Genomic DNA, 57,671 nt, shown 5'->3' with positions numbered 1-57,671 from the left:
GACTGGAAAGCGCTGCCCGCAGGTCGTTGCCGCCGATTTGAGCCGTAACGTGGCCTGTTGTGGCGTTCATCTGCGATGCGATTGTTCCGCCCGTCGTGACGAGGCAAATTGTCTTGGTCATGGCTGTTCCTCGGTTGAAGTTTGACCTAACTTGGTCTGACCAAGATTGTCAAATACCCAGATTCGAACCAAAAATAGTTATTTTTGACGTTGACGGCCTGACCAAAATTCGATCTTCTCATGACAAGAACATGTTGGTCAGGCCATATAGGACAAGCGGACATGATTGAGGCAGCGACCATGAAGCGCGATACAGGGGATGTTGCTGGCGGAAGTGTCGTTGCATCGACGGTGCGAGCCCTGGTCGCGATGATCGGGGAGGGGCGCTGGCCGAAGGGCACCATGTTGCCGCCGCAACGTGAACTCGCAAAGCTGCTTGAGATCAGCCGCGCGACGTTGCGCGAAGCGATTTCCGTTCTTTTGACGACCGGCGAGATCAAGGCGCGCGACAATGGCCGTGGTTTTACGATTGCCGATGCCGCGGACCGGGCCGAGGGAGCCTTCTGGCCACATGCGGCCCGTTACTCACTGGGTGAAGTCTATCAGTTGCGCCATGTCGTCGAAAGTTATGCCGCACAACTCGCAGCCATGTCTCGGAACGACGCTAATCTCGCGGAATTGCGTCAGGCACTTGAGGCGTTTCGCGGCGCTGCGGTGTCCGGCGATCTGATGGCCTATGCAGAGGCTGATTTCGAGTTTCACCGTCATATTCTTGCGATCTCTGGAAACCGGCTTTTGATCGACATGCACCGCACGTTTGCGGGTGTGATGCTGGAAAGCCAACGGCTGCCAGCGCTACGGCCGGGCGATCTCTGGCCCGCGATCAAGGAACACGAACTGATCCTGGAGGCCATCGAGCGGGGCGATCCGGACGGTGCCAACTACTACATGCGCAAACACATCAGCATGGGGGGCAGCCGATCCGGCCTTGCTCCAACCGAACTGCCCTAACGTCAACCGGGCCGAACCGGCCGTCAGAAAAGGAAGAGATTATGTCGAAGGAAATACTGGTGTCCTACGGCATCGACGTCGATGCCGTTGCAGGCTGGCTCGGTTCCTACGGCGGGGAGGATAGCCCCTGCGATATCTCGCGCGGCGTCTTCGCCGGCAAGGTCGGATCCGTCCGCCTGCTGCGCATGTTCGAGAAGTGGGGCATCAAGACGACGTGGTTCGTGCCGGGGCACTCGATCGAGACCTTCTGGGACGAGATGAAGCAGGTTGCCGATGCCGGTCATGAAATCGGCATGCATGGCTACAGCCACGAAAACCCAATCGCCATGACACCCGAGCAGGAAGAAGCGATCTTCGACAAATGCGTCGACCTGATCACCAAGCTTTCCGGCAAACCGCCCCGCGGCTATGTTGCACCGTGGTGGGAGTTCGGCTCCAAGACCAACGAACTCCTGAAGCAGAAGGGTATTCTCTACGATCACTCCCTGATGCACAACGACCATCATCCCTATTACGTGACTGTCGGAGACGAATGGACGAAGATCGACTATTCGAAGCATCCTTCGCACTGGATGAAGCCTTATACGCAAGGTCCCGAAAGCGATCTGATCGAGATACCGGCATCCTGGTATCTCGACGATCTGCCGCCGATGATGTTCATCAAGGCGGCCCCCAACAGCCACGGTTTCGTCAACCCGCGCGACATAGAGCAGATGTGGATCGACCAGTTCGAATGGGTCTATGAGAACTACGACTATGCCGTTTATCCCCTGACGATCCATCCTGACGTGTCCGGCAAGCCGCATGTCCTCAAGATGCACGAGCGCATCTTCGAGCACATCCGCCAGTTCGAAGGCGTCAGGTTCGTCACCATGGAAGAGATCGCCGCAGACTTCGCAAAGCGCTATCCACGCAGCGGAACGGCACGGCCACAACCGTAAAGGAGGCGACACCATGTGCGGCCTGTGCGGTGCGCTCGGTGCAGCGGACCACTGGAGCGGTGGCGCCAATAGCGTCATGCCGATGACACCTACTGCCGAGCGGTATCGTCAGGCGGACGCCGTCAATGCTGTCGTCGGTCATTACGGCCTGCGACTGAAGGTTTGGAACGACCGCTATGTTCTTCATGGACGCACGGGCAAGAGTGCGGTCGTGGATCATCTCGGGCAGCTATGGCCGCTGGTCGAGGCTTTCGCCGGGATGGAGATCGATCCTCTCGATCCGGCGCTTGTATCCAGGATGGGGGCACCGTCATGACGACGGGTTCGGCACAACCTATTATCGTTAACGTGCTCACCGGGTTTCTCGGCGCGGGAAAGACGACCTTGCTCAATGGGCTGCTGTCGCAGCCCGATCTTTCCGACGTCGCTGTGATCATCAACGAGTTCGGCAGCATAGGCCTCGACCATCTGCTGGTGGAAACGATCGAGGAGGACACGGTGCTGCTGCAAAGTGGCTGCATCTGCTGCACCATCCGCGGCGATCTCAAGCAGGCGATCCTGTCGCTGTTCGAGAAGCGCAAGGTCGGCCGCATCGCACCGTTCACTCGTCTGATCATCGAGACAACGGGACTTGCCGACCCGGCACCGATCGTTGCGACGCTCACCGCTGATCTCATGCTGAAATATCATTTCTCGATTGGAAACATCATTACGGTGGTGGATGTGCCGAACGGGCGCACGAACATCGACACATACGTCGAAAGTGCGCGGCAAGTCGCGGTCGCTGATCGTCTCGTCATCACGAAGACAGACATCGCTGGTCCAGAAGCCACAAGCGGGCTGATCGCCACGCTGTCGGCCATGAACCCGATGGCGAGCATCGAGATTTCCGACCCGGCGAACGCGGCGGGAAGTCTTCTTATAACGGAAGATATCCACAATCTCGCCGCTCGCCCGCCTGATGTCCGCCGATGGATCGCCTCGGAACGGTATCATGACCACGCGCATAAGCCGGCTGACAATGTCAATGTGCACGGTGCGATCCAAGCCGTGTCGGTCACCACGCCCAATGCCGTTTCCTGGCCGCGCTTCTCAACATGGCTTTCCCTGCTGGTCAACCGCCATGGCAACCGGTTGCTGCGCGTGAAGGGGATCATAGCCATTGAGGGGCACGACACACCGGTCGTCATCCACGGTGTCCAGCACCTCATTCACCGGCCGGTGCATCTTGCCCACTGGCCGGGAGACGAACGTGGATGCGTTCTCGTCTTCATCATCGATGGCGATATTGGCGATATCCCACAATCGTTCACGGCTTTTGTCGATGCACGAAGCAATGCTCAGGCGGCACATTTGCACCAAGTGCGGCGATGACACGTCTTTGTCCGAACCTAGGCGTTGACTGCACCGCGAAACCACATGAAGGCGTTGCGAAGGTTCGGCTCCGGCTCGTCACGGCCCAGCTTGAGTTCTTCTGTGATATGCTTCAGGTGGTTGTAAGTCGGCAGGGGCCCCGATGCCGATACGAAAGATAACGCCTAGTTTGTTCTCACGTTAATGGGGTCATTTCAGTAGGCCTAATCACATCTCGCGAGAAATTCTTCCCCGCTCATCGAGGGTCCCCACGACAGAGGCGCTCGCCATCATCGTCCGCGACACTGAAATAGCCGTCGTGTTCGCGGTCGGATAAGTGGAATTTGGCGTCGTCAACCGGATTTGGCGGATGTCCATCTGATGGGTGAGAGAGTGGGGAGCAAACTTTGCTTCCCCACGATCTACGCTTGGCTCAGGTCTTCAAGCTTCTGGGGTCAAGTGCGTCTCTGATCGCGTCGCCCATGTAATTGACGCTGAGGACGGTGAGTGAAATGGCAAGCCCCGGCCACAAGACGCGTGATGGTGTCAGTTGAAGGAAGTTGGCGCCGTCAAACAGCAGCCGGCCCCATGTCGGAAAGTCTGAGGGAAAACCAAGGCCGAGAAAGCTGAGTGCGGACTCGGTGATGATGGCGGCAGCAATGCCCAACGTCGCCGAGACCATAATCGAGCTGAGGACATTGGGCAGGATATGCTTGATGATGATGCGGTACTCACGCATGCCGCTTGATTTTGCAGCCAGTATGAATTCCTGATTTTTGATCGAGAGCACGTCGCCGCGAACGATGCGGGCCGTGTGCATCCAGCTGGTGATGCCGATGACGGTCACGATCAGGATGAATATCCCTGTCTCAGGCCCGAAGGCTGCTCGCAACGTATCGCGGAACAGCAGCAAAATAACCAGCAGAAGCGGCAGGAGGGGCAGGGCGAGGAACAGATCCGTCAATCGCATCAGCGGCCCGTCGAGCCTGCGGAAGTAGCCTGACAGGACACCCACCAGCGTTCCGAGGAACAGGGCGAGCAGCATGGCTGTGATGCCGACGGCAAGCGAGATGCGTCCGCCTGCCAGAACCTGCGCCAGCATGTCCTTGCCCAGATTGTCTGTGCCGAAAGGGTGCGCCAGAGACGGCCACTGGTTGCGTGCTCTCACATTGATGGCGTTAGGAGCTACACGATGGATGTAGGGGCCGACATAAACAGCAAGAACAATAAATGTAAAAACAATCAGTCCAACCACACCGCCCTTGTGGGCGCTGAACTGTTTCCAGATATCGGCGAGTGCGGATTTCATCGGGCTGGAGGAGGCTGTCGGCGCAGCGGTTGTGACATCAGTCATAACGGATCCTCGGATCGAGAATGCCATAGAGAACATCGGCAATCAGGTTGAAGAGAACGATCAAGACGGCAAAGATGAAGGTGAGCGTTTGAACGAGCGGGATGTCGGCGCCCTGCACTGCCGTGATCAGCAACTGCCCAAGGCCATTCACCCGGAAAATTTGTTCGGTGATGATGGCGCCGGAAAAGATCGTCGGAACCCCAAGAGCGATGACGGTAACCACCGGGATGAGGCTGTTGCGCAGGACATGCACCAAAAGAACCGTCCGTTCCTTCACGCCCTTTGCGCGGGCAGTGCGAACATAATCCTGATGAAGATTATCTAGCATCGACGCGCGCACGAAGCGGCTGATCTGCGAGACATTGTAGAGTGTCAGAACCATCACCGGCAGAAACATCTGTTTGATCTGCAGCAAGAAACTGGACCAGCTGTTGACCTGCAAATTCGTATCGTAGACCGATGGGAACCATTGCAGCCAGGAACTGAATACCACCACCAGCAGAACCCCGGTGAAGAAGGTTGGAACCGAATAACCTAGCATCGAGATAAACGTGCCGATCTGGTCGAAGATGGAATATTGCTTATAGGCGGAAATGACGCCGATCGGGATCGCCAGAAGTGTGCCGAAGAGATAGGCGAGGCCCACGACCCAAAGCGTCTGCGGCATGCGCTGCACGACGAGATCGACAACCGGACTGCGCGTTGCCCAGGACAGGACGCGCATGCGCTGACCATCGCCGAACTGCCATCCTGTCATTTTTTCAATGATGTTGAGCGGTTCATTGATGAAGAATTGCTGGAGCCAGTAGAGATAGCGGATCAGGAAAGGCTGATCGAGGCCGAGCGAGGCGCGGATTTGTTCGCGAACTTCCGGCGGGATCGTCAACGGCAGGTCGCCGGTCGGATCATTGGGCGCGAGATCAAGCAGCGCGAAGATGACAAAGCTGATGACAAGCAGTGTCGGGACGGCGAAAAATAGCCGTCGCATCGTGAAAGCAAACATGAGAACGTCTCCGGACCTTCGAGAAATGCAAAGTCACCGGCTTCGTCGGTAAGACGAAGCCGGTGCGGCCTGCATTGTTATTTCTTGCGGGACCAGTCGGCGACGTTCCAAAGTTCGGAATCCCAGCCATTCATCTTGACGCCTTCCAATGTCACAGAGCGCGATGAGACCTGGCCGCGGTAGATGAGTGGAATATGTGCGCCTTCCTCGGTCAGCATGTCGTTGAGCTTTTTGGACAGCTCGATGCGCTTTTCCACTTCGGCGGTTTTGGAAAGCTCACCAACAAGCTTGTCATATTCCGGGTTGCAATAGCGCGGAATATTCTGTCCCTGCCAACCATTGGACGGCGCGGGGATCTTGTCGCACAGCCACTCGGCCAGGTATTTCTCAGGATCGGTGCCATCGAAGTTGTTGGTGTACATTTCAACGTCGGCATAGAACTTCTGGAAGGTGTCAGGGCTTGCCGGATCGCCGCCGAAAAACACTGAAGCGCTGGAATTGCGCAATTCCGCGTCAACGCCGATCTGCGACCACATGTCCTTGACCAATTCCTGTGTGGCCTGGCGAACAGAGTTGGTGGAGGTGGCGTAGAGAAACGACAGGCGGACACCATTCTTGGCACGAATGCCGTCTGGACCCTTGGCCCAGCCGGCATCATCAAGCAGCTTGTTTGCGCCATCGACGTCCGGTGTCAGGCACCAATCGTTGGCAGTTGAAGCATAGGCTTCAGGGCCGGGCACGATGTTGCAGGTGGGCCTGCCGGCTTCGCCGTAGGCTGCTTCATCAATGATATTGCGATCAATGGCCATGGAAAGCGCGCGGCGAACCGCAGGATCGGACAGGGATGGATGCGGGCCTGCCTCCTTGGTCGAGCGCTTATCGCCCAGCGCAGGGTCGGCATTGTAGTGGTTGAGGTTGATACGCTCGACCTGCGTGCCGAAAGCTGTGACAAGTTCGCCCTTGCCGGCAGCGACCATGGTGGAGAGGATTTCAGGCTCCACCTGCATGTTCCAGGCGTAATCGAACTCACCGGTTTCAAGCACCGCGCGGGCTGCGGAGGCGGCGTCACCACCACCCTTCAGCGTGGCTGTAGCGAAGGCGGGCTTTGCAGGGTCTCGGTAGTTGGGGTTGGCGATAAAGCTGATCACGTCGTTGGGCTTGAAGTCCTTGACGACGAAGGGGCCTGTGCCGATGGGGCCAAAATTGGCCGCTGTGCAGCCGGGCGCTTTTGCGCCGACGCAATTTTCGAACTGCTTTTTTTGAATGACGGGTGACTGGCCACCGACGAAGGCACTATAGGGATAAGGCTTCGGTTCAGTGAAGGTGATCTTGACGGTGTGCGCATCAGGAGCCTCGATCGTTTTAACGCCTTCATACTGCGCTGCCTGGGCGCAACCTCCGTCTGGTGCCGTGCAATATTTCCATGTAAAAATCACGTCATCAGCGGTAAAAGGCGTGCCGTCGGACCACTTAACGTCAGGCTTGAGCTTCCACGTCATGCTCAGCAAATCCTGCGATACGCCACCATTTGCCAGTGTCGGTATCTCGGTCACCAGCGTAGGGACCAGCTCGCCTTTTTCGTCGTAACGCGCCAGCGGCTCGATGATCATCGAAGCGCTATAGACTTCCTTAGTGCCGCCCGAGAGGTAGGGGTTCAGCGTCGATACCGCCTGCCAGAACAGTATCTTCAAATCGCCATCCGTGCCGCGTTGCGCGTGCGCGGCTTGTACGCCAAAGGCCAACGCCGCAACGCTGCCTGCTAACAAGATATTGGATTTTCTCATTTTATTCCCCGTTTTAGATTGTTTTGCGTTTGCTTGCCACTGGTGCTCCTCGACGCGTCCTTGCCAGATGTGATTTTTATAACCACTTGACTTAGCTAGGATTTATTCCGCTGCCTCCTGATGCTTGGGGTCAAACAACGGGTTTGCGTTTCAGACCGAAACCACATGTGACCAAATTTTGTGCCATCTAATCACGAGCCTATTTTTCGTTCAAGATACAAACTTCGCACTTGCAAAAAGAGATTTTACGGACGCAATATGTTGGTAGACCCAGCGGGGAACCATAAAAACAAGGGGTACAGGAATGCCGATTTTGAACCGTGTTGCCGAAATGCAGGAAGACGTTGCCGGTTGGAGACGACACCTGCACGAGACGCCGGAGCTGCTCTACGATGTCTTCGAAACCTCGAAATTCGTAGCGGAAAAGCTGCGATCGTTTGGCTGCGACATCGTCGAAACAGGCATCGGCAAGACGGGTGTCGTCGGCGTCATCAAGGGCAGCCACGGTGATGGTCCGACCATCGGTTTTCGGGCGGACATGGATGCGTTGCCAATTTTTGAGACGAGTGGAAAGCCATGGGCCTCCAAGGTGCCTGGCAAGGCGCATTCCTGCGGACATGATGGCCACACGGCCATGTTGCTGGGTGCCGCGCAATATTTGGCCGAGACCCGCAATTTCAAAGGCTCTGTCGCGGTCATCTTTCAGCCTGCCGAAGAGGGCGGTGCCGGCGCGCTTGCCATGCTCAATGATGGTTTCATGGACAAATTTGGCATTACGGAAGTTTATGGCATGCACAATGAGCCCGGCACGCCGGCGGGCAATTTCGCCATCCGCAAAGGTGCGACCATGGCGGCGGCGGACAGCTTCGAAATCAAGATCACCGGCCGTGGCAGCCATGCGGCGGCACCACATATGTCGATCGATCCGGTTTTGACATCGGCCCATATCATCATCGCACTGCAATCCATCGTTTCGCGGCAAATGGACCCGCTGAAATCGTTGGTTGTCACGGTTGCGACGACGCATGGCGGTACCGCGTCGAACGTCATTCCGGGCGACGTGACGCTGACGGGAACCGTCCGCACGCTGCTGCCGGAAACCCGCGATTTCGCGCAAAAACGTCTGACGGAAGTAGCACAGGCGACAGCGCAGGTGCATGGCGCCACCGCCGAGGTCATTTATCACCGCGGTTATCCCGTGACCTTCAACCACGAAAACGAGACCGATTTTGCGGTTGGGGTTGCGTCTGCGGTGGTGGGTGCGAATGCGGTCAATACCGATGCGCCCCCGCATATGGGTGCGGAGGATTTCTCCTACATGCTCGAGGCGCGCCCCGGTGCCTTCATCTTCATCGGCAATGGCGACACGGCTGGTCTTCACAACGCAGCCTATGATTTCAACGATGAAATTATCCCTTATGGCATTAGCTATTGGGTGGGACTGGCTGAAAAATCACTCGCTGCCTAATACGCCTATGCGGGCATAACGCCCGCGCCTTTATTCCCAGGAGATGTCCATGCTGCTTTCAGCCTCTTCACTGGAACAAACAGGCGGTTTGGTGAGCCCGGTGATTTCTGTCCAGAACCTGACCACCTCATTCCGTGTGGACGGTGGATTGAAATCCGTTGTGCGCGACATGAGCTTCGAGATCGCGCCAAAAGAGACGCTGGCCATCGTCGGCGAGAGCGGCTCAGGCAAGAGTGTCACCTCGCTGTCCATCATGCGCCTCTTGGACAAAAAGACCAGCCACATCGAAGGCAAGGTCATTCTGGGTGGGCGCGATCTTCTGACGCTACCGGAAGAAGAGATGCGCAAGGTCCGCGGCAAGGATATCTCCATGATATTCCAAGAACCGATGACCAGCCTCAACCCAATCTTCCCTATCGGCAAGCAAATATCGGAGGCGCTGACGGTTCACCAGAACATGTCGTCATCCGCTGCAAAGGCGGAAGTCATCCGACTTTTAGAAAAAGTGCGCATTCCCAACGCCAAGAACCGATACGATGATTATCCGCACCAGTTCTCCGGCGGCATGCGCCAGCGTGTAATGATTGCCATGGCGCTGTCTTCCAAGCCGAAGCTTTTGATCGCTGACGAGCCAACGACAGCCCTCGACGTGACAATTCAGGGCCAGATTCTCGATCTCATCAAGACCTTGCAGGAAGAAGAGGGCATGTCTGTTCTCTTCATCACCCATGACATGGGCGTGGTGGCCGAGGTTGCTGACCGGACCATCGTCATGTTTCGTGGCGACATGGCCGAAAGCGGCACGACCGACGATATTTTCCACCGTGGAAAACACCCTTACACCCGCGCTCTTCTTTCCGCAGTGCCGAGGCTTGGCTCTATGGCGCAGCGCGAGTTGCCGATGCGCTTTCCCATCATCGATATCAAGACTGGCGAAAGCCAGCCTTTGGTGGATGTGACGGATACCGTCAAGAAATCCATGACGCCCATTCTGTCGGTCAAGGATTTGACCACCCGGTTCGATATCCGGTCCGGCTTGTTAGCGCGCAAATCCGGTGCCGTGCACGCCGTGGAAAAGGTATCGTTTGATCTGCATGAGGGTGAAACGCTTTCGCTGGTTGGCGAATCCGGTTGCGGCAAGTCGACCACCGGTCGCTCGATCATGCGGTTGATCGAACCGACAGCGGGCAATGTCATGCTGGATGGGTACGATGTGATGCGGCTTGATCAGCCAACTCTGAGGGCCATGCGCCGCAGTGTTCAGATGATTTTCCAAGATCCCTTCGCCAGCCTCGATCCGCGGATGACTATCGGGGCTGCCATCATGGAACCCTTCCTTGAACACAAGCTCGGCACCAAGGCACAGGCTCGCGAGAAAGCCGCCGGCCTCATGCAAAAAGTCGGACTGACGTCCGAAATGATGCGGCGTTTTCCGCATGAATTCTCTGGCGGCCAACGTCAGCGTGTGGCGATTGCCCGCTCGCTCATGCTCGATCCGAAGATCATTGTCGCGGACGAGGCGGTCTCGGCTCTCGACGTGTCTATCAAGGCGCAGGTCTGTAATCTGCTGCTCGATTTGCAGCAGAGTCTCAACCTCGCCTTCCTGTTCATCAGCCATGACATGGCAGTGGTGGAGCGTGTTAGCCACCGTGTTGCGGTGATGTATCTTGGCGAGATCGTCGAAATCGGCCCGCGTTCTGCCGTGTTCGAGAATCCCCAGCATGATTATACGCGCAAGCTAATGTCGGCCGTGCCGGTGCCCGACCCGGCGAGACGCGCCATCAAGCGCAACATGACGACGGACGAAATCAAAAGCCCAATCAGGTCTGTGGATTACGTTCCACCGATGCGGCAGTACCGCGAAGTGTCTCCCGGACATCTGGTCCAGGACACGGTTTGAGCAGTGTCTCGTCAACGCACATCTGAGATGAGGCGAGGCGGTATCTAGTGCACTCCTAGATCGCTAAGCTTTCGATTGGTTTACAGCCTTTGAGACGGTCAAGTCTTGTCTTTAGTCACTATTGCGAGAGCAATGGGCTATTTGCTTTTGTGGAGAGGCACTTGGCGTTCAGCTGCCTTTCTTCCGCCAAAACCATTCCTCTCTATAAGCATTTATGAACACCTTCTCAGCCCACATCCCTGAAGGCAGCTATTCCACGTTGGTGATCGGCATCGCCGTCGTGATCGTGGTTTGTCTCATGATGTATGTCGTCCGCAAGCTGATTGGCATCGTTTTGGGAGCGGGCATTATTGTCGGCGCTTTTATGATCTGGCAGGATCCGGCTTTGTTGCGGACGGTGCAGCACACGGCCGGGGACTATTATTCCCAATGGCGCAGCGGAGCGTCGAGCCCGGAAGAACAGCAACGCTGCTAGCGTAATCTTGGTGATACAGTCTTGGAGGCCATTTCCAATATCTGTAAAACATACTCCGACTAAACGAGATCGTATTTCTTCAGAATATCCGTAATTTTGTCGTCCTGCTCGGCATTGGGCATAAGCGCCGGTTCGCGACTTGCGCCGACGGAGGCGTCCTGCAAATAAAGCGCGCGTTTGACCATGGCGGGAGGGAAGCCGTGGGCATAAAGGTCCGTGCGGAAAGCGGTGTAGATGGACTGCTGGCGTTCGGCTTCCGCAATATCTCCGGCATTAAAGCCGTTGACGATACCGGCGAGAACCTCGGGCATCGCGTTGCCAAGACCGGAGATGCAGCCCGCTGCGCCATTTTGAAGTGCCCAGAGCACGAGATGATCGGGGCCGGAATAGACCTCGAAGCCATCAAACTCCTTTGAGACCTGAAGATAGGCCTCCAGTGTTTCCTGCGCACCGCCTGAATCCTTGATCCCGGCAATATTGCCATGAGTTGCCAGCTTTCGTGCTGTTTCAGGTTCGATGTGGTTTTGGGTACGTGCCGGAATGTCGTAGAGATAGACCGGCGTCTTCACCGCATCTGCCACCGTCGAAAAGTGGCGGACCAGGCCGTCTTGCGTGCAGGCGATGAAGAACGGGGTGATGACGGCAATACCTTTGACACCGATGCGGTCGAATTCCTTGGCGAGTTGCAGCGTCTCGAAAGTCGCGGGCATGCCAGCGTTGACAATGACGTCTGCCTTGCCACCGACTTCATCGACCACTTCTTCCAGAAGCCTGATTTTTTCGGAATGGGTGAGCGCGGTGAAATCGCCGTTGGTTCCGGCGCACATGATGTTGTTGCCGGCCACCACCTGGCGGCGAACCTGCGCGCGGGTCGCTTCGTAATTGATGGTCTCGTCGCCGTTGAAGCAGGTCACGATCGCGACGAAGGCTTTCTTGGTCATCATGTATACTCCGGTCATTCAATCAGGAAACGCTGGCGAGACGAGCATTGCGGTTGGCCGCCTGAACGTCCGGGTCAGGGTCAAGGGTGGCGGAAATCAGGGCTTGTGTGTAGCGCTGCTGTGGGTTGTCGAAGACTTGCGCGACTGTGCCGAACTCGACCACCTCACCCTTTTGCATGACCATAACATAGTCTGCAAAATCGCGGACCAGCGGCAGATCGTGGGCGATGAAGATGAAGGCGATTCCCATCTCGCGACGCAGCTTGTCCAGCAGCCTCACCACCTGCGCCTGCACAGAAACGTCGAGCGCCGAAACAGCCTCGTCACACACGATCAGTTGTGGCTCGAGTGCGAGTGCGCGGGCAATGGCGATACGCTGGCGCTGGCCACCGGAAAACTGATGCGGGTAACGTCCCATGTGCTCAGGCGACAACCCGACCTGATCAAGCAATTCTGCGGCACGTTCGCGCCACTTGGCTTTGGGCAGGATTTCCGGGTGGATCACCCACGCCTCGGAGATCAACTGATAAACCGTCATGCGCGGGTTGAGCGATTGCGTGGGGTCCTGAAACACCATTTGCAGGTCGCGGCGCAGCTTGAAGAGTTCGCTGGGTGAAAGCGCAAAAAGGTCCTGGCCTTTCCAATGCGCCGTGCCGCTATCAGGATCATCCAGTCGTAGCAAAATGCGGGCAAGCGTCGATTTTCCAGAACCGCTTTCACCGACAACGGCAACCGTTTCGCCAGCCTTGAGATCGAAGGAAATGCCCTTCAATGCTTCAAAGCCGCCATAAGATTTGCGGGCATTCCTGACCTTCAAGATTGGCTCGCCATCGGTCGCGGGCTCATGGAGCTCACCCTTTCCGGGAGCAGCTGCGATCAGCTTCCTGGTGTAGGGGTGCTTTGGGTTGCGGTATACCTCACGAACGGTGCCGCTTTCGACCAGCACACCCTTTTCCATAACGACGACGCGATCGGCGACTTCCGAGACAACGCCGAGATCGTGGGTGATGATCAGCACACCCATGCCGGTTTCGCGCTGGAGTTCCTTGAGAAGCGCCAGAACATCCGCCTGAACCGTCACGTCGAGCGCCGTTGTGGGTTCATCTGCGATCAACAGATCGGGTTTCAGCGCCAGCGCCATGGCGATCATGACGCGTTGGCGCTGGCCACCGGAAAACTCGTGCGGATATTTGTCGAGCGCCTTTTCCGGCTCCGGCAAGGCGACGCGCTTGAACAGACGCAAGGCTTCGGCCTGAGCCTGCTTGTTGTCGATCCCATGCGTTTTCAGGGCTTCGCGCATCTGCCAACCAACCGTATAGACCGGGTTCAAGTGGCTGAGCGGGTCCTGAAAGATCATAGCGATGAGGCGGCCATTCACGGCCCGGCGGTCGTCCGCGCTCATTTTCAAAAGGTCTTTGCCGTTGAGCAGGATTTCACCAGATGAAATCTTGCCCGGCGGCATGTCGATCAGGTTCATGATCGCCGATGACGATACCGACTTGCCAGAACCGCTCTCGCCCAGAATGGCTAGCGTTTCGCCCCGGTCGAGATGATAGGAGATGTTGCGGACAGCGTGGACCGTGCCGGTTGCGGTATAGAAATCCACAGAGAGGTTGCGCACCTCCAGCAAATGATCAGCCATGTTTCGGTCCTTTCATTTCCAGGCGCCAACGTTGGACGGGATCGAGCGCGATACGCAGCCAGTTGGACAGAAGGTTGAGGGACAGCGTGGTCAGAATAATCGCCAGACCCGGCCAAAACGACAGCCACCAGGCGTTTGTGAGGTACTGTCGGCCTTGGCTGATCATCAGACCCCAGGTGATTTCAGGCGGCTGAATGCCGATGCCAAGGAAGGACAAGGCGCTTTCCGCCAGCATGACATAGGCAAAATCCAGCGTCGCCAGGGTCGTAAGCGTCGGCAAAACGACGGGCAGAATATGGCGGAACAGGATGCGTTTTGAAGACGCGCCCATCACGCGCGCCGCCTGCACGAACATGCGGCTGCGGATTTCCATCACCTCGGCGCGGGTGGTGCGCAGATAGACGGGAATACGGGTGATCGACAGGACCAGCATCAGGTTGAGGATCGAGGAGCCCAGAATATAGAGAACGATGACGGCCACCAGCAACGATGGGAAAGACATGATGACGTCTGCAAGCCGCATGATGATCTGGCTGGTACGCTGAGATGAAAAGCCTGCGACGAGGCCCAGCAAAGTTCCGACGACGGCAGAGATGAAAACCGCACCGGCAGCAACCATGATGGTGTTCTGTGTCGCAACGATAATGCGCGGCCACAGCGGCCGCCCCAGCGCATCGGCACCCAGCCACATGAACCATTCGCGGCTGAAATCGAACGGCGCGAGGTTGCGACCCCGCAGGTTCTGTTTGGTGGCGAGTTCGTTGAGAAGAGTCGGGCCAATGATCGCAAGGATGATGACGACGATGAGAAAGATCGCGGCGCAGAGCGCAAACTTGTCGGCCCACAGCATGCGCGCCATACGCACGATGGCGCTCGCTTCCTCTGTGACTGGTTCTTGTGCCGTGTTGGGTGATGGAGTGGCCATGGTCATATCCATATCCATCCTCAGTAGCGGATGCGCGGATCGAGCAGAGCATAGGCAAGGTCGATCACGAGGTTCATGAGGAAAATGGCGAAGGCGGTAACCAGGATTGCCGCCAGCACGACGTTGAAGTCACGCTGCAATATGCTGTCGATCATCAGCTTGCCGACGCCCGGAAAACCGAAAATCGTCTCAATGACAACCGCACCGTTGAGCAGGCTGGCTGCCTGATCTCCGATCACGGTGATCACGGGCAGCATCGCATTGCGCAGCGCGTGAATGAAGATGATCGGACCGGATTTGACGCCCTTGGCGCGGGCAGTCTTGACGTAAGCGGACGACAGAGCCGAAATCATCGATCCGCGCACGACCTGCACGATGATGCCGAAGGGGCGCACGAACAGGACGCAGATCGGCAAGATCCAGTGCGACAACGTGCCGGTGCCGGAGGTGGGCAGCCAGGAAAGCTGGATGGCGAAGACGACGATAGCGACAATGGCAAGCCAGAAGTCAGGCACCGATGCGCCTATCAGCGAGACCATCGAGGAGAAACGGTCGAAAAAACCGCCGGTGCGGAACGCAGCAAGCGAGCCGACGACGATGGCGCAGACGGTGACCAGCGTCATGGTAATCACGGCAAGCCACAGCGTCCAGGTGAAGGCTTCAAGGACGACGTCGAGGGCAGGGCGGGCCTTGCGCAGGCTTTCGCCGAGATCGCCGATCATGACGTTGCCGACATATTGAACGAATTGCACCAGAAGCGGCTGGTCCAGTCCGTGCAGGGCGCGAAACTCTGCCTTCATTTCAGCGGATGCTTCGACGGGAAGAAACAATGACGCAGGGTCACCGGTCAGACGGGACAGAAAAAACACCATGACCAGAAGCCCTATCAGCGAGATAAGGCTGGCGAGGGCGCGTTTGCGGATGAATCTGAGCATTGAGACCTCGATCTAGCTGGAATGGCCGGCAAAGGTTTCGCCATCCACTTCACGTCGACAGGACGATCAAACGCCCTCTGGTTGGATCGGCAGAGCGGCAAATGATGACGTGCCGCTCTGACCTCTGTTTAAGGAGGAATTTCCATCCTGCCCGCATGACCGTGACCCGATCAAGGCTGGCAGGATGGTGTCTTCAGGGCTTACTTTTTGAAGCCAATCTCCGAGAGCTGCAGCATCGAGTTGGTGGCGATGGTGGGCTTGAAGTCCAGACGTTCCGACACACGGGAGTAACCGACCATGTGGAACAGGAGGACATCGGCAACCAGATCGTCATGGACATAGGCGATCAGCTGCGACCAGAGTTTTGCGCGTTCGTCGCCGGTCGCGGCAGATGCGCGGGCTATCAGGTCATCGACATTCTTGTCGGCGAAACCAGACTGTGTGCCTTTGCTGTCGTACTTGAAGAACATCGTAAAGGATGGATCGCCCTTGGAATTGTCGTGCATGGCAGCAACGATCTGCGGACCACGGCCTTCCTTGAACGGCTTCGAGTAATAGACCTCATGCTCGGCCACTTCGACGAAGCGTAGTTCGACCTTGAAGCCAACGTCCTGTAACTGCGCCTGCACGGCCTCCATGATTTCCGTCACATTCGGGAAGTTGGCTGTGCGTGCGATGATGGTGATCGGGGTATCGACAGGAACGCCAGCGGCCTTGGCCTCTTCCAGCAGCTTCTTTGCCTGATCGGGATCGTAAGGGAAAACCTTGACGTCAGGGTTCCAGCCAAGCGTCGTTGGTGGCACCAGAGCGGTTGCGAGAACGGCATCCTGCGGGACGAGCGTGCCGATGAAAGCCTGACGATCAATGGCAAGGTTCAGAGCCTTGCGCACGCGAACATCATTCAAAGGCGCGATATTGCCGTCGAGGCGCAGATACACCGTTTCGCTGTCGAGATAGGAGAAATCCGTCTTGTCGTTGGTTGCATCAACCTGAGAAATCGAAGGAGCAAGATCGGCTTCTCCGGCTTGAACCATCGCTGCACGAACGGCTGGATCTGCACGGAAGAGATAGGTGGCCTTGGTGACGGCGGGCTTCTTGCCCCAATAGTCGTCACGGGCATCGAGAACGATCTGCTGGCCCGGTGTCCAGTTGGACAGTTTGTAGGGCCCGGTGCCGACAGGCTCGCGCACGAACTCCAGCGGCGTACCGTCAGGAACGATGGTGACGAGCGAGAGCAAAAGCGGCAGGATCGGCTGAACCGGATCGACCTTGAAGTCGATGGTGTTGTCGTCAACGACCTTCACGTCGAACTTCATGCCGCCGAAGTAACGGCGGGATTCGCAGATGTTCTTGTCGCTGAAAATACGATCGAAGCTGTATTTGACATCCTTGGCGCCGAAGGTCTTGCCGTCGGAAAACTTCACATTCTGACGCAGGTGAAAACGCCAGGCGCCATCGCCAGTCTGTTCCCACTTTTCCGCAAGGCGTGGCATGACGCCCTGTTTGCCGCGCACGTCGAGCTCGGTCAGCGTCTCGCTGACATTTTCCATGATGACGCGACCGATATTGGAGCGTGTCGCCATGCAGGGCTCAAGCAGGTCGGCCTCTTCAGGCAGAACGATTTTGATATCTGTCGAGGCAGCGTTGGCCGGCGCTACGCCGGAGCCGAATGCGAGAACGGAACCCAGAATGGCTCCGAAAAGACGCGAGGTTTTCATGTCATTCTCCTCCCTATAGGTGCAGATCGCACCGTTTATCGTTCACCTCGCGACGGCATCTCTGCGACGCGGTTTGAATGCATTCCTCCTGAAAGCTCTATGCACCACCAGAAACACTTCGTTCCCTAAGGTCACCATAAGCGAGCTGGCGCAGACCATCGGATTTCTCGGCAAGTTTGTCAAATTAAATATTGTCGTCCACATATTTGTACAAACTATAAACGCATAAAAACATTATTTTTCATATAGATAATTCCCTTAGTCGTGATCGAAATAGCAAGTTTATGAATTTTTCAAACTTGACAACTTTATAAATTTTGTGATTTTCGTTGGTGCAAGAGGAGACCCTGATGACGCCTGAACAGATTGCAACCGTCATGACCGGTAAGGTCGAAGCTGCTGGAAAGGGACGACATGAGGCCATGCTGGCTTCACCAATGATCCAGAACCATGCGTCCTTTTTGCATCTGGGCGATGATGGCGCGCTTATCTGCGCCTGGTTTGGCGGCACGCTGGAAGGGAAATCGGATATTTCCATTTTCGCTTCGGTCTTGACGGCGGGGTCCGATCAATGGGGCGGGCCGCAGCGGCTGAGTTTTGACCCCGATCATTCCGAGCAAAATCCGGTGCTGTTTACGCCACCAGATGGTACGCTATTGCTGTTCCACACATCGCAACCATCCGGCAATCAGGACGAGTGCCGTATCCGCATGGCGGAGGTTGTGCGTGACGCCTCGGATCCGACCAGGCTGACGACGGGAGAAGGGCGTTATCTCGATCTGCCGCGCGGCTGTTTCGTTCGTGCGCCGCTGACGGTGCGCGACGATGGCGCTTGGCTTTTGCCGATCTTTCGCTGCATCCAGCGTCCGGGCCAGAAATGGAACGGAAGCCATGATCGCGCCGCGGTCGGTATTTCAGAAGATAACGGCAAGACCTGGCGGCTGGAGGATCTCGATCAGTCAACAGGCTGCGTGCATATGAGCCCGGTTGCCATTGGTGACGAAAAGCTGGCAGCTGTGTTTCGTCGTCGCCAGGCCGATTTCGTCTATCGCACGGAAAGTGCCGATGGCGGACGCACATGGTCGGCACCGCAGCCAACGGATGTGCCCAACAACAATTCCTCCATTGCTGCGATCCGCTTGAGCGATGGTCGTATCGCGATGATCTGCAATCCGACCAATGCCGACATGTCGAGCGACCGTCGCGCCTCGCTTTACGATGAGCTGGGTGAAGATGATGATCGGCCAGATGCCGACCCCGATGGCGGCTGCGTCCCGATCTGGGGTGTGCCGCGTGCGCCGGTCAGCGTTTGGATTTCGGATGACGGCGCAAGACGTTTTCCGCAGCGGATCATCATCGAGGATGGTCCAGGCACGTGCCTTTCAAACAACTCCATCGACGGTCACAACAAGGAAATGTCCTATCCGTGGCTGGTCGAGGGCGCCGATGGCAGTCTTCACATCGCCTATACCTATTATCGGCGCGCTATCAAATATGTTCGTCTGGCTCCGGGCTGGGCAAGTGCGGCAGACGGGAGATAAATCATGAGCAATATCATTGGTATCACCATGGGTGACCCCTGCGGTGTCGGGCCGGAAATCACGGTGCGTGCGCTGGCGGAAATGGATGACGCGAACCGCGCTGCGACCCGGATCTACGGCAACCTCCCGACATTGGAAGCAGCCCGGAACGCGCTGAACGTCGATATCGATCTGGCGCCTTACGTCGTTGATCTGCCGATAGAAGGTGCGCCTTTGGCTTGGGGTCAACTGTCGCCGGTGGCCGGTGACGCGGCTTTCCGCTTTATCGAAAAAGCAGTACGCGATGCCGAGGCCGGAGCGATTGGCTGCATCGTGACGGCTCCCATCAACAAGGAAGCGCTCAATCTCGCGGGTCACCATTACGATGGCCATACAGGCATGCTGCGCAGCCTGACGAAATCGTCCGCAGCCTATATGCTGCTGGCGTCGGAAAAGCTGAAGGTCATTCACGTATCCACCCATGTCTCGTTGAAGGAAGCAATTCGCCGCGCAACGACCGAACGGGTTCTGGCGACCATCAAGGCGGGTAATGATCACCTGAAACGCACCGGTTACGAGCGCCCGCGCATCGCGGTTGCCGGTATCAATCCGCATTGCGGCGAAAACGGGCTGTTCGGCACGGAGGATGACGACCAGATTGCACCCGCCGTTGCCGCCGCCCGCGCCGAAGGCATCGATGCCTACGGTCCGATTTCCGCCGACACCGTGTTCCACCGCGCCTATTCCGGTGGCTTTTTTGATCTTGTGGTGGCGCAGTATCACGATCAGGGGCACATCCCGATCAAGCTCGTCGCCTTCGATACGGCGGTAAACGTCTCCGTCGATCTGACAATCGACCGTACCTCCGTCGACCATGGAACGGCCTTCGATATCGCCGGCAAGGGCATCGCCAATCACGGCAATATGCTGTCCGCCATCGCTTATGCCCGCAAGCTCGTGGCTAGTGGCGCTTCCAAGGGAGGACAGGCATGAGCATCGCTCCCATCATCACCCTGCAGCAGCCAAAACGACTGATTGTCGGTGCCGGAACAATAGGCGAAGTCGCAGACTGGGTCGGAGAGGTCTCCTCGACGTTGGTGATTGCCTCACCGATCACTGGAGGCTTCATCGACCGGCTAAGACTGCCCGGTAAAGTCGCTTTGTTCGACGCCATTCCCGGTGAGCCAGAAATCGCTACGCTTGATGCGGCGCTGGCAGCGGCGCGTGCTGCAAAGCCTGATCTCGTCATCGGCGTTGGCGGCGGGTCAGTGATGGATGTTGCTAAGCTGGTCGCCGCCCTTTGGCATGGTGAGCAGACGCTTGCCGATGTTGCAGGCCCCAACAAGGTAGCCGGTCGTCGGACGCTACTCGCGCAGATCGCCACCACGGCTGGCACCGGTTCGGAAGCCGGTATCCGCTCTCTGATCACCGATCCGGTCAGGGGCAACAAGATTGCGGTCGAAAGCCCCTATTTGATCGCGGATCTCGCGGTGCTCGATCCCGAATTGACCTATTCCGTACCTCCCGCAGTAACGGCTGCGACCGGCATTGACGCAATGGCCCATTGCGTCGAGGCCTTTACCAGCAAACGCTCGCATCCGATGATTGACGGCTTTGCCCGTATGGGGTTTCACCTCGTCGGTAAATATCTGGGACGTGCGGTGCGGGATGGATCGGATCGCGAGGCCCGTGAAGGTCTGATGCTGGCCTCCTATTACGGCGGCATCTGCCTGGGGCCTGTCAATACGGCGGCGGGCCATGCCATAGCCTATCCACTTGGAACGCTGCTGCACCTGCCTCATGGTCTGGCCAACGCAATCGTGTTCCCGCATGTGCTTGCTTTCAACCAGCCCTTTGTCGCCGCAAAAACGGCGGAAGTTGCTGAGGCGCTCGGGCTTGGTGCCGGTATATCGCAGGCGCAGTTGCAAGAGAGTGCGAGTGGTTTCTGTTCCGACCTCGGGATCGAGATGTCGCTCGCCAAACATGGTGCTACCGAAGGCGATTTGTCACGCTACGCTGCCGATGCGCATGCCATTCGTCGTTTGATGGACAATAACCCTGCGGATATGAGCGTCGATGACGTTTTGGCCATCTACAAAGCCAGCTTCTAAGCGATGTCACTCGCGCGAGAAAAGGCAGCACAATCGTGCTGCCTTTTGTATTGGCGGTCCACTACTGTGATGCCTGAAAAAGCCGTCCCCGCGATCCCTGAAGATGCTCGAACATCAACTTCCGTGCATCGTCTTCATGTCCGTCAGCAATGGCTTTAGCAATTGCCTCGTGTTCGGCAAACACACGCGTCAGGCCCGTGGCTTCTCGGCGGATCGACGCGCCGTGGAATTTCATGCCAACCGCAATATGGTCCTTCAACGCCTCCATAGCCGTGGAAAAATAGGTGTTTTGCGCCGCACGGGCGATGGCCAGATGGAACTGAAAGTCGGCGTCCTCGCGGTGCGATTGCCTGTTGGTGGCGTCGCGCAGAAGTTCCAGCGCCTGCCGGATGGCTTTCAGGCTGTCAGCATCGTGACGGGTAGCTGCTGCTGCTGCTGCCGCAGGCTCGAGCGTCAGTCGAAACTCGTAGCAATTCAGTAGATCAGCGACATTTTCCAACTGGCCGAAGCCGAGTGGCTGGCGCAGGCCGACGGAGCGCACGAAGCTACCTGCGCCACGCCGCGAATAAATCAACCCTTGATCACGCAGACGCTTGAGCGCTTCGCGAACGACTGGGCGCGACACTTCGAATTCAGCGGCAAGTTCGTGCTCGGTCGGTAAACGCTCATCAGACTTATACGCTCCCGACTTGATTGCGCGAAGCATGCGCTCGAACACGATATCGGCAAGGCCTTTGCGCGCGGTTCCAGCTTCCAGTCCCATGTTTCAGCATGCCTTCCGCAGAACCATGTCTGCAATGATTTTCAGGGTATCGGGATGCCCGAACCCGCCTGATTTGGCAATGATGGTGCGTCCATGTGTTGAGGCAACACCGAGGCCCGGCAGGCATTCACCATGCAGATGAAGCCGTGACACACCGAGGCTGCGCATGACAGCATCGGCAGTGGCCCCACCCGAGAGAAGCAGGGTGTGGTCGTTCGGAGATAAACTCTCTTTAAGGCTTTCGCCAAGAGCCTCGGCGACGGCCTGCGGGTTCACGTCCTGGATACCCTGTGTCGCCTGTACCAACGTCAGCGCAGCATCGACTTGGAGCGAACCGCTAGGCTGTCCATTAGGTGCAGCCACGTAATGTAGGTCGATGTCTGCGCGCAATGCGTCGATCTGGGTGAGTGTAATCGGATCGCGTGAGCCAATGATAAAGATGGCGCGGCCAGCGGGGATCGTCGCCACTTTCGAAGGTGTGCATCCCGCCATACGGCCTGCAAGCGCTTCGGCAAGGCCACGCGCGCCGATTAGGAGGTCGGTGCCATCGCGTTCAGCAGCCTCAAGGGCATTCTCCAGGTCGACATGCGTGCGCGCGTCTGGTGCGTTGATACGGGCAAAATGCGAACCGAAGCGGTCTGAAATCGAAATGGGCGTATCGATACCGTGACCAGTGACGTGGCCCGCCTCGACAATACGGTCAAATGCGGGAATGGCAGGTGCGGCGAGCGCCCGTGAATAGGGGATGGCATCGAGTTCAGCAGCAATATTGCCCTTGAGCCGGGAGTCGACCTTCTTGAACAGGCGCGTCCCCGACGGCAAGAAACCAATGGCTGCCGCTGTCATCACCCTCGCGTCGTCAGCACTGATTTCACGGGTGTTGAGGTTGATCGAAATCACATCCGGCGCATCTGCGACAATATCGGTAATGGTCCCCAAATTGAGCGCTATGTCAGCACGAAAGCCACGCGCGGCGAAGGGAGCTGCGGAGTCGAGCGCGCCGGTCAGATCGTCCGCAAGAATGGCGAGCATAAAATCATCCAGTCAAGTTGTTATCTTTATAATCTCGAAAAGTCCTTTATTGTCAATCATTCATCGTTATCTCTAAACAAATTCCGCATGAGGTTCACGGGTTGTAACAGAAGTGCCGCTGCTGCCGCTCGTCTCAAGGAAGTCAGATCTTGTAGGTCGAGTTCGTCGGTGGCATTGAAGCCCTCATCCAGTACAGTGAACAGCGGATCCGGCACAGGCACGCGCCGGGGGCAGCCGATTGAGCGAGCGGCGCGCGCTGCCGAGACGGTGCCCAAGGCGGGCTCGCGGCACACCGCTCAGGCACTCTTATAAATCCGGCTGGAATGACTAGGAGTTAAAATTTGCGCCAATACCGGCATCACCTTCTCCTTCCAAGGGTTGCAGCGCTTGCGTGTACCGATTACTAAAAATTCTCAGATAGCATGTAATAAGTTCCCGCACGCGACTCAGGAGCGTTTGAAGCCTATGCGACGCAGACCTTTCGTCTCGAACACCATTAACGTGTGGCGGAACTTTCAGGCACGTGAAGGGGATAGTGAAGACGTCAAGCAGGCAGTCGTCAGGGTCATCATCTCATTTGCGGCGGTTTTTTTCATTATCTCGTCGACGTTTGGCGGGCTGCGAATTGCCCCACAAATGGGCATACTAATCCTGTTCGCATTTTATCTGCCGTTTTCTTGCGTTGTTTTATGGTGGATGAAGAAACACCCTGGCGACCACCCCTGGAGGCGATCGATCGCAATCGTGTGTGACATGCCAGCTTTAACCTATACCATGGCAACTGGTGGCGCATCCATGTTGCCTATTTTTGCGCTTCTAATGTGGGTAACCGTTGGGAACGGACTTCGTTTTGGCCCAAGGTATTTGGTCGCCTCAACCGTGATGGCGCTGGCGTCGATTGCTGTCAGCACCATGTTTAACGCCTATATGCGTGAAAATCCCTATGTTGTGCTGACGCTGACCGCAACAGCCATATTAGTGCCTGCATATATTTACGTGCTGCTTGATAGAGTTCATCAGGCGTATGCAGCGGAGCAGGAAGCCAATCTGTCGAAGTCGCGGTTTCTGGCGCAAGCCAGTCACGATCTGCGGCAGCCCGTTCATGCCATCAGTCTGTTTACAGCATGTCTACGGGACGCAAATCTTCGCCCCGCCGAGTTGCAGATGGTCGACAACATTGATCGATCCCTACAAAGTGTTTCGCGCTTGTTCAAATCATTGCTCGATGTCTCGACGTTAGACAGCGGAAAAGTTGTGCCTCGATATGAAACTATCGCCATTCAGGACATTATCGATGACGTCCTTCAGCAGAACACCGAAGCAGCGCACGCCAACGACTGTAAACTCCGCGTGCAAGCATGTAAGGCATTGGTCGTCACCGATCGCGCGCTTTTGACGACGGTCCTTCAGAACGTGGTCAATAATGCCATCAAATATGCGCCTGGACGGGCTATCCTGATTGGCTGCCGGAAGCAAAACGGCGCGCTTGTTTTACAAGTTTTTGATCAGGGTCCAGGCATTTCACTTGAACACCAGGAGCGTGTTTTCGAAGAGTTTTATCAGGTGCGCGTGCGAGGAGATCGCGATGTCGACGGAGTCGGTCTTGGTCTACCGATCGTCAAGCGGCTAACACGTCTTATGAATTTGACGGTGCAACTGAGATCAGTTCCTGGGCGCGGAACATGCGTGTCCTTGTCCGGTCTAACAATAGCGCCTGAACAGCTGTCTCCCCAGCCAAGGAATGTTAGAACAAAACCGGAGACATTCAGTGTGAATGGGCTTCGCGTCCTTTTGATTGAGGATGATGAAGCAGTTCTTCGCGCGACGGCCAGCCTATTGCGCAAATGGGGCTGTGAGGTACAGGCTGAAACAAACATACCGGAGCGGCTTGCCCCCTGCGATCTTGTCATTACGGATTTTGATCTGGGAGAAGGCACGACAGGAAGCGATTGCATATCGTCTGTGAGAGCTATGGCAGGTTGGTCCTTGCCAGCCGTGGTGATGAGTGGGCACGACGCTGGTCGGGTGCGGGATGAACTGGCCGACGGCGAAATCCCGATCCTGTCAAAACCTGTACGTCCAGCAGAGCTTCGGTCGATCATCATGACGGCCGCGATTGAGGCGCATGGTCCGCTCGACCAAACGCGCGTTGGTTAGTTTAGCAGACTACGCCTTCAAACGCAGTTGCGCAGGAGTGGTCAAGAGACCTTCTCTCATCGCGTAAGTGACCGCGGCGACGCGTGACGCGACACCAAGTGCTCTGAACAAAGCGGTTACGTGAATGCGGACGGTGAATGGAGAGATGCCGAGCGCAATAGCGATCTCTTTGTTGGTCTTCCCTTGAGCGATCAACTGAAGGACGGCGAACTGTCGTTCACTCAATATCATCTGGTTCAACGTTGGCGCGCGCTTGTGTTCTGGTAGCGACACGACGAGTTCGCCAACACGCACTGCCTCGAGCCCCGTCAGCATAGTCTGAGGAGACACGGCTTTGTTAATGAAACCGTTAATGCCACAGGCCATCGCTGCATCGATTGTTGCAGCGTCGTCCGCCATTGTCACGATAACGATTGATGATCGGCTGAACTGTTTCCTGAGGGCTGGTAATGTGCCCAAGATATTGTGCTTTGAAAAAAAGAGATCAAGCACAAACATGGAAGGCGGCTCTTTACGCTCTCTGGCGACGTTAAGAGCCTCTTCCAGGGTCTCCGTACTTAAAACAACCGCTTCGGGAAATTTTCTGCGAATCAACGACGCCATTCCGTCCCTAAAGACTGGATGATCATCAACGACGACAATTGTTTCCTCGGCCAAACGTTGTGCCTCTCAAGGTCCTTGGCGCGATCTATAGCAGTGTGTGATTTCGATAACACTAGCACATCTGTGCTATTTTTTCGCACATGCAGCAAAAAAACCATAGAGAGAGAATTTCTAGGTCGCGCAACTAAAAGAAGAGTTTTTTTAGGGTTTGAAAATCCCATAGTCGAGGGCAATCCGATCGCGCCGTCGCTTATCTCTAAAGAGTAGCTTATAAATAAGAGTATATTATCGTTACATAATCAAGAAAATACTGAAAGCCTCGTTCCAAACAATGACGTGTTGGACTGAGCTTTCTTGATGCCGAGTTGAATCGAATTCTCTGATCAGAAACGTGAATCATACAAAAACCAAAACCAATTTTTTCGCTTACGGGTTTAGTTTGATCGAGTAGCACATCCGTACTAATAGCTTGGCTTTATCACCTGTGGTTAATCCTCGCTCCTAACCTACCGCATACGCATTGCGTTCGCTGGCATGATTATGGAGATAAACGATTGACCCCGAAAAGCAAAAACGGGAGCCTGTATCAGGCCCTATCAACCTCTACAGCGCTGACAGTGACCCGCCGTGCGGCGGTTTTTATTCCTGCCTCGCTTGCACTTTTCACGTCAACGGCGATGTCTCAGGACGCAAGAGACTTTATCCATGACAATGGCAGCACCACGATCAGTACGGATCAGGTATTCGAAGACGATTTCATTGTTGGCCTCAACAATAAAGGCGTGTCGTTGGATATCAACAACGGTGCCAAGGTTCTTGTCAATAACCGGGTTGTCATCGCTGGCGTGGACGGCTCGCAATCGACGGTAACAGTTTCAGGTCCTGGCTCTGAACTGAATGTGCGGCGGACGAACAGTGTTCTCGGCAACCTTTTGACGATTGGTGGCGGTTGCAATGGCTACTCGCTGATGTGCGTGACGGGCGGCGATGGTACTCTGATCATCGAGAATGGCGGAAAGGTCGACGCGCGGGAGGTGCACCTCGCCGAAGGGATGGAGTCACGCGGCACTCTTTTGGTGACGGGCGTCGGTTCTGTATTGACAACCGACACATTCACTTCAGCTCAAAGTGGAGACGAGGCGGATTCTATCACTGTCGAAAACGGCGGATCCATTTTAACAAACTACGCTGGCATCGGTCTACGTAACGCACCAGGTGGTACCTCTGCCATCAATGTGAGAGGTCAAGGATCAAACTGGACGAATACGGGCACATTTGACTTGAGCGGAAGTATGGCTGTTTCGGACGGCGGCACTTTCGCCACGTCAACTGCATCTCTCGATACCCATGCCGAGTTAATTGTCTCGGGTGCGGCGAGCACGATAAATGTCTCAGACAATATCGAAATTGAAGACGATGGCCACGTTGTCGTGGCACAAGGTGGTTCGCTGAACGTCGCCAATTCGATCGACATCGGAAACAGCGGTTACCTCGTTATTGGTGGGCAGATTGATACCGATTCGCTGGCTGGTGAACCCAAGATTATCAATACGCAGGCCGCAGGCAAAATTAATACAGAGGCTTTGGTCGATTTTGGAAAATCTGGCACCGGTCGGGTTGTTTTTAATCATAGCGATACAGCCTACGAATTTTCTAACAAAATAGTCGGTGACGGTTCGATTGTTAGTCTAGCGGGTGAGACTATTCTGACTGGAGACCTAACCGGCTTTGCATCGTTTGATTCCTACGCAGGCGGCGTTATTGTCGATGGTAACAGCAGACTGGTCATCAAGGGTGATCTTGGTACCGCAATCGCTGACGATGACACGGTGTCTCCGGATCGCACAAATTTTTCAGTGCGTAACGGCACACTGGTGATAGGCGGCCAAACCGGACAAATCGTCACGAATTTCCTTGGCAGCGAAATCTATACGAGTCGCGTGGACGTATGGGGCGATACGCTCAACTCCGCGAACGATGGAACCAGTGTCACTGGTAAATATGGCAGGCTCGCCGGCTTTGGAACTGTCGGCACGACACGCGTGGATAAGGGAGCATCCATCTCGCCTGGCGATATCGGTAATCCACTTGGTACAATCAAGGTTCGTGGCGACCTCGATTTCATAGACGGGTCCGTCTACGAAGTCGACGTTGCCGCAAATGGTGACAGCGATCGAATCGAGGTGGAAACGCTGAAGCAGTATGCCGGCTTCGACGCCAACAGCGATCCTATTACTGTGGACGGTCTTGGCAGGACAACGATCGGCAATGACACAGCCGTTCATGTCACGGCGCTTGATGCAGCGACCAGTTATCAGAGCGGTCAGACCTATACGATCCTGACATCCCAAGGAGGGATCACCGGAAGTTTTGCCGAGGCGATTTCTAAATCTGCATTTCTCGACGTTGCTCTCGATCAGAAGGAAAAGGAAATTGACCTGAGAATTTCCGTAAAGGACACGGGGGCTCCCCCTCCGACCAACCCGAACCCTGAGCCCCCTACCAATCCAGCTCCCGAACCCCCAACCAACCCAAATCCCGAGCCCCCCACCAATCCCAACCCTGAGCCGCCCACAAACCCAGCTCCGGAACCCCCGACGAATCCTGGTGCCGGTTTGTTCGACAGCGTGGCCGATACATCGAACCAAGTCGCGGTGGCTCGTTCACTCAACACATTGCAGCAGAGTGGAGAATCACTAGCTCTTTACAATCGCCTTCTCCTACTGAGCGCTGATGAAGCGCGAGGCGCCTTCGATCAGCTTTCTGGAGAAGCCCACGCAGCGGTGAAATCCGGTTTGGTGTCGAGCAACCATTTCATTCGAGATGCTGCCAACGACCGACTTCGCGCAGCATCTGGTGATGTCGCCGCAAAGCCTGTACCTGTCAGTAATTATTGGGATAATGGCCGCTGGATGAAGGAAGATCCAATGGCAGCTATTCTTCCTAAGCCGCTCGATCCCGCGTGGTCTGCATGGGGACAAGCCTTCGGTTCTTGGAGCAGTCTTGATGCTGACAGCGGACGGGCAAAGACAGACGTTGCGACTGGCGGCTTTGTGACGGGCATTGACACGCTTGTCGACCAAGAGGTTCGGCTCGGCGCATTCGCCAGCTACAGCCGCTCCAATTTCGAAGTGGATGATCGCACATCTTCTGGAGACAGCGATAACTATTCCTTCGGCATCTATGGCAGTAAGGAATGGGGTCCTCTAGCAGTAAGAACCGGCGCGGCCTACACCGTGCACCGGATATCGACTGACCGTTTCGTTAATTTTCCTGGGCTGTCACAACAGTTGAAGGCCGACTATGACGCCGCTTCGTTCCAAGTGTATGGGGAAGTAGGATATGAGGTCCAGACGACCGTCGCCGCTTTTGAGCCTTTTCTCAATGTAGCGCACGTTAATCTCCGGACGGATGCTTTTTCTGAAAATGGCGGTTCTGCTGCACTTAGTGTGCAGAAGGACACGACAAACACCACATTCACGACTCTTGGACTACGCACATCCTCTGACTTCAGCTTGGGCGGGGTTCTCACCAAGGCGAGCGGCACGGTTGGCTGGAGACATGCATTCGGAGATACGGATCCGTCGTCACGTATGTCCTTCGCTGGCAGTGACAGCTTTGTTGTAGATGGTGCGGCTGTCTCGCAAAACGCTCTTGTCGTGCAAGTCGGGCTAGATTTTGCTCTCTCTGCGGACGCTACTTTTGGCGTGTCTTATAACGGCGAATACGGCGGAGATGGTGTGAACAGTGGTGTTGACGCCAAGCTCAGCGTGCAGTTCTGATGAAATGCATCTCGCTAAAAATCTTGGCTCTGGCGGCGGTTTATTCCGCCGCCGTAGGTCAGTCTTTCGCTCAGTCTCCCAGCCCGGATGCCAGTCAGCCATCTTCTCTAGCGGAAAACTACGGTGATTGGAGCGTACGTTGCGTCACAAAAAATGAGACGCGTGAGTGCGCCTTTTCGCAGACGCAACTCAATACAAACTCTCAGCGTGTTCTTGTCGCAGAGTTGAGACCTCAAGAAGATGGCAGCCTGCGTGGAAGCTTGGTTCTGCCTTTCGGGCTAAGATTGGCGGACGGCGCAACATTTGCAGTTGACGATTTGCCACCAGGCAAACCTGCACCTTTCCGCACGTGTCTTCCTGTAGGTTGCTTGGTCTCACTGATCTTCACCGAAAAAGTAGCAACGTCTCTTCGCACCGGCACCACTCTGAAAGTCATAGCAAAGTCCAGCGATACAGGCGAGGACGTTGCATTCTCAGTATCGCTAAAGGGCTTCGACACTGCTTTGCAGCGAACGACCGCTCTGGGGAGACGATAATCACCGCGGTTTTCTTAAAAAGAGATGCCAAAGCTTTGACACTAGCTGGCAGTTAGGATTTCGTCGGTTAGGACTGAGGATATTGTGTGCGACACCATTCCCACAGCGCTCGCCTCACTGCAAGTCAGGCCATATAGACCCTTCGCGTTAGCGCTTTGTAAGATTCCTCACCACAGCCATGGTCCCACTCTCCGATGAGAGCAAGGGGAGCTAGCTGTACGCCGCTCGAATGGTAGCCTTTGTTAACCGCATCCGCTGATTAGCACATCTGTGCTAATGGGCCGACGCCGTCCTTCGTGCGAAGGAAATCCATTCTTTTTTCGGTTTTCACTTCGCCGGAAGGAGAGGAAAAAGCAAGTTTTTTGAGAGGGATAAGATGCTAAAAACATTTACAGTCGGGGTTTGTTCCCTCGTTATGGTGGTTGGATTGTCTGGGTGCCAGACCGCGCAGGAATCCGCCAGTAGCGCGCAGATGACATGCAAATCACAGGGCCTTAAGGCAGGCACGAAGCGGTATGACCGTTGTGTGAGCGCGACATACCAAAGCAATCGCCAGCAGGCTCAGCAAGCCGAAAACACCGCTGTCGCCGGAGCGGCCATCGGTCTCGTGGGTGGCGCTGTTCTGGGCGCCAGCTTGAACGATCATCATCATTACTATCGCCGTTGCGGGCCATGGAGCTGCTACTAAGGAGTTATTGAATAATAGCTTGTCTTCTGCTCAAGCCCTATCTGATCGACGTATCTGCCGGCAAATGCCGGCAGATACTCCGAAAGAGGCGACGTCGTCTGTCTGATCATTTTGTTTAAGCTAGAAGTCGAATTGTGCGTCGATCATGCCGCGACCATGACTTGTGTCCGAACGCTGCAACAATCATCGAACGTGAATGCCAGAGCGCATCACATAATCAAGGCTATGACGGCGGTAATTCGTATACCGTCGATTGCTCCGGTCGCAGCTAGCTCACCACCGTTGAGCTTCTATTTTTAGAAGCTTGATTATCTCGCGCTCACTCACGGCTGACCGCATGGCGGCGACTTTGGCTCGTGTTGCTGCAGCTACCTTTGCTCTCAAATCTGTGTCGTCTATCAAATTTAAGATCGTCTCTGTCCACACCGAGGCCTGGTAGGGCAGGAGTATTTCAGAAGTGTTCTCTGACCCTCCGTATGCCTTGGATATGGAAAATATCCCTGCGGCACCGAACCTGGCGACATCGATTCTTTTTGTCGGCGCCCGACAGTCGTTTACAAGCGACGGTGTCAGCGGAACGAGCATGATGTCGATCAGACGTTTGGAGGATTCCTCCAGATATTCGCTCCAACTCACTGGTGGTCGGACAGTAACACCCTCCATGTCCTTCCATATTTTTGCTGCATGTTTGCCCGCGAAGACCTCAAATCTCGTTTGGGGCCTCTGGATTAGAATTGATTCAATGATTGGGTGGAGGAAGAGATGCTCGGAATAATGAACGCCAGTGGCATGATATGCAATGCACACATCTCTTTTATCACCTCTCGGTTTATTGACCTGCCACAGCCGGGAAGGTGGGGCAGGTGGGACGACAACGGGCGCTAGATGGCGCATTGTGTCGCCGAGCGCCCGCGTTGACACCCAAACCGCGTCGAGAACGGTGTTGAGGCGTCTAAGTGGGTAAAGCGCCCGATAATAGAGAAAAATACGATAGGACAGCGTCGCATCTTCTCCCGCGACGACAGCAGGGATGTTGTCGTCCAAGAACAAGACAACGCCTGCAAGGCTGTCCTGATTAACCCTTATCCATTTCAGAACGCTGGCGGACGCGTAGCGGCATAGTATGACCAGCGCCCCGTTCGTTTCCAATGAGGATAGATCGCGATTTCTGATATCTACCAGCTCATAAGGATGTCTGGGATCATCGGCAAATCGTCCTTCGAAATAATAGTCTGCTGTTGGGTTCGGATGGCGGCCAAACAGATAAATTCGACGCACTGGTTTGCGCGCGGCATTTACCGCGCTGTTGCGAAGCCGAGGTTGTGGTAAAAGTTTCGTAAAATAATTACGCCATGATAAAGGTATCATCGGTCCTCATTCCACTTCGAAAGCCGTTTCGCCAACAACGGTATCCTTACGGCCAGATGCCCTATCCGGCTCTGGCATTGCGCCAAACCTTTGGTGTTCTGACATCAAGAGTTCGCGGCAAGGCGTCGAGGACATGATCACCGCCGGCAAGGGAGAGGTTTGGATTGTAGTGAGGATCATTTAAAAGCACCTCGCTCCACTCTTCATGCATGAATTGTTCTTCTGAGGCGAAGCGCCTTCGTTTTTCAGGCGTATCATCTGCTAGACGTGAAACCGATTCAAGGTGCGTCAAACGGGCGTGAGGTGTCCAGATTATTTTTTGTCCGGATACGCCGAGCTTAAGGCAGTAATCAACATCATTGAAGGCCACTGATAGCGTGCGCTCGTTCATGCCGCCGACGTTCATCCACAGTTTTTTTCTTGTCAGCATACAAGCAGCGGTCACCGCGCTTATTTCTCGCCTTTGAGAGATAAGCCCGTAGTCTTCGCCACCATCAGGATCACGGAAATGGAAGCTGTGGCGCGCAACCGATCCAGCGCCCAGTGTGACCCCCGCGTGCTGTACGAAACCGTCACGAAACAGGAGAAGAGGACCGCAGGCGCCTACGCGCTCGTCCTCAAGCTCCACGATCATCCGGTCCAGCCATTCGGGATGCAATGGGTCGACATCGTTGTTCAATAATAGAACGAGGTCATGTTCCGCAGCGCTCACACCGATGTTGCAGGCTTTTGCGAAATTGAACGGGCCGGGAAGTGGAATGCGACGGATGAGACCAGCATCCTCGTAGCGTGAAAAGAGCTGTAAGGTATCAGGCTCGCAGCTGTCATTGTCGATAACAATAACGTCCAAGCCATCATGCCTTGTTTTCTCATACAGGCCAGCGAGGCAAACTGAAAGAAGGTCGGCCCGGTCTCTGGTGGGAATAATGACGCTGACCTTGGATGGCGCGGCGGGAGACGAACCAGAGAGAATTGAGGCAGGCTGTCTAAAATCTCGCCTGTGAAGCAAGGGGGCAGGTAAGTGTCCGATCTTGCCATATTGCGACGCTGCCATCAGCAAAGCGGCCGCACCCATCTTTTGGGAATCAGGTATGTGAGCCAACGTCGTTACCCGGATCGCTGCACCATCTGGGGCGAGCCATCCTGATTGCGCCAATGGCGGATTCCATGCGGGTTTAAAAAATGGGTCGACACGTTCTCCTGCGGTATCAATTCTGTCTTCATCGCAATAAACAGCGACTAGGTTGGGATCATCGACAAGCGGCTTAACGAGCCGCTCGATGGCGTCGATACTCAGTTCCATTCCGGCTGTCAGACGGATCCAGACGCAATTTTGGTTGTGGGTAAAATCTTCGCCCCCGGTTTGGGCGGGCAATTCTTGAATGTGAGGATAGGTTTGAGCCGTAATCGAATCGCGCGTTTTCGATATCAGCCTCGGATCACCAACGATCGACACCAGGACATCGGGCGTATCTGGCCAATCCTGAAAATTCGATGGCTTGCGAAACGTCTCATTGACCTGGCGCCAATCCCGGTAGGATGGCTCATTCAAACTGTCGCAAAGACGGACAATCCGGAACTGAAAACCTCTTATATTTCGTCTTAGAAGGAGACGAAGAGCTTGCCACATCGTTTTCGGCGAGTGGCATGCAAGCCGGATTACCATTTCGAGATAAGTCATGGGGCGGGCAGTAAACTTTGCTCGCTGGTCAACGCCGTCGGGCAAAGCTAGGGAAATGGCTTGGAGATCGACAGGCATCCAGCCAAAGAATATCCCGTGCCCCCGCTCATCTAGCAGAAGAGATCTGGTAATCGTCTCAGGGATGCGATCTTTTCTGTGAAGTTTCACGATGCAAACGCGCTTTTTCCCGGTGCCCGAAGCATCAATCTTGATGGAAACCGGCATGTCGCCGAGCGCGTATGGTATTTTGGAGTTTTCTGCGGTCAACGAAATGTCCGTTCCTTTCATTTCGCGGCCACATGTCCTTTTGCCGAATTTTCTAAATGACCATCAACGTCATAAGAGCCGTGAACCTTTAGCGACAAGATTTGGCAACGACAAATGTCGTCGGTCCGGTTAATCGAAACGCTCCCATAATAAAATCCCGATTTTGTCAATTAGCATGTGCTTTCGATTATGCTAGACGATACCGATGGGCGACGACTTGAGAGACGTATTGTTGCAGTTGTACGACGCAGGGGCTGAGAATGTACCTGCGCATACGATCGCATGGCGCATTGACATGACTCCGGCGATCAATGTGGGGATGAACATGGGCTATATGCGCTACCGTGAACGCGATGGTGTGAGGTATTTCTATCTCACTGAAGCGGGATATAGCAAGATCGGGATACCACCGTTTTCACTTTGGAACTCTATGCTTTCATGGCTAAAAGGCTTGTTTCGGTAATCTGCCGAACGTTGAGTGAGGTCATGATACTTCGCGCTGTCAGTTGTTGAAGTTATTATAAACCCCAGCCCCGCCCGACACGATGCCAATAGGCTGCCCGATAATCGTAACGAACCGGGTGAAATCAACAGAAGGATGGCGTGATGCGTAGATAACGTCTCTCGCCTTTATATCAAAATTCTGACCAGTGAGCATGCTGCCCGCCTTTGTCATGTCGAAACGATACACGATCGGGTAGCGGCCCAATTTATCCGTGCGCATACCCTTGCTCACCAGTTGGTTGAAACGCTGTGGCCCTAGGAGGTCCATAACAATGTCGGGTTCTTCATATCGGAATACGAAGTAGCCCTTCATGTCGCTGGTTTCCGCCGATCCACCGCCTGCTAGGGCGACAGCTTCCAACAAATTCAGGTCATTCGCGCCGAACTCAAGCCGACTGTTGCTTTTAACGGAGCCGAGGACAGTGAAGGTACGTGGTTCGCGTGTTACAAAAATCTGGTCGCCGGGCTGGAGATAGACATTCTCACGTGGATTTTGGAGAAGAGTCTTTAGCAAGACTGTCCCTGTTTTACCCTGTCGGGTCAGTGTCACGTAGCTCTCGTATGGCTGGGCGCTTGGGCCTCCCGCCTTCGCGATAACTTCCATAATTGTCTCTGCAACCAGATTCAATGGAACGACCGCTGGACTGTTCACGGCGCCCGACACTGTCACATTGCGAGATGCCGTTGCCGCGCTGCTGATGATGACGTCGGGCTCAACGGCCTTGCTTTTCAAAGCACCAAGGATTGTTTGGCGAGCCTGCTCGAGCGTCTTGCCAGCGAAAGAAACAAGACCAACATAGGGTATGGCGGCCTTGCCGTCCGGTTGAACAACGATGTCAAGTGTCGTCTGCTTGGAATCGCCGGTTGAAAACAAACCGTCTGAGCCTGCTTCAAATATTGTGATTTTGAGCTGATCACCAACACCGATCACGGGCCGTTTAACGGAGCCACCAATCCCGAATCGGCTTTGCAGCAATTTCCCGTCAAACGCAGAAATAAGCGTGGCAGAGTTCACGTCGATGTCGACGATATCGAAGACAACGCTCTGTCTGGATCCAGTCTGATTGATCGATTGTCTGGATTGTTCCAGAACGTCTGATGCGAGGGGACCATCACCAGGCAAATTGTTGCACGAGGTTAGGCTCAGCCCAATCAATAAAAAACCAGCCTTCTTCACAGTCACTCCGTCACGCAAAATTCGCACGCAGCCACCCAATAGCAAGAAAGTGTTAAAGATGGCTAGCCTGCTTACCGACAGTCCATAAAAAACCTTTTCTGCAACCAGAAAATTTGACATGAGACGATCTTGGCCGCAGGAGTATTCGATGTTGCGAAGATTTGCTAACCTTTTCTCTTCATCGGACTACGGGTGCTTGCTGAACCGAACTCGTGGTGGCGTTTGAGAGACACATGTGACGGCTGAATCCTGCTACCAACGAAATGTGTGCGTGTTGATATTGGACATTGGTAAAGTATGACTGTTGAGATTTTGGGGCGTTCTTGCATAGCCCCTTCGGCAAAAAACGTTGATCAGCTTTTCCAGCTTTTGCGGCAGGAAATCTGTGCAGTCAGTACCATTCCAGACGAGCGTTGGGCGAAAGCACGTTTCTGGCACCCAGCGCGCGGCATGCCAGGGAAGGCTTATACATTCTCTGCTGGAGTGTTGGCGGACGTCTATGATTTCGACCCGGCCGTGTTTGGTATTTCCGCACGTGAAGCATCCTACATGGATCCGCAGCAGCGTATTCTGCTCCAAACGGTTTGGCGCGCGCTTGAAGACGCATCCGTTTCGCTGGCAGAACTGCAGCAGGAACGCGTCGGGGTCTATATCGGTGCGTCGTCATTGGACAACGGCAATCTCCAGATAGAAGATCCGGCATCCGGCGGCCCGCACTTTATGACGGGCAATACGCTGTCGATCGTGTCGAACCGAATTTCGCATATTCTGGGTCTGAACGGCCCGAGCATGACAATCGATACCGCCTGTTCGTCATCGCTGGTGGCGCTGCATCAGGCTGAACGCGCGTTGCGTGATGGTGAGATCGATACCGCTATCGTTGGCGGCGTCAATCTCCTGTTGCATCCCTTCTCATTCATCGGCTTTTCCCAGGCTCGTATGCTGTCGCCGGAAGGCCTTTGCCGGGCTTATAGCGAAAATGGAGAAGGCTATGTTCGCTCGGAAGGTGCTGGCGTTGTCGTTCTGCGCCGTACCGACCGCGTCCTGACGGATGGAAGCAGAAGCCGTGCGACGCTTGTCGCATCAGGCATGAATTCGGCTGGCCGCACGAATGGAATATCTTTGCCATCGCGTGAGGCGCAGGCGGAGCTGTTGCGTTCGATCTACAATGGCAACGGGATCGACCCGGACACTCTCGCCTTTATCGAAGGTCATGGCACCGGCACGAAGGTGGGCGACCCCGCAGAGCTCTGGGCCATCGGATCGGTGCTGGGCCAGTTGCGGTCGAAGCCGCTGCCCATCGGTTCGATTAAGTCCAACATCGGACATGCGGAACCCGCATCGGGCATTCTCGGCCTAATCAAAGCTGTTTTGTCACTGGAAAATGATTATCTGCCAGCGTCTCTTCACGCGGAGACCCTCAATGCAAACGTGGATTTCGATGTTCTGAACATTGAGGTCAACCGTGCAGGGCGCGCGCTATCTCGTGGACCGGAGCGACGTCTTGCTGGCGTCAACTCCTTCGGTTTCGGTGGCACCAACGTGCATGTGGTCATCTCCGATCCGGCATCTGTTGCTGAGACAACTGTCGTGGACGAGGGCGGTACTTTCACCCTGTCTGCCCACACGCAAACAGCTCTCCACACGCTTTTGGAAGACTATGACGCAAGATTTGCGGCAGCATCCAGTGAAGAAAAAGCCGAGATCGTCTCTGCCACCCGCAACCGGTCGATGTTGAGACACAGGTTCGTGGCAGCCGGCGACAGTTCAGAAGAAATCGCCAATGCCCTTTCGTCCTATCTCGGTGAAGGGCGCGAAACGGACTCCCAGATTGGCGAAGTCCCGGGCAAAGTGGTCAAAACGGCATTCGTATATGCTGGAAATGGATCGCAGTGGGCCGGTATGGGCGTCGATGCTTATCGTGAAAGCAACGAATTCCGCACGAGGTTCGATCAGTTCAGCGCGCTTTTCGCTGAGCGCGCGAGCATTGATATATCGTCGCTTCTGTTTGCCGATGACCTTGATCAACAGCTCCGCGATACCCGCATCGCGCAACCCTTGCTGTTTGCGGTTCAGGCCGCACTGACGGATTGTCTGGCCAGCTATGGCGTAAAACCTGACCTCGTCTTCGGTCACTCCGTCGGTGAAGTCGCGGCCGCTTACGCCGCCGGTATTCTGAGTGCCGAAGATGCAACGACCGTTGTATCGATTCGATCCAAACATCAGCATGCTTTGGCAGGCATCGGCACGATGGCCGCAGTGGTTATGTCGGAGCCAGCAGCGGTTGCCTTTGCGCAGCGTCATGGCCTCGATAACATCATGGTCGCAGCCACGAATGCACACAACTCGGTTACGATTTCCGGTCCGGTCGAGGAGATTAAGGGTTTCAAGGCCGCGGCGCAGGCGAGCCGCACCGTCGTACACATTCTCGATATAAACTACCCGTTCCACCATCCGGTGATCGATGGGGAAAGAGATGCTTTTCTTGCAGAAATTCCCTCTCTTGCACCTCAAAGCGGACACACGACCTTCATTTCCACGGTTACCGGCAAGGTAATCGACGGACAGCAACTAGATGCCAACTACTGGTGGCGAAACGTCCGTGAACCCATCGCATTCGAAGCGGCTGTGAATGGCGCGCTTGAGGCTGGATGCAATATCTTTATGGAAATTTCGCCCCGCCCCATTTTGTCGACCTATGTTGTTGAAACTGCCAAACAGGTTTCCGCTTCCGCAGTGGTTCTCCCCACCCTTGCTCGTCCAGGCTTGGGTGATGGTATCGATCCGGTCAAACGGTCAGCACTTCGTGGTATTTCACATGGGGCACGGGTTGTATCGGCCAGTGGACGCGCTCTTGCCATCAGTGGCATAGACTTGCCGCCATTGCCGTTCGAGAACGCGACCTATCGTCCGCAGATCACATCTGACGGGATCAATGTGTTTGGCCGTGATGGCGCGGATGGACCCTATACTCTTTTGGGATGGCGGACCGATCCGAATGCCTCGGTGTGGAAAAACCATATCGATGCGCTCTTGTTTCCTGATTTGGCCGGACACGTCGTGGATGGAAAATCCATCATGCCGGGCAGTGCCTTCATTGAAATCGCCGTGCAGGCGGCGAGGGCGTATTACGTCACCCCTGAGGTAGAAATCACCAATCTCGAAATTTTCCGGCCTTTGGAACTGCGTGACAACCGGATGGCTGAACTGCTGACGCGGATATCGCCGGAAACCGGCATGGTCGAGATCGCCTCTCGCGAATACATGAGCGATGATGGCTGGACGATCCATGCAACGGCACGCAGTCGCCGTTCCGTTGGACTGTCTCGCAAGACAGAACTGAACGTTGTGCCACTTGGCAAGGCGCACGCGATTTCCTCCGCTGAAGCTTATGAGACCGCGCGACGCTTCGGTTTGGACTATGCGCCTTGCTTCCAGCTTCTGGAACGTGCCGAGGTTTTTGGTGATCGGCACATTGTCGTCAATCTGCGACCGGCCGCGTCCCCGGCCCATCCATATCTCAGCTACGGCATGGATCCGGTGTCCACCGACGCCGCTTTCCACGGGCTTGTCGCACTTTTCGGTACGTTGACAGGCGAAATTGATGGCGCGCCTTATATTCCCGTGCGGTTCGGAGCTGTCCGAACTGCGTCTTCCGGCCAGCCAATCGTTAGTGCTGTTATTCAGATACAGCGGTTCAGCGCAAACAGCCTGAAGGCACGTATCGAGTTGTTGGCTGAAGATGGCACACTTGTTGCCGCACTGGATGATTGCCGTTTCCGGCGGACATGGCTGCGTCAGCACAGTACGCTTGATACGGTCGCCTTCCATTATGAGGCTGTTGCAAGACAGCAGGTTTCATCCGACACGTCGTCTCACGCGGTCGCCGCCTTGCCTGCGAGCCTCTTCCCCAAAGTTGCCCAGGCGCAGACGGATGAGGCGACGTTGCTTCTGGACGCGGCTGTTCAGCGCGCCTGTCACGATATCGCGCTGCTCATAGCAAGCAAAGACCAGACAGTGTCCTTGTCGTCGCTGCCAGGTAAAACGGAATTCCAATGTTTCCTTTCGAGCAGTCTGTACACTTTGGAAGATGCTGGCATCGCGCAATTCGCCGATACGGGTTGGACCATCCAGCCTGATAGCGGCCTGCCACCCCTCAGCGATTTGTTGAACGAAATCTACCGTCGCTTCCCGGAACGCGTTGCAGAGACGGTGTTGATCAACAACGCCTATCAGGAAACGCTCAAACTTCTGGCGAAAGGCTCGCATTCCGAGCCGGTCCAGTCGTCGTCTTTCCTCAGCGACGCGACCCTCGACCATGTTCGCCACCACACGGCGCTTGGGCGTCGTCGTGAACAACTGGTCATCGATGCGGTGAATGCAGCTCTGGCTGATGTTCTGCCGGGTGATGGTTTTACAATCGTTGAGGCCGGTGCCGTCTCCACAGCCTTCAGCAATCGCCTTGCAGATATTGTTGCCCTCAAGGGTGCGCGGCTCGTCATCGTTGAACCATCAGACCATCTGCGTCGCACGCTTGAAATCGGGTTCGAGCGCAATCCATCTGTTGATTGCCTCGCCCCCGATGACGTGTCGCAACTGGATCGCGCTGATGTTGTCGTAAGTGCCAGCGGGTCTCTCTATGGACATTTCCGCGAGCATAGCGGCTTGAAAGACGTTTTGCGAACGGCTGCATCCAGCGCCGGTCGCGTCGCAATCGCAGAAACTTCGTCGTCGGCTCTGTCCGATTTCGTTTTCGGCCTCACGGAAAACTGGTTTTCCGGCAGCACGACGGCAGAATTCCCGACCGGCCTGTTTGCATCCTCCACCCAGTGGGAAGACCTTCTCAAAGAGTGTGGTTTTGGCACACCTGACGTCGCACAGTGTGACTCTGCCGAGGGTGGATTGTTGCTGGTTCAGGCCGCGACATTGACCAAGGCTGCTGCAGGCAATGTCGGCGCGTCGTCTTTCGCATCGGTGTTCGAGGTAACACAAAGCGAAGCCGATAGCCCTGTGCTGTGTGGGGCTTTCTCAAAACCGCTGCTCTGCCCGCCTGATGAGGCGCGCGCAGTATTCGACCAGGTGTTTACAGAGCGCCTATCCTATCCGCTTGCAGTCATATTTGCTCTTCCCGCGAGAAGCCGTGATGCGGCTGGCGTTCAGGACGCCGTTTTGACACTGAGCGCTTTTGCAGAAGCAGCACGCGCCCATCTGCGTGGACAAGGCAGTGCGCGCGTCCGCCTACTCGTCGTCGCGGCCGGCGGATCGCCTGCGGCATCCGATCAGGCCGATCCCGACGCAAGCGGCTTGTGGACATTCGCAAGAGTTCTGCAAAACGAATATGAAGAACTCGATGTCTTCCTGTTGGATGCGGCACTTTCTCAGGTGCAGACATCAAACGCCGTCATGTCTCTGCTCGCGTACGATGGCCCTGAGCGGGAATGGGTATGCAGCGCAAGGACCGGCTTGTTGTCGGTGGTCCGCGCTGTTCCGAGTTATATTTCCGATGCTGCCAGAAAAACGACGACGTTTGAAGCTGCGACCATCCAGCAACAAACCAGCGGCCGCGTCGATAGCATCGTCTGGACGCAGGACAAGATTCCTGTTCCCGGCGCAGATGAAATCGTAGTCAAAGTCGCTGCAACCGGTCTCAATTTCCGCGATGTGATGTGGTCGATGGGTCTCCTGCCCGAAGAGGCGCTAGAGGATGGTTTTGCCGGAGCCACAATCGGAATGGAGATGGCTGGCACAGTCGCCGCCACTGGCTCTTCGGTGACCGATCTTTCCATTGGCGATGACGTCATGGGTATTGGTCCCAAGGCGTTCTCAACACATATGGTCGTTGCCCGCGATGGCGTCACCAAAGTGCCGCATGGCATTGATCTGGCCGCAGCGGCCACGGTTCCTGTTGCCTTTCTGACGGCCTATTACGCGATGGTTGAACTGGGTCGTATCCGCGAGGGCGAAACGATCCTGATCCATGGTGCAGCCGGGGGCGTTGGTCTTGCTGCGCTGCAGATTGCCAAGCTCAAAGGCGCGAAAGTCATCGCAACGGCCGGTACCGTCGAGAAGCGCCGGTTCCTGACGCTGCTAGGGGCGGACCATGTGTTCGATTCGCGCTCGCTTGCTTTTGTGGGCGACGTTTTGCGTGTGACGGACGGGGAGGGGGTCGAGCTTGTGCTGAATTCTCTCTTTGCCGAAGCGATGGAGCGCAGTTTCGAACTTGTGAAGCCATTCGGTCGTTTTCTGGAACTTGGCAAACGCGACTACTATTCGGACCGCAAGCTTGCGCTGCGCCCATTCCGGCGCAACATCTCCTATTTCGGTATCGATGCCGACCAGCTGCTCGTCAAGGCGCCCGACCTGACGCGGCGAATCTTCGCCGATATTGGGACATTGTTCTCGGAACGCAAACTTACCCCGTTGCCTTATCGTGCCTTCCATTACGATGAGACAGGTGCTGCTTTCCGGCTAATGCAGAATGCTGGTCACATCGGCAAGATCGTCGTGCGCCCGCCCATCCAGGGTCAGGATCATGTGCAGCTGTTTTCCAACGAGGCGCTTAAAGTTTCGTCCGGCGTTTATCTCGTCGTCGGCGGTATTGGCGGATTTGGTCTCGAAACGGCAAAATGGCTTGGCAGCCGTGGTGCAACCCATTTAGCACTTTGCACGCGCGGCGGGATCGCAGATCGTGAAACGCTGGATGCCGTTGCCGCATGGAAAGCATCTGGCATAAAGGCCGCCGTTCACGCCTGCGATGTCACCGTCGAAGCGTCGCTCCAGTCACTGCTGACGGAACTTCGCTCGTACGGTCCTCTCAAAGGCATCGTGCATGCCGCCATGGTTCTGAATGACGGCCTGATTTCCAACCTCGACCGCGAGAAAAACCGTGCCGTCATCGACGTCAAGGCAGTGGGCGCGAGCAATCTTGATCGTCTGACACGGGCCGATGATCTTGAACTCTTCCTTTTGTTCTCGTCAGCGACAACGATGATCGGCAATCCCGGTCAGGGCAACTACGTCGCCGCAAACGGCTATCTCGAAGGTCTGGCGCGCGCGCGTCGGCGTGCCGGGTTGCCTGCGCTCGCCATTGGATTTGGCGCGATCGGTGATGTCGGCTTTCTGGCGCGCAATACGAATGTCAGCGATATCTTATCTCGCCGTCTCGGCAAAACCGCCCTCAAGGCACGGGGCGCTCTCGGTTTCGTCGAGCGTGTCATCGTGAACGATACGGGTGCGGTCGATCAGGCTGTCGTCATGATCGCAGAACTCGACTGGGCAAGCGCGTCGGCTCTGCCGATCACATCGCAGCCACTCTTTTCCGCAATTCCGCGCAATGCGGCAGGGGGAACCTCTGGCGGCGACGGTGATCAGGTTGATCTCGCAACGCTGGTGTCCGGCAAGTCGGATGAAGAAGCCTACGCCATCCTGCACGGCTTCCTCGCGGGCGAAATCGCGGCCATCCTCAAGGTAGCGGAAGACAGCGTCAAAGCCGACAAGGTGTTGAAGGACATAGGTCTGGACAGCCTCATGGCGATGGAACTGGGAGTCGGTTTCCAACAGAAAACGGGCATTGATATTCCGCTGTCAGGCATGGGCGACGGTGCGACCGTGGGTGATATCGTACAAAAACTGTATGAAAAGGTCACCGCCGATGATAACTCTGGTGACGCGGACGACGATGTGAACAGCACGTCGTTGGTAGAACAACTCACCGACAAGCACACCGCGACAGTCTCAGAGAGAAAACTCGGTCACAATGGTTGACGAAGCAGATCACAACGACCTGAGCGAAGCACCGTCGGAGAGCACGCTCGTGAGCGTGCTTCGGCAGCGCCAGGGAGAGACCGGCCAGAACCGCATGGCGCGCATCAATCGGCGCGCGCCGGAACGCGTAAAGCTGCCGAAGCGCTTCGATGAATTGCCCGAGTACAAGAAAATCGTCGCGCAAAAGGCCATTAGCGATCTGGCGGGTGTGGACAATCCGTTTTACCGTTCGCATGAAGGTGCCGCCGGAGCGACGACGCGTATCGACGGTCGTGAACTCATCAATTTCGCATCCTACGACTATATCGGCACCAATACGCATCCTGCAGTGCTGAAGGCTGCGACGGATGCCATCGGAAATTATGGGATTTCTGCGTCCGCCAGTCGTCTTGTGGCCGGCGAGCGGCCTTTGCATGCGGTTCTCGAGCATAAAATCGCATCCGTCTACGGCACGGAGGCCGCCGTGTGTTTCGTCAGCGGTTATCTGACCAACGCCACGATCATCAGCTGTATTGTGGGCCCCAAGGATCTCGTCATCCACGACGAACTGATACACAACAGCGTTCTGTCCGGCGTTAAGCTTTCAGGCGCATCGCGCCGTTTCTTCCGACATAACAATCCCGCCGATCTCGAGAAAATTCTCTCCAGCATCGAGGGGGATTTCGACCGCATTCTCGTCATCGTTGAGGGTGTGTATTCGATGGATGGCGATATTGCCGATCTTCCGGAGTTTGTCCGGTTGCGATCAAAATACGGCTTTTGGCTGATGGTGGATGAAGCCCACGCACTGGGTGTTCTTGGTGAAACGGGGCGGGGCACGTTTGAGCATTTCGGCATCGACTCATCCAGCGTTGATATCTGGATGGGCACTTTGTCCAAGACGGCGTCCAGTTGTGGCGGTTATGTCGCGGGAAGTTTGCCGCTCATCGAGATATTGAAGGCGCAAGCCGGTGGCTTCGTCTATAGCGTCGGCCTTGCTCCGTCTTTGGCCAGCGCAGCACATGCGAGCCTCCTCGTTTTGGAGAATGAACCGGAACGCGTGGCTTCGCTCCGCCGAAACGGGCAGCTGTTTTTGCAGCTTGCACAGCAGGCTGGCCTCGATACCGGACCCAGCGAAGGTTATTCGGTCGTCCCTGTCATTGTGGGTGACTCCCTTCGCGCGGTTCAACTGTCGAACGACCTGCTGAAAGCGGGAATCAACGCTCTGCCCATCATCTATCCGGCGGTTCAGGAAGGGATGGCGCGTCTGCGGTTCTTCTTGACAAGCGACCACACGCCCGAACAGATTGCGCATGCGGTGAAGCTGACGGACGAAATATTGCAGAATCTGAAGCAGCGAAATGTGGGCTTGGGCGCTCTCGATATGCAGCAGGTCGCGAAACTATTCATGTGATATTGCGACTGCTTTGGAAACGACTTTATGGCTCATGTTATCATAACAGGCGGATCAAGCGGTATCGGTCTTGAGGTCGCCCGGATATATCTTTCCAAAGGTCATCGCGTTTCTCTGATGGCACGCAGAGCCGACATTCTCCAGAGCGCGAAAGAGAAACTGCTCACATCCGACGTCATAAAGCCGGATGCCATCTTCCTTGTCGCCGTTGACGTTTGCAACGAGATTGAAGTGGCAGCGGCCGTTCGTGCAGCCGAAGCGCAAAACGGACCCTGCGACGTGCTTGTCACCTCCGCCGGCCGTGTCGATCCGCAGTATTTCGATGCGCAATCGTCTGACGTCTTTGACGCGCAACTGACTGTCAACGTCTTCGGCACTGTCTATGCGGTTCGCGCAGTCCTTGCCGGAATGAAAGAAAGACGAAGCGGTCGCATTATGCTGGTATCATCAGGGGCTGCCCTTATTGGTATTCCGGCTTACAGCGCCTATTGCGCATCGAAGTCTGCTCTCACGGGTTTTGCCGAAGCCTTGCGGCTGGAAGCGCGAGGCTACGGTGTGTCCGTGTCCATCTCTTATCCACCGGATACATTGACCCCGCAATATGAACTCGAAATAGGTCTTCGTCCCCACGCAGCGCAAGTCATGATGGGCGCGGTGCGACCCTGGAGGCCCGAGAAAGTGGCGCAGTTGCTCGTTGATGGCACTGAGCGGGGAAAACGGCAGGTCCATTTCGGACTAACATTGAAGCTTTTGTCGTGTTTTGCAGCATTCATAAAGCCCGTCATGTTCTGGCGGCTTGCACGCGTGACGGCATAGTTTAACAGGGCTGCATGGACATGTTGATACATGAGGATCATCCGATCGCACTGACCGTCGCTTCATTTATCGTTGCTGCGATCGTCGTCTATCTGACGGATCCCTTTGCGATGCCACAACCAGTTAGGCGAAAAAGCCGTCTGCCGCATGGCTGGGGGAGGGTTCTCGTCGAGCATATCATGCGGCTGCCGATCATCCTTTTCGTGTTCTCAATTTTCTTTGCGATCTCGTGGCGCCCGCTTTATTGCTGCCTGGGAACCATCAGCTTTTTCGTAATTTTCACGGGAATATCGCGGGCGAAATACATCTTCATTCGCGAACCACTGGTGTTTTCAGATATTGCGCTCGTTGTTGACGTGTTCAAATACAAGTCGATTTTTTATGCGACGAATCTCAACATCGTCTTTTGGATCATTGCGCTCGGTTACGTCTTTGGCGTGACGGCACTTTTCATGGTCACCGAACCCGCCATCATTCCGCAGAGCTATACGCCACTGTGGATACTCGTTGGTATCCTTGTTCCAACCCTGTCCATCCTGTTGCTATTTGTGAAACCGATCGGCCATCTGGCCGCGACGATTTCCCAGAAGCTTTTGACGACGCTCGACGTAAAATCCAACACGACCCGGTTCGGCACGTTCACCTCTGTCAGCTATCATTTCATGATGTGGCTTGGCATGAAGCGGGACACCATTATCGAGGAAATCGCCCAAGGCCTTCAAAGTGTCATGAACGATATGCTGGGCGAGCCAAACAAGGACGCGCCGCTGTTGATCGTCTGGCAATCCGAATCCTTCATGGATCTGAGAAACGTGGGCGAACTTGACCTCCAGTTGCCCACCATCGATCTGCTGAAGGAACGCGCAGCGCAATGGGGGCGTATGACCACCGTGTTCGAGGGCGGCTACACCCTTCGCACGGAATTCGCCGTGCTCAGTGGTCTCCAACCCAATGAAGTTCATGCCGACGCCAGCTACCCCTATCTGCGGGCATCACATTATGCCGACGTCGTTTGGCCCAACAAATTGCGCAAGGCCGGTTGGCTGACGCATTTCATCCATCCCTATGACCGGACCTTTTTTCTCCGCCACAAAGCCATGCCAGTTCTCGGCTTCAGCGAGATGACGATGCTTGATGATTTTGATCATGTTCTGGAAAGGGATGGAGCCTACGTTTCCGATATGCGTCTGACCCAAAAGGTTTTGCATATCGCTGATAAGATCGACAAACAGCGATCCGCACTGCTTTTCGTGGCATCCATGGCCAATCACGGGCCGTGGGAACCCGGTCGTTGCGAGGGGCTGACAGACCCCGTGGATATCTACAAAGAGCTTTTACGCAAAGCGGACGAGGCGTTGGCCTATCTGATTGACGAACTGGACAAATACGACCGTCCCGTCTGGCTTGCTTTTTACGGTGATCATGCACCACTGCTCAAACGTTACGCCGATCCGTTCCCGGATCCTCGAACAGATTACTTTATCGTTCCGTTGGCAAAGGCCAGACAAGACAAACACAAATCCACGGCCTCACGCATCGAGGCCCCATGGACCCTTTTCGAAACGCTCCTGTGGCATGCCCATCTTTACAAGGAACGCTTCAAGTGAGTGATCAAAAGGCATTCCTCTTTCTCCAAGGGCCTTCGTCACCCCTATTTGCAAAGATTGCAGAGCATCTCACCCGCGCCGGTCATGCGTGTTATCGCATCAATCTCAATGTCGGTGACCAGATTTTCTGGAGACGCGGTGGAGCATCCAATTACCGCGGCAGCCTTGAAAAGTGGCGTGCCTATATACGTTCATTTATAGACGATCGCAGAATCGGCACCATCATTTTGCTCGGCGAAGAGCGCCCTTACCACAAGGAGGCCGTGCAAGCAGCCAAGGAGCGTGGTGTCGAAGTCGTCGTCATCGAGATGGGTTACCTACGGCCTGACTGGGTAACGGTGGAGCTGGATGGCATGTCATCCAACTCACGGTTTCCGAACGATCCAGATGTAATCATGAGAGCAGCAGCAGATTTGCCGGAGCCTGACTGGACACGGAAATATTCGCAGACGTTCCTGAACGAGGCCTTAGCGGACCTCGCCTATTATCTCCCATCTGTATTTTTGGGTCTTCTCTATCCGCGATATCGGTTCCACGGCCTGTTTCATCCTCTAGCGGAATATGCAGGCTGGGTTGGGCGGTTGGCAACGGCTCGGCATCGAGAAAAGGAAGCGCGTGTGTTGACTGAATCATTGCAAAGTGGCGGAGCGCCCTGGTTCGTCTACCCTCTGCAGCTTGAAACAGACTACCAGTTGCGTGCTCATTCGCCGTACAAGAGCCAGCGAGATGCGATTGCCCATGTGATTTCTTCTTTTGCGCACGCTGCTGATGGATCAGCAAGATTGGCAATCAAAGTTCACCCCTTGGACAATGGGCTGATTTCCTGGAGCCGGGTTATCCAGTCAGCCGCTGAGAAATTTGGCGTGGACGAAAGGGTTTTTTACTTCGACGGCGGAGATTTCAACGCCCTCATGACAGGGTGTCGCGGGGTTGTGACTGTAAACTCAACAGCGGCACTTTCTGCGCTCAGCCAGTCCATTCCGACGAAAACGTTGGGAGCGGCCCTTTTTGATATCGAGGGACTGACAAATCAGGGTTCGCTCGATGAATTCTGGCGATCACCAATAGTCCCCGATCCTGAATTGAGAAGGGCCTTCTTCCGCCTTGTGGCGGCCTCCATTCAAGAGCGAGGGAATTTTTATTCCACTGACGGTGTTGCGGCGGCGGCGCTGTCGATCTCTAGTCGCATGGTAGAAGACAGACTTAATGAACCGGGGGGCAACGCTGGCTGTAGCCCAAGACCGACGCCACAAAAAGCCAGCACTGGAGGGCGGTAGTTTCGGTGGCGCGGGCGGGGTAGGATGAAGGCTGCTAGGTAAAGGATATTTGAGTGCGGGTATGTTTCGGCACCTAAAACCAGTTACCAGTAATTTGGCTCTTAACTGTTGCCGTTGCGCTCAATCTGGATAAAAGAGTGCTCGTGTGAAAAGTTGCAAGGCGAGATTGGCGTATTACGCGTCCCCGCTCGTAAATATTGAGGTACTAGATATGGGTGAAACTTTGCAGCATATTTGGCTAAGAATAGGTACAAGTATTTCAAGACTTTTGAGCAATCTGGGGAATTTTTGTTTTTCTATCTCTGGTGCGCCCGGGCTGCGAGCGGCTGCTAAAAATTCGAAAGACGACAATTCAGATAGTAAATCTGCCGCATTTAATCAGTATGAGATGCGCTTGCCTCACGCGCAAAACGCTATTGACACCTTGGATGGCTGGACGTCTGCATTTCCAATCGATGGATTAAATGCAGGGAACACGCCGCTTTTCGCTGACGACAGAGTTATAGGTGCTCTCAATGCCTACGGAGCGGTGGAGGGTTTGCAACTCCTCGAAGTAGGGCCGTTGGAAGGTATGCATACCTTTATCTTGAATCAGCATCGACCAGCTAATATCGACGTCATAGAAGCGAACAAGTCATGCTTTCTGCGTTGCCTGGTTACCAAAGAAATCTTGAAGCTGGACCGGGCTTCATTTTATCTTGGGGACATTCAGGAGTGGTTGCGCGTCGTCGATCGGCAATATGACTTCGCACTTGCATCTGGTGTTCTTTATCATATGCCTGATCCTGGTGAGTTTTTGCGCTTGCTGTCGGTGCGCGCAAACTCCTTATTCATCTGGACACACTACTACGACGACACAGCGATGCCCGTGCAAGATGTACGGCGGAAACCGTTTAGCGGAAATGTCGAAACGCGGTCGGTCTCGGGTATGGATGTCAACTATTATGAGCGTAGCTATCAGCATGCTGAAGCCAACGCGTCATTCTGTGGGGGGATGAAAGATAGGCACTATTGGCTACAGAGGGATGAAATATTAGATCTTCTTAAACACCTAGGATATTCCGAGGTAGTCGTTCAGGATGAGTATCCGGAGCATCCAGGCGGTCCTTGTTTCTCGGTATTCGCGAGACGCTAACACGGTTGCTGTTATTGGATTGAATCATTGCTCTTCAACATGGAATATGATCATGGGGACCTTATCGAGGGATATGTCATCCCTGATGGCTTCTCAGATGAAGCTACTGTCGTCGTCACGACAGATGACGGAACGAGAATACTGCTACCTTGTGATCAGTTGCGGCCTGCAGTCGTTCAGTCTGGTCGGCACGCGACCGGACTGGTAGGTTTTCGCCTCGACACAAGTCTAATCGCGAATCTCCACCAACAGCAGCGCCTTTCAATTTACGACCTCAAGTCTGGGCTGCTGGTCTACAGGCGAGTACCTGAAGAATCGACCGTCAACCTGAAAATATTGCGGCTCGAACTGAAAATGCTGCCCATGATCAAATTGGACGCATTCTGCGGAAATCGTTTCCAATATGCGATCTCATCAGTTGAGAGATTTGGACACGAGACGACATTGCAGGTTCTTCATCTTTCATCAGTGCCATCTATATACATAAGCGGACGAGTTCTTTTTCGGAACTACGAAGATTTTCTTGATAAAGGGTTTCAAGCGATCACTGATGTTCCTGATCCCTATTACGAAATGGCCAGCAGGCTTTTCATCATAAAACGCCTTGCTAAAGACCCTGTCACCTTTGTGAGCGATAGAGATAAGCTAATACTTGCGCCGGCTGCTGAGCATTTTAGCAATGTAAACCTTGAAGATGGATCAGAGATTAAGCGCGCCTTAAAAAAGTCGCCTGATAAAGTGAGAAGCGTTCTGGCGTCACCGATTACACGGCAACTTGTTTGCACTTATCCCGAACAGCGGGTAACACGAAGAGATGTTGCCGCTGCAGTTGGAACGTTGGCGCGCTTCACGGTAGTAGGTCACGGAAATCAGGACGGGCATTTTCAGGATGTGTTGGGTGAATTAGTTGGAGTGTCTTCAATGGATGTACCGATTAACTCGACGTACAAGATTATCGATGAGATCGCTGAACGTTTGCGCGAAATTCCGATTGCAGAACAGCTCTTGGAGGAAGATCTGATTCTTGACCACTATTTGCGTGAAGCTGTAGCATAGTGACCTAAAGCCGGTGCAAGCAAATATGAGTAAAACCGACACTAAGATCGTTTCTGACTTGGGTAGTATTGAAAATCTCGATAGTCCCACTGAATCTAGATGGTTGCGATTGTCGGCCGGATTGACAACTAGATTAACAGCTAGAAAATCAAACCAAATCACACCGCTAGACAAAGCGGTTCGCACCACTGCTGACGATCGCGGCCCCCCGTGGATGGTTATAACGTTCTTTCTGATCGTTATCTTTCCTTCCATACTGTCATTACTGTATTTTGTTTTTGTCGCTTCTAATCAGTACGTAGCCGAAGCGCGATTTGCAGTGCGTTCTCTAGCAGAAGATAGCGCGACGGAGAACGTTGATTCTGGTCTTATGAGTATGCAGGCCTCATCGCAGGATGCGAACATAGTCACGAGTTTCATTCGTTCACCCGAGATACTTCGCCGTCTTGACGGAAAAATTGATTACCGGGAAATGTTTGCAAATGAAGACGCAGATTTCCTCGCGCGGTTCGATGACCAAGCCTCTAACGAGGAGTTTTTGGATTATTGGCTGAAGCACGTGTCCGCTTTCATTGACGGACCATCTGGAATTGTAACTTTGACGGCGCAAACATTTCGACCTGAAGACTCAAAGAAGCTCGTTAGTGCGATACTGGATGAAAGCGAGAAGTTGGTGAACGAGATGACGGTTCGCGCCCGTGAAGACATGCTTTTGAGTTTTCGAAATGAGGTGACGAGAACCAGTAAGACTTATAGTGAGGCTCTTACGAAAGTGAACAGCCTTCAAAAGCAGTCAGGCTTGTTAAGCCCAACTGAACAGGCTGAGCAGAAAAGCAGTTTGTTAACCGGTCTTCTGGCACAGAAAATGGATGTCGACGCACGGATGTTTGTCGTGAGGCAATCCAGTGGCGCAAATTCTCCGAGCTATCGGCAGCTCAAATTAACGCGTGAAAGCCTTGAGGATCAGATTGCAGATCTACGAAATCAACTTACTGGCAGCGAAGGTGCCTCCATTTCTAACGTTATTACAGAGTTCACCGCACTCGAAACAGATCGCTTGGTCGCAGAAAAGCTCTATGAGTCTGCGCGCAGAAACTACGACCAAGCTCTTTCCGCGGCGCTTAAAAAAGCACTTTACATCACGGTGTTCGTGAACCCAGTTCTTCCTGAAGAAGCGATTTACCCCAAGCGGCTCGTAGCGCCGTTTCTAATTTTTCTTGGCCTGGTTGTTTTGTGGTCTACGCTGGCTCTTGTTTGGGCCTCAGTTGAAGACCACAGGTTGTAGAACTGTTATGATTCGCTTTACAAATGTCTCGAAATATTTCAAGACACAAAATCACAAAAAGATTATCCTTGATAAAGTCAACATCGATTTCCATCGGGGATACTCCTACGGCATTCTGGGAGTAAATGGAGCCGGTAAATCAACAACAATGAGAATGATTGCCGGGACAATTCTTCCCAACTCGGGTCGCATCAGCAAGGATGTTAGGGTTTCTTGGCCGCTTGGCTTTGCTGGTGGATTTAACACTGACATGACGGGGAAGGAAAATCTCAATTTCGTTGCTCGAGCCTATGGCGAGGATGTTTTACGTGTCTCTCGTTTCGTAGAAGAATTCGCCGAACTTGGCGACTACATAAACGCTCCTTATCGGACCTATTCATCCGGCATGGCGGCTCGTCTGGCGTTCGGTCTTTCGATGGCAATTCAGTTTGATTGTTACCTTGTGGACGAAATTACGGCTGTTGGAGATGCGCGCTTCCAAGAGCGGTGCAGAGAAGCATTTGATCAGAGAAGAAAAAATTCCGATATCATAATGATCTCACACGGAATGGACACGATAAAGACTTACTGTGATAAAGCCTTACTTTTGGTTGATGGACGAATGATCTTCTACGACGATGTCGAGCATGCTATTGAAGCCTACTACCGGCTCAACCGATGACATCGACGCGACTCACGAACTGTAGCTGCTAGCGGCTCCCTTAAATTGGTATGGAGATTGGTGACTTCGATGTCGCAGCACCACGAGGAAATTAGGTCCAAGTCTTTGGTTAGCCTTGAGGCAAGCCGGAAAATATCTGAGCGATTGACCGCATCCGCGCGAAAATTACGGTTTTCTACATCCTCGCGCAGTAACCTTTACAAAGTAGTCGGCCTCAGACCACGCCTCTCTGATCGTGTCTTCACCATTATTCTGGTACTTCTGACGCTGGTGCTCTTGATTGCCCCGAACGTGCTGGCGATTGCTTACTACGGTCTGGTTGCATCGGATCAATATCAATCCGAGTCTCGATTTACAGTGCGCTCATCGACACCGGCTATGGGAAAAGACCAATTCGCTCGCGTAACGGGTATTCCCTCAGTAAAAATCGTGCAGGATACCCAAATCGTGATTAATTTCATTAAGAGTCACGAGATGCTGGATTTTCTTCGGGAGCAAGGTGTTGACGTCAAGGAGATTTTTGGCAGGGATTCGATCGACCGGTGGGCACGATTACCGAAAGACGCTAATGGTGACGAGGTCAAAAAATATTGGGATACGATGGTAGACACGTCGGTCAGTGCGGCCAGCGGGATTGTTATAGTAAAAGTTCGCGCGTTCACCCCACAAGACGCGGCTACGTTGGTTTCGGAAATACTTAAGGCGTCTGAGCTTGTGGTGAACAGAGTAAATGATCGCATCTGGCGAGATGTGACAGCCACTGCTGAAAAGAATTTCGAGGATTCCCGGATCGCGTTGGAAACAGCAAGGAAGACGATTGCAGAAGGCAGAAATCGTGATGGGGTATTGACGGTAGAGGGGAGTGCACAAGTCATAAATAGTCTTGTCACCTCTCTAGAGACCGATCGGTTGAAGCTGCAACAGCGGTATGATTCACAGCGTGCGGTCGTTTCCGATAATTCGCCTCAGATGCGCGTTCTCCTGCGCGAAATCCGTAGTAAGGAGCAACAAATCGCGGATCTCAATAAGCAGCTTGCAGGGAGTGGTGTTGGTGGAGACGCGCAAGGGCGAAACCTCGCAGATATTTCTCAAGATTTATCTCAGCTTCAACTGACACTGGGTCTCGCAGAGCAGCAGTTTTCCTCGAGCGTTAGAAGTTTGGAGCAAATACGCTTCATCAGCCGCCAACAGCTACTTTATCTGGATAGTTTTCTAAGTCCACGAATACCGGATGACGCTCGCTACCCCAAGCGGACTTTGTGGATTGTTATAACCATTGTGGGCAGCACGCTTACTTGGCTTGTGGCGCTTGGTGTAGCTAGCATAGTACGAAAACGGTTGATGCAGTGAGATTTACAGCGAGCGAAGCGCCTTTTTGAGTTGAGGTTCACGCTAAGACTGGCGATCCTCGGCCGTCCTTTCAATTTCTGGCAAGTTTCTGTTTGCAGGTGTGACTTTGGGTACTGAAATTTTAACTCGACGTAGATCCGTGGTGGATGCTCTGAGTGAGAAAAAGAACGTGATGAGAGCCGTACTCTTGCGCGATATGAGAACTCGTTTCTTTAACCATGGATTAGGCTTCTTACTCGTGTCTATATGGCCGCTTGCACACATGCTGATTCTTCTCGCGTTGTATTCGTTCGCGGGACGGAAAAGCCCCTACGGCGAAAGCTTGAATGTATTCTTCGCTAGCGGGTTGATACCGACCCTTCTGTTCATGTATGTCTCGCGCTTCATGTCCCTATCCGTGCTTCTTAATAAATCTATGCTCGCGTTTCCGGTCGTGACAGTCGTTGATATTATGATGGCCAGGGCGTTCCTAGAGATTATAGCGGCATTCTTAACGCTAATCTTTATGTTTATAATTCTGATTGCACTTGGAGAGTCACCATTCCCGGTTGATCCATATCAAGCCGTATACGCGTATTTGGCTTCTATCCTGCTTGCGATAGGTTGCGGATTTCTCGCCGGCGTGATGGTAATGTTTTTGCCATTTTTTGCTACAATTTATGCGCTTCTGATGGTTGTTATCTATCTCGCGTCAGGCACGCTTTTCGTTTCGTCGTCGATTCCAGACCCGATAGCCTACGCGCTATCTTGGAACCCGGTCTTCCATGCCGTGGAGTGGATGCGTTTGGCATACTATCCCGATTATACTTCTAAGTGGATTGATAAGACATATTTGATTGTTACTGGTTTGCTATGTTTGTGCATCGGATTGTTGCTTGAGAGACTGCTAAGAATGAAAATGCTTGAGGGTTGATACACAAATGGTTATAGAAATTGTCCCAAGTAGTGATCTATCGCGCGTTTCTTCGCCTCAAGGCCAGTCGTGGAGCGCAAATGGCGATGATCCTTTTTTCGATGTCCGCTACAATTTGGTCAGGGAACCCATATTGGTTGCGTGTATTCGCTCGCAAAGCGATGTACTGAATCCTCGCGTGTATTTTAGCGAGGGCCGCGGGTACAACGAAAGCAACACATTTACTGTTGAGCCCAACCGTAGTTTTGTCATAATCGCCGATATTGGGCGGCTCGGCATGATAAAAGCAATGCGCATCGATCCAGCCTCTTACCCTTGTGAATTTGATTTCACTGTTGAAATGTATTCAACCAGGGAGGCGGCCGAGCATATAATTAGCGATAGACTTTCATCGGACATGGCGGGTGCGACCGTTTGGGATATCGGGCGACTTCGTCGGTTTTATGTACCTATGCCTAACATACGACGCAAAACTGCGAAGTCCGATACAGCAAAATTTATTGCGGCACATTATAGTTTGGCAAAGTCAGTGCCTGCCTTGGTTCCAGATGAGGGCATATGGCTAAGCGTTGTCGTTCCTGTATACAATGCTTCTGAGCGCTACCTCGACGATTTAGTTAGATCATTTGAAGAACAGAAAATACCAGGTACTGAACTTATCCTTTCTGACGACGCGTCGACTTCGCATGAGACTGTCGAGTGGTATAAAAAGCGGGCCCTTGATTCTAACATGCACGTCGTTGTCAATGAGGCTAACGGTGGCATTGCAAGTGCAACAAATTTAGGTCTGAGTAAAGCGCAAGGCACGTGGGTCGCGTTTCTCGATCATGATGACATGATTGCTCCTCACGCATTTAAGATGATTTTAAAAACTCTGTTAGATAATAGACAGTTGGAGTTTTTGTATACTGACGAGGTAGTGGTCGATGATAAATTGATGCCTCTTGGCTTGATGTTGAAGCCCGCATACGACCCCGTTTTGTTAACGGGAGTAAACTATATAAATCACTTTTCTATTTTTCGTCGTGATCGTCTCAAGGAACTTGGCTATTTACGCTCTGGTTTTGATGGCTCACAAGATTACGATATGCTCCTTCGTTACCTCGAGGGAATACCTACTGAAAATGTCTTGCATTTGCCTTATCCAGCTTACTGGTGGCGGCGATCAAATCAAAGTTATTCCCAGCGATTTTTGGATAAGGCCACCAAAGCAGCAAGGACTGCTATTTCGGATCGGTTCGACCGCGAGGGCAGAAGTGTTACTGTGACGGAGGCTCTTACAAAGTCGCTTCATAAAGTGGACTTCCTTCAATCAGTAGAGTGCCAATGGCCCAAAATTTCAGTGATTATACCGAGTCGAAATGGCTATCAGCTGATAAATGTCATATTAGATGGACTATACAACAGGACAGACTACAACAACTTTGAGGTTATTATCGTTGACAACGGTAGTACCGACGACCGCGTGCTAGACCTTTACGATGTCTACAGAAGAAAATATGACAATTTTGTTGTAGAGATGAAAGATGAAAGTTTCAACTTCTCCCGCGCAGTGAATAAGGGCATATCAATGGCCTTGGGAGATCATTACCTTATTCTGAACAATGACATCGAAATTGTTGATGATGGTTGGCTGAAGGAAATGGTTTCTTGTTTTGAGTTTGCATCTACAGGGATCGTTGGTGCCAAACTCTTATATCCTAACGGGAGGATACAGCATGCCGGTGTGATCGTAGGCCTGGGCGGTTTTGCTGGACACTGGTATCTCAACAAGCCATCCGACTTTGGTGGTCCCATGAATCGGTTGCATCTCCGCAATTCTGTAACATGCGTTACAGGCGCAGCAATGTTGATATCACGCGAGTGCGCCGAAGCCACGGGCGAGTGGGACGAAATTAACTTTGCCGTTGCTTATAACGACGTTGACTATTGCCTTCGAGCGCGAGCTAAAGGCTTTGGCATTATTTGGACACCGTTTGCGTCCCTAAAGCATCATGAATCCGCAACTCGCGGTTCGGATCTTACTCGGGAACATCAGGCTCGGTTTTCCCGAGAAAAAGAGAATTTGCGAAAACTCTATAGCACGAATGTTTTTCACGATCCGACATCGAACCCGGGATATGGACGTTGGACCTCTGTGCCTAGCTTAGAGACCCCTACAGATATAGCGGAACCGCGTTGTTCGAAAATTAGCATACCGATTTAGTAATTCATGTCATCTACATTGTGTAGACTCGTGAGCGCAACCAGATCCCACGTTGCTCCACGAGTTCATGCATGAATGAGAGTTAATGTGCTGAACAGCATTACAGGATTTATGCTGAAGTAAGACTGATGTGCCACTTATCGCTGCAGTTCCGCTTTCTCAAAGGTAACCGCCCGATTGGCACCGCCTGCCACACGAGTCCTTGATGGCCTAAGATACGTGTTTAACGACGTCGTTAGCGACGTGTCTTATGCGGGGATTGCGATGCGCGTTGAAATTCTTGGGCATGAACGTCGGCGTCGATTGACCTGCCACTGCGAATTTCCTCCAGGATGGATTAGAGTCCGGCCCATTAAAGGACGGACGAATGAAGAAGCAGAGATTTACGGAAGAGCAGATTATTGCGGTGCTGAAGGAGCAGGAGGCAGGCGCGAAGGTGGCCGACCTCTGCCGCAAGCACGGGATTTCAGAAGCGACGTTTTATAACTGGAAAGCCAAATATGGCGGCATGGAAGTCTCCGAGGCGAAGCGGCTGAAGGCACTCGAGGACGAGAATGCGAGGCTGAAGA

At 54.3% G+C, this 57,671-nt stretch carries 43 protein-coding genes (1 of these 43 running past the window's edge); 27 read left to right on the top strand and 16 right to left on the bottom strand.

Annotation, left to right across the window (positions count from 1 at the left end; translation table 11 throughout):
- Positions 1–121 carry the 5' portion of an asparaginase gene (locus RRU01S_RS16770; RefSeq protein ID WP_045231450.1) on the bottom strand. It extends 863 nt beyond the left edge of the window, so the window shows 121 of its 984 coding nt (coding positions 1–121); it begins with the start codon at positions 119–121; the stop codon falls past the left edge of the window.
- Positions 122–282: 161 nt separating this feature from the next.
- On the opposite strand from RRU01S_RS16770, the gene RRU01S_RS16765 reads away from it, so the two are divergent.
- Genes RRU01S_RS16765 through RRU01S_RS16750 form a run of 4 tightly spaced genes read left to right on the top strand, consistent with a single transcriptional unit; the run spans position 283 to position 3,326 of the window.
- Complete coding sequence (locus RRU01S_RS16765; RefSeq protein ID WP_045231449.1) at positions 283–1,011, top strand: FadR/GntR family transcriptional regulator; 729 nt, start codon at positions 283–285, stop codon at positions 1,009–1,011.
- A 41-nt stretch (positions 1,012–1,052) separates the two neighbouring features.
- Positions 1,053–1,952 (top strand): polysaccharide deacetylase family protein, encoded by a 900-nt coding sequence (locus tag RRU01S_RS16760; protein WP_045231448.1) that lies wholly within the window; start codon positions 1,053–1,055, stop codon positions 1,950–1,952.
- 13 nt (positions 1,953–1,965) lie between these two features.
- Positions 1,966–2,268 (top strand): hypothetical protein, encoded by a 303-nt coding sequence (locus RRU01S_RS16755; RefSeq protein WP_045231447.1) that lies wholly within the window; start codon positions 1,966–1,968, stop codon positions 2,266–2,268.
- Positions 2,265–3,326, top strand: a complete 1,062-nt coding sequence (locus tag RRU01S_RS16750; protein WP_045231446.1) for a CobW family GTP-binding protein — start codon at positions 2,265–2,267, stop codon at positions 3,324–3,326. Before RRU01S_RS16755 ends, RRU01S_RS16750 begins: the two co-directional genes overlap by 4 nt.
- A 412-nt stretch (positions 3,327–3,738) precedes the next feature.
- Here RRU01S_RS16750 and RRU01S_RS16745 read toward each other — a convergent pair whose 3' ends face one another.
- The 3 genes from RRU01S_RS16745 to RRU01S_RS16735 form a co-directional block, all read right to left on the bottom strand.
- Entirely contained in the window at positions 3,739–4,659 is a 921-nt protein-coding gene (locus tag RRU01S_RS16745; protein WP_045231445.1) for an ABC transporter permease, read from the bottom strand.
- Positions 4,652–5,662, bottom strand: coding sequence for an ABC transporter permease (locus RRU01S_RS16740; protein ID WP_045231444.1), 1,011 nt, complete (start codon positions 5,660–5,662; stop codon positions 4,652–4,654). The genes RRU01S_RS16745 and RRU01S_RS16740 overlap by 8 nt, the downstream gene beginning before the upstream one ends.
- A gap of 77 nt (positions 5,663–5,739) precedes the next feature.
- Positions 5,740–7,446, bottom strand: a complete 1,707-nt coding sequence (locus RRU01S_RS16735; protein ID WP_045231443.1) for a peptide ABC transporter substrate-binding protein — start codon at positions 7,444–7,446, stop codon at positions 5,740–5,742.
- Positions 7,447–7,750: 304 nt separating this feature from the next.
- Here RRU01S_RS16735 and RRU01S_RS16730 point away from each other — a divergent pair, with 304 nt between their 5' ends.
- The 3 genes from RRU01S_RS16730 to RRU01S_RS16720 all read left to right on the top strand — a co-directional run bounded on the left by RRU01S_RS16730 (position 7,751) and on the right by RRU01S_RS16720 (position 11,289).
- The gene (locus RRU01S_RS16730; RefSeq protein ID WP_045231442.1) at positions 7,751–8,914 is read left to right on the top strand and encodes a M20 aminoacylase family protein; all 1,164 of its coding nucleotides are present in this window, start codon (positions 7,751–7,753) and stop codon (positions 8,912–8,914) included.
- A gap of 49 nt (positions 8,915–8,963) precedes the next feature.
- Positions 8,964–10,814 (top strand): ABC transporter ATP-binding protein, encoded by a 1,851-nt coding sequence (locus RRU01S_RS16725; protein ID WP_045231470.1) that lies wholly within the window; start codon positions 8,964–8,966, stop codon positions 10,812–10,814.
- Between the two features lie 214 nt (positions 10,815–11,028).
- Complete coding sequence (locus tag RRU01S_RS16720; protein WP_045231441.1) at positions 11,029–11,289, top strand: hypothetical protein; 261 nt, start codon at positions 11,029–11,031, stop codon at positions 11,287–11,289.
- Between the two features lie 59 nt (positions 11,290–11,348).
- Here the strand turns inward: RRU01S_RS16720 and RRU01S_RS16715 are convergent, their stop codons facing one another.
- From RRU01S_RS16715 to RRU01S_RS16695, 5 genes are all read right to left on the bottom strand, one after another.
- Entirely contained in the window at positions 11,349–12,230 is an 882-nt protein-coding gene (locus RRU01S_RS16715) for a dihydrodipicolinate synthase family protein (protein WP_045231469.1), read from the bottom strand.
- A 22-nt stretch (positions 12,231–12,252) separates the two neighbouring features.
- Positions 12,253–13,872, bottom strand: coding sequence for an ABC transporter ATP-binding protein (locus RRU01S_RS16710; RefSeq protein ID WP_045231440.1), 1,620 nt, complete (start codon positions 13,870–13,872; stop codon positions 12,253–12,255).
- Positions 13,865–14,797 carry an ABC transporter permease gene (locus RRU01S_RS16705; protein WP_108722674.1) on the bottom strand — a complete coding sequence of 311 codons (933 nt, stop codon included), beginning with the start codon at positions 14,795–14,797 and terminating at the stop codon, positions 13,865–13,867. The genes RRU01S_RS16710 and RRU01S_RS16705 overlap by 8 nt, the downstream gene beginning before the upstream one ends.
- Before the next feature lie 20 nt (positions 14,798–14,817).
- On the bottom strand, positions 14,818–15,732 hold the full coding sequence (locus RRU01S_RS16700) for an ABC transporter permease (protein ID WP_045231439.1): 915 nt from the start codon (positions 15,730–15,732) through the stop codon (positions 14,818–14,820).
- A gap of 200 nt (positions 15,733–15,932) precedes the next feature.
- Positions 15,933–17,450 (bottom strand): ABC transporter substrate-binding protein, encoded by a 1,518-nt coding sequence (locus RRU01S_RS16695; protein WP_045231438.1) that lies wholly within the window; start codon positions 17,448–17,450, stop codon positions 15,933–15,935.
- A gap of 350 nt (positions 17,451–17,800) precedes the next feature.
- Between RRU01S_RS16695 and RRU01S_RS16685 the strand changes: the two genes are divergently transcribed.
- From RRU01S_RS16685 to RRU01S_RS16675, 3 genes are read left to right on the top strand one after another with little or no spacing between them, the layout of a single operon-like run.
- Entirely contained in the window at positions 17,801–18,991 is a 1,191-nt protein-coding gene (locus RRU01S_RS16685) for a sialidase family protein (RefSeq protein ID WP_045231436.1), read from the top strand.
- A 3-nt stretch (positions 18,992–18,994) separates the two neighbouring features.
- Positions 18,995–19,963 (top strand): 4-hydroxythreonine-4-phosphate dehydrogenase PdxA, encoded by a 969-nt coding sequence (pdxA, locus tag RRU01S_RS16680; protein ID WP_045231435.1) that lies wholly within the window; start codon positions 18,995–18,997, stop codon positions 19,961–19,963.
- Positions 19,960–21,081, top strand: a complete 1,122-nt coding sequence (locus RRU01S_RS16675; protein ID WP_045231434.1) for an iron-containing alcohol dehydrogenase — start codon at positions 19,960–19,962, stop codon at positions 21,079–21,081. The genes pdxA and RRU01S_RS16675 overlap by 4 nt, the downstream gene beginning before the upstream one ends.
- A gap of 61 nt (positions 21,082–21,142) precedes the next feature.
- On the opposite strand, the gene RRU01S_RS16670 is transcribed toward RRU01S_RS16675, so the two are convergent.
- Positions 21,143–21,844, bottom strand: coding sequence for a FadR/GntR family transcriptional regulator (locus RRU01S_RS16670; protein WP_045231433.1), 702 nt, complete (start codon positions 21,842–21,844; stop codon positions 21,143–21,145).
- 3 nt (positions 21,845–21,847) lie between these two features.
- On the bottom strand, positions 21,848–22,876 hold the full coding sequence (locus tag RRU01S_RS16665) for a four-carbon acid sugar kinase family protein (protein ID WP_045231432.1): 1,029 nt from the start codon (positions 22,874–22,876) through the stop codon (positions 21,848–21,850).
- Between the two features lie 387 nt (positions 22,877–23,263).
- Between RRU01S_RS16665 and RRU01S_RS16660 the strand changes: the two genes are divergently transcribed.
- Positions 23,264–25,033, top strand: coding sequence for an ATP-binding response regulator (locus RRU01S_RS16660; protein ID WP_234936185.1), 1,770 nt, complete (start codon positions 23,264–23,266; stop codon positions 25,031–25,033).
- Positions 25,034–25,042: 9 nt separating this feature from the next.
- On the opposite strand, the gene RRU01S_RS16655 is transcribed toward RRU01S_RS16660, so the two are convergent.
- Entirely contained in the window at positions 25,043–25,690 is a 648-nt protein-coding gene (locus RRU01S_RS16655) for a response regulator transcription factor (protein WP_045231431.1), read from the bottom strand.
- Positions 25,691–26,190: 500 nt separating this feature from the next.
- Between RRU01S_RS16655 and RRU01S_RS16650 the strand changes: the two genes are divergently transcribed.
- Positions 26,191–29,418 (top strand): autotransporter outer membrane beta-barrel domain-containing protein, encoded by a 3,228-nt coding sequence (locus RRU01S_RS16650; RefSeq protein WP_131367804.1) that lies wholly within the window; start codon positions 26,191–26,193, stop codon positions 29,416–29,418.
- Positions 29,418–29,954 carry an invasion associated locus B family protein gene (locus RRU01S_RS25420; RefSeq protein ID WP_081880106.1) on the top strand — a complete coding sequence of 179 codons (537 nt, stop codon included), beginning with the start codon at positions 29,418–29,420 and terminating at the stop codon, positions 29,952–29,954. Before RRU01S_RS16650 ends, RRU01S_RS25420 begins: the two co-directional genes overlap by 1 nt.
- 484 nt (positions 29,955–30,438) lie before the next feature.
- On the opposite strand, the gene RRU01S_RS26335 is transcribed toward RRU01S_RS25420, so the two are convergent.
- The 3 genes from RRU01S_RS26335 to RRU01S_RS16640 form a co-directional block, all read right to left on the bottom strand.
- Positions 30,439–30,606, bottom strand: a complete 168-nt coding sequence (locus tag RRU01S_RS26335; RefSeq protein ID WP_174000704.1) for a hypothetical protein — start codon at positions 30,604–30,606, stop codon at positions 30,439–30,441.
- 309 nt (positions 30,607–30,915) lie between these two features.
- Complete coding sequence (locus RRU01S_RS16645; RefSeq protein WP_131367803.1) at positions 30,916–32,010, bottom strand: glycosyltransferase family protein; 1,095 nt, start codon at positions 32,008–32,010, stop codon at positions 30,916–30,918.
- A gap of 61 nt (positions 32,011–32,071) precedes the next feature.
- Positions 32,072–33,958: a glycosyltransferase family 2 protein gene (locus RRU01S_RS16640; protein ID WP_165572238.1), complete on the bottom strand. Its 1,887-nt coding sequence runs from the start codon at positions 33,956–33,958 to the stop codon at positions 32,072–32,074.
- 205 nt (positions 33,959–34,163) lie between these two features.
- On the opposite strand from RRU01S_RS16640, the gene RRU01S_RS16635 reads away from it, so the two are divergent.
- Positions 34,164–34,421, top strand: coding sequence for a hypothetical protein (locus RRU01S_RS16635; RefSeq protein ID WP_045231427.1), 258 nt, complete (start codon positions 34,164–34,166; stop codon positions 34,419–34,421).
- Positions 34,422–34,460: 39 nt separating this feature from the next.
- Here the strand turns inward: RRU01S_RS16635 and RRU01S_RS16630 are convergent, their stop codons facing one another.
- Entirely contained in the window at positions 34,461–35,639 is a 1,179-nt protein-coding gene (locus tag RRU01S_RS16630) for a polysaccharide biosynthesis/export family protein (RefSeq protein WP_045231466.1), read from the bottom strand.
- A 297-nt stretch (positions 35,640–35,936) separates the two neighbouring features.
- Between RRU01S_RS16630 and RRU01S_RS16625 the strand changes: the two genes are divergently transcribed.
- The 13 genes from RRU01S_RS16625 to RRU01S_RS16565 form a co-directional block, all read left to right on the top strand.
- Positions 35,937–43,403, top strand: a complete 7,467-nt coding sequence (locus tag RRU01S_RS16625; RefSeq protein WP_045231426.1) for a type I polyketide synthase — start codon at positions 35,937–35,939, stop codon at positions 43,401–43,403.
- On the top strand, positions 43,396–44,796 hold the full coding sequence (locus RRU01S_RS16620; RefSeq protein ID WP_045231425.1) for an aminotransferase class I/II-fold pyridoxal phosphate-dependent enzyme: 1,401 nt from the start codon (positions 43,396–43,398) through the stop codon (positions 44,794–44,796). Before RRU01S_RS16625 ends, RRU01S_RS16620 begins: the two co-directional genes overlap by 8 nt.
- A 27-nt stretch (positions 44,797–44,823) precedes the next feature.
- Entirely contained in the window at positions 44,824–45,612 is a 789-nt protein-coding gene (locus RRU01S_RS16615) for an SDR family NAD(P)-dependent oxidoreductase (protein ID WP_045231424.1), read from the top strand.
- 20 nt (positions 45,613–45,632) lie between these two features.
- Positions 45,633–47,219 carry an LTA synthase family protein gene (locus RRU01S_RS16610; RefSeq protein ID WP_412674298.1) on the top strand — a complete coding sequence of 529 codons (1,587 nt, stop codon included), beginning with the start codon at positions 45,633–45,635 and terminating at the stop codon, positions 47,217–47,219.
- Positions 47,159–48,496 carry a capsule polysaccharide biogenesis protein gene (locus tag RRU01S_RS16605; protein WP_045231422.1) on the top strand — a complete coding sequence of 446 codons (1,338 nt, stop codon included), beginning with the start codon at positions 47,159–47,161 and terminating at the stop codon, positions 48,494–48,496. The genes RRU01S_RS16610 and RRU01S_RS16605 overlap by 61 nt, the downstream gene beginning before the upstream one ends.
- 211 nt (positions 48,497–48,707) lie before the next feature.
- Positions 48,708–49,631 carry a class I SAM-dependent methyltransferase gene (locus RRU01S_RS16600; protein WP_234936184.1) on the top strand — a complete coding sequence of 308 codons (924 nt, stop codon included), beginning with the start codon at positions 48,708–48,710 and terminating at the stop codon, positions 49,629–49,631.
- Positions 49,632–49,658: 27 nt separating this feature from the next.
- Positions 49,659–50,687 carry a hypothetical protein gene (locus RRU01S_RS16595; RefSeq protein WP_045231421.1) on the top strand — a complete coding sequence of 343 codons (1,029 nt, stop codon included), beginning with the start codon at positions 49,659–49,661 and terminating at the stop codon, positions 50,685–50,687.
- Positions 50,688–50,712: 25 nt separating this feature from the next.
- Positions 50,713–51,972 carry a KpsE/RkpR family capsule polysaccharide export protein gene (locus tag RRU01S_RS16590; RefSeq protein ID WP_131367802.1) on the top strand — a complete coding sequence of 420 codons (1,260 nt, stop codon included), beginning with the start codon at positions 50,713–50,715 and terminating at the stop codon, positions 51,970–51,972.
- A 7-nt stretch (positions 51,973–51,979) separates the two neighbouring features.
- Complete coding sequence (locus RRU01S_RS16585; RefSeq protein WP_045231420.1) at positions 51,980–52,633, top strand: ABC transporter ATP-binding protein; 654 nt, start codon at positions 51,980–51,982, stop codon at positions 52,631–52,633.
- Between the two features lie 69 nt (positions 52,634–52,702).
- Positions 52,703–53,983: a KpsE/RkpR family capsule polysaccharide export protein gene (locus RRU01S_RS16580; protein ID WP_045231419.1), complete on the top strand. Its 1,281-nt coding sequence runs from the start codon at positions 52,703–52,705 to the stop codon at positions 53,981–53,983.
- 106 nt (positions 53,984–54,089) lie between these two features.
- Positions 54,090–54,896 carry an ABC transporter permease gene (locus RRU01S_RS16575; RefSeq protein WP_234936183.1) on the top strand — a complete coding sequence of 269 codons (807 nt, stop codon included), beginning with the start codon at positions 54,090–54,092 and terminating at the stop codon, positions 54,894–54,896.
- A gap of 7 nt (positions 54,897–54,903) precedes the next feature.
- The gene (locus RRU01S_RS16570; RefSeq protein ID WP_045231418.1) at positions 54,904–57,102 is read left to right on the top strand and encodes a glycosyltransferase family 2 protein; all 2,199 of its coding nucleotides are present in this window, start codon (positions 54,904–54,906) and stop codon (positions 57,100–57,102) included.
- A 367-nt stretch (positions 57,103–57,469) separates the two neighbouring features.
- Positions 57,470–57,671: transposase (locus tag RRU01S_RS16565; RefSeq protein ID WP_045231417.1), on the top strand; the 202-nt coding region annotated here is incomplete at its 3' end.

The organism is Agrobacterium rubi TR3 = NBRC 13261 (assembly GCF_000739935.1).
In the GTDB taxonomy this organism is placed as follows: Bacteria; Pseudomonadota; Alphaproteobacteria; order Rhizobiales; family Rhizobiaceae; genus Agrobacterium; species Agrobacterium rubi.
The sequence above is the reverse complement of the archived record's forward strand: the minus strand, read 5'-3'. Positions and strand labels throughout refer to the sequence as shown.

Bases quoted from the DNA above. Each gene is read 5' to 3' on its own strand.
- RRU01S_RS16610 (WP_412674298.1), top strand. From the start codon at position 45,633: ATGTTGATACATGAGGATCATCCGATCGCACTGACCGTCGCTTCATTT.
- RRU01S_RS26335 (WP_174000704.1), bottom strand. From the start codon at position 30,606: ATGATGATGATCGTTCAAGCTGGCGCCCAGAACAGCGCCACCCACGAG.
- RRU01S_RS16735 (WP_045231443.1), bottom strand. From the start codon at position 7,446: ATGAGAAAATCCAATATCTTGTTAGCAGGCAGCGTTGCGGCGTTGGCC.
- RRU01S_RS25420 (WP_081880106.1), top strand. From the start codon at position 29,418: ATGAAATGCATCTCGCTAAAAATCTTGGCTCTGGCGGCGGTTTATTCC.
- RRU01S_RS16570 (WP_045231418.1), top strand. From the start codon at position 54,904: ATGGTTATAGAAATTGTCCCAAGTAGTGATCTATCGCGCGTTTCTTCG.
- RRU01S_RS16580 (WP_045231419.1), top strand. From the start codon at position 52,703: ATGTCGCAGCACCACGAGGAAATTAGGTCCAAGTCTTTGGTTAGCCTT.
- RRU01S_RS16675 (WP_045231434.1), top strand. From the start codon at position 19,960: ATGAGCATCGCTCCCATCATCACCCTGCAGCAGCCAAAACGACTGATT.
- RRU01S_RS16620 (WP_045231425.1), top strand. From the start codon at position 43,396: ATGGTTGACGAAGCAGATCACAACGACCTGAGCGAAGCACCGTCGGAG.
- RRU01S_RS16760 (WP_045231448.1), top strand. From the start codon at position 1,053: ATGTCGAAGGAAATACTGGTGTCCTACGGCATCGACGTCGATGCCGTT.
- RRU01S_RS16730 (WP_045231442.1), top strand. From the start codon at position 7,751: ATGCCGATTTTGAACCGTGTTGCCGAAATGCAGGAAGACGTTGCCGGT.
- RRU01S_RS16670 (WP_045231433.1), bottom strand. From the start codon at position 21,844: ATGGGACTGGAAGCTGGAACCGCGCGCAAAGGCCTTGCCGATATCGTG.
- pdxA (WP_045231435.1), top strand. From the start codon at position 18,995: ATGAGCAATATCATTGGTATCACCATGGGTGACCCCTGCGGTGTCGGG.
- RRU01S_RS16665 (WP_045231432.1), bottom strand. From the start codon at position 22,876: ATGCTCGCCATTCTTGCGGACGATCTGACCGGCGCGCTCGACTCCGCA.
- RRU01S_RS16645 (WP_131367803.1), bottom strand. From the start codon at position 32,010: ATGATACCTTTATCATGGCGTAATTATTTTACGAAACTTTTACCACAA.
- RRU01S_RS16725 (WP_045231470.1), top strand. From the start codon at position 8,964: ATGCTGCTTTCAGCCTCTTCACTGGAACAAACAGGCGGTTTGGTGAGC.
- RRU01S_RS16720 (WP_045231441.1), top strand. From the start codon at position 11,029: ATGAACACCTTCTCAGCCCACATCCCTGAAGGCAGCTATTCCACGTTG.
- RRU01S_RS16750 (WP_045231446.1), top strand. From the start codon at position 2,265: ATGACGACGGGTTCGGCACAACCTATTATCGTTAACGTGCTCACCGGG.
- RRU01S_RS16765 (WP_045231449.1), top strand. From the start codon at position 283: ATGATTGAGGCAGCGACCATGAAGCGCGATACAGGGGATGTTGCTGGC.
- RRU01S_RS16585 (WP_045231420.1), top strand. From the start codon at position 51,980: ATGATTCGCTTTACAAATGTCTCGAAATATTTCAAGACACAAAATCAC.
- RRU01S_RS16705 (WP_108722674.1), bottom strand. From the start codon at position 14,797: ATGGCCACTCCATCACCCAACACGGCACAAGAACCAGTCACAGAGGAA.
- RRU01S_RS16700 (WP_045231439.1), bottom strand. From the start codon at position 15,732: ATGCTCAGATTCATCCGCAAACGCGCCCTCGCCAGCCTTATCTCGCTG.
- RRU01S_RS16600 (WP_234936184.1), top strand. From the start codon at position 48,708: ATGGGTGAAACTTTGCAGCATATTTGGCTAAGAATAGGTACAAGTATT.
- RRU01S_RS16625 (WP_045231426.1), top strand. From the start codon at position 35,937: ATGACTGTTGAGATTTTGGGGCGTTCTTGCATAGCCCCTTCGGCAAAA.
- RRU01S_RS16715 (WP_045231469.1), bottom strand. From the start codon at position 12,230: ATGACCAAGAAAGCCTTCGTCGCGATCGTGACCTGCTTCAACGGCGAC.
- RRU01S_RS16755 (WP_045231447.1), top strand. From the start codon at position 1,966: ATGTGCGGCCTGTGCGGTGCGCTCGGTGCAGCGGACCACTGGAGCGGT.
- RRU01S_RS16635 (WP_045231427.1), top strand. From the start codon at position 34,164: ATGGGCGACGACTTGAGAGACGTATTGTTGCAGTTGTACGACGCAGGG.
- RRU01S_RS16740 (WP_045231444.1), bottom strand. From the start codon at position 5,662: ATGTTTGCTTTCACGATGCGACGGCTATTTTTCGCCGTCCCGACACTG.
- RRU01S_RS16695 (WP_045231438.1), bottom strand. From the start codon at position 17,450: ATGAAAACCTCGCGTCTTTTCGGAGCCATTCTGGGTTCCGTTCTCGCA.
- RRU01S_RS16615 (WP_045231424.1), top strand. From the start codon at position 44,824: ATGGCTCATGTTATCATAACAGGCGGATCAAGCGGTATCGGTCTTGAG.
- RRU01S_RS16605 (WP_045231422.1), top strand. From the start codon at position 47,159: ATGGACCCTTTTCGAAACGCTCCTGTGGCATGCCCATCTTTACAAGGA.
- RRU01S_RS16745 (WP_045231445.1), bottom strand. From the start codon at position 4,659: ATGACTGATGTCACAACCGCTGCGCCGACAGCCTCCTCCAGCCCGATG.
- RRU01S_RS16710 (WP_045231440.1), bottom strand. From the start codon at position 13,872: ATGGCTGATCATTTGCTGGAGGTGCGCAACCTCTCTGTGGATTTCTAT.
- RRU01S_RS16590 (WP_131367802.1), top strand. From the start codon at position 50,713: ATGAGTAAAACCGACACTAAGATCGTTTCTGACTTGGGTAGTATTGAA.
- RRU01S_RS16685 (WP_045231436.1), top strand. From the start codon at position 17,801: ATGACGCCTGAACAGATTGCAACCGTCATGACCGGTAAGGTCGAAGCT.